Annotated in this window: 56 protein-coding genes and 1 tRNA gene (2 of these 57 cut by a window edge); 23 read left to right on the forward strand and 34 right to left on the reverse strand. The window is 66.5% G+C overall.

Annotated elements, in window-relative coordinates; translation table 11 throughout:
• The 7 genes from ABQY64_RS19095 to ABQY64_RS19125 form a co-directional block, all read left to right on the forward strand.
• Positions 1-354 carry the 3' portion of a Do family serine endopeptidase gene (locus ABQY64_RS19095; RefSeq protein ID WP_047129988.1) on the forward strand. It extends 1086 nt beyond the left edge of the window, so only the last 354 of its 1440 coding nucleotides appear in the window; its start codon lies off the left edge, out of view; it ends in the stop codon at positions 352-354.
• Between the two features lie 115 nt (positions 355-469).
• Complete coding sequence (locus ABQY64_RS19100; protein WP_006450942.1) at positions 470-832, forward strand: hypothetical protein; 363 nt, start codon at positions 470-472, stop codon at positions 830-832.
• A 3-nt stretch (positions 833-835) separates the two neighbouring features.
• The gene (locus ABQY64_RS19105) at positions 836-1324 is read left to right on the forward strand and encodes a hypothetical protein (RefSeq protein WP_024939695.1); all 489 of its coding nucleotides are present in this window, start codon (positions 836-838) and stop codon (positions 1322-1324) included.
• Complete coding sequence (locus ABQY64_RS19110) at positions 1321-1704, forward strand: hypothetical protein (RefSeq protein WP_024939694.1); 384 nt, start codon at positions 1321-1323, stop codon at positions 1702-1704. The genes ABQY64_RS19105 and ABQY64_RS19110 overlap by 4 nt, the downstream gene beginning before the upstream one ends.
• Positions 1705-1888: 184 nt before the next feature.
• Positions 1889-2995: an AI-2E family transporter gene (locus ABQY64_RS19115; protein ID WP_026064355.1), complete on the forward strand. Its 1107-nt coding sequence runs from the start codon at positions 1889-1891 to the stop codon at positions 2993-2995.
• A 114-nt stretch (positions 2996-3109) separates the two neighbouring features.
• Positions 3110-3847, forward strand: coding sequence for an HAD family hydrolase (locus ABQY64_RS19120; RefSeq protein ID WP_047129991.1), 738 nt, complete (start codon positions 3110-3112; stop codon positions 3845-3847).
• Between the two features lie 43 nt (positions 3848-3890).
• Positions 3891-5261: a leucyl aminopeptidase family protein gene (locus tag ABQY64_RS19125; RefSeq protein ID WP_349780559.1), complete on the forward strand. Its 1371-nt coding sequence runs from the start codon at positions 3891-3893 to the stop codon at positions 5259-5261.
• 65 nt (positions 5262-5326) lie between these two features.
• Here ABQY64_RS19125 and ABQY64_RS19130 read toward each other — a convergent pair whose 3' ends face one another.
• Together ABQY64_RS19130 and ABQY64_RS19135 are read right to left on the reverse strand one after the other, a co-directional pair.
• The gene (locus tag ABQY64_RS19130) at positions 5327-6082 is read right to left on the reverse strand and encodes an anti-sigma factor (RefSeq protein WP_349780560.1); all 756 of its coding nucleotides are present in this window, start codon (positions 6080-6082) and stop codon (positions 5327-5329) included.
• A complete protein-coding gene (locus ABQY64_RS19135; protein WP_184458431.1) occupies positions 6079-6594 on the reverse strand; it encodes an RNA polymerase sigma factor in 516 nt (171 codons plus the stop codon). The genes ABQY64_RS19130 and ABQY64_RS19135 overlap by 4 nt, the downstream gene beginning before the upstream one ends.
• A 162-nt stretch (positions 6595-6756) precedes the next feature.
• Here ABQY64_RS19135 and ABQY64_RS19140 point away from each other — a divergent pair, with 162 nt between their 5' ends.
• Complete coding sequence (locus ABQY64_RS19140) at positions 6757-7854, forward strand: catalase family peroxidase (RefSeq protein WP_026064354.1); 1098 nt, start codon at positions 6757-6759, stop codon at positions 7852-7854.
• A complete protein-coding gene (locus ABQY64_RS19145; RefSeq protein ID WP_349780561.1) occupies positions 7851-8393 on the forward strand; it encodes a cytochrome b in 543 nt (180 codons plus the stop codon). Before ABQY64_RS19140 ends, ABQY64_RS19145 begins: the two co-directional genes overlap by 4 nt.
• Positions 8394-8493: 100 nt before the next feature.
• Here the strand turns inward: ABQY64_RS19145 and ABQY64_RS19150 are convergent, their stop codons facing one another.
• From ABQY64_RS19150 to ABQY64_RS19160, 3 genes are all read right to left on the reverse strand, one after another.
• Positions 8494-9282 (reverse strand): ThuA domain-containing protein, encoded by a 789-nt coding sequence (locus ABQY64_RS19150; RefSeq protein ID WP_047127546.1) that lies wholly within the window; start codon positions 9280-9282, stop codon positions 8494-8496.
• 169 nt (positions 9283-9451) lie between these two features.
• Entirely contained in the window at positions 9452-10054 is a 603-nt protein-coding gene (locus ABQY64_RS19155; protein WP_016902640.1) for a response regulator transcription factor, read from the reverse strand.
• Positions 10055-10145: 91 nt separating this feature from the next.
• Complete coding sequence (locus ABQY64_RS19160; protein WP_047130565.1) at positions 10146-11333, reverse strand: sensor histidine kinase; 1188 nt, start codon at positions 11331-11333, stop codon at positions 10146-10148.
• Positions 11334-11624: 291 nt separating this feature from the next.
• Between ABQY64_RS19160 and ABQY64_RS19165 the strand changes: the two genes are divergently transcribed.
• The 5 genes from ABQY64_RS19165 (at position 11625) to ABQY64_RS19185 (ending at position 17759) form a co-directional block, all read left to right on the forward strand.
• Complete coding sequence (locus ABQY64_RS19165; RefSeq protein ID WP_349780562.1) at positions 11625-12869, forward strand: efflux RND transporter periplasmic adaptor subunit; 1245 nt, start codon at positions 11625-11627, stop codon at positions 12867-12869.
• Positions 12870-13259: 390 nt separating this feature from the next.
• The gene (locus ABQY64_RS19170; RefSeq protein WP_024939051.1) at positions 13260-13949 is read left to right on the forward strand and encodes an ABC transporter ATP-binding protein; all 690 of its coding nucleotides are present in this window, start codon (positions 13260-13262) and stop codon (positions 13947-13949) included.
• 12 nt (positions 13950-13961) lie between these two features.
• Positions 13962-15122, forward strand: a complete 1161-nt coding sequence (locus ABQY64_RS19175) for an ABC transporter permease (protein ID WP_039815009.1) — start codon at positions 13962-13964, stop codon at positions 15120-15122.
• 7 nt (positions 15123-15129) lie between these two features.
• Entirely contained in the window at positions 15130-16455 is a 1326-nt protein-coding gene (locus tag ABQY64_RS19180) for an ABC transporter permease (RefSeq protein WP_374151319.1), read from the forward strand.
• A gap of 188 nt (positions 16456-16643) precedes the next feature.
• A complete protein-coding gene (locus ABQY64_RS19185) occupies positions 16644-17759 on the forward strand; it encodes an alpha/beta fold hydrolase (protein ID WP_167706220.1) in 1116 nt (371 codons plus the stop codon).
• A 242-nt stretch (positions 17760-18001) separates the two neighbouring features.
• Here the strand turns inward: ABQY64_RS19185 and rarD are convergent, their stop codons facing one another.
• Together rarD and yedA are read right to left on the reverse strand one after the other, a co-directional pair.
• Complete coding sequence (rarD, locus tag ABQY64_RS19190; RefSeq protein WP_047127551.1) at positions 18002-18913, reverse strand: EamA family transporter RarD; 912 nt, start codon at positions 18911-18913, stop codon at positions 18002-18004.
• On the reverse strand, positions 18910-19806 hold the full coding sequence (gene yedA, locus ABQY64_RS19195) for a drug/metabolite exporter YedA (RefSeq protein ID WP_024939056.1): 897 nt from the start codon (positions 19804-19806) through the stop codon (positions 18910-18912). The genes rarD and yedA overlap by 4 nt, the downstream gene beginning before the upstream one ends.
• Before the next feature lie 85 nt (positions 19807-19891).
• Between yedA and ABQY64_RS19200 the strand changes: the two genes are divergently transcribed.
• Positions 19892-20308, forward strand: a complete 417-nt coding sequence (locus ABQY64_RS19200; RefSeq protein WP_102255078.1) for a Rap1a/Tai family immunity protein — start codon at positions 19892-19894, stop codon at positions 20306-20308.
• Between the two features lie 125 nt (positions 20309-20433).
• Here the strand turns inward: ABQY64_RS19200 and ABQY64_RS19205 are convergent, their stop codons facing one another.
• From ABQY64_RS19205 to rocF, 7 genes are all read right to left on the reverse strand, one after another.
• Positions 20434-22086, reverse strand: a complete 1653-nt coding sequence (locus ABQY64_RS19205; RefSeq protein WP_167706261.1) for a M28 family metallopeptidase — start codon at positions 22084-22086, stop codon at positions 20434-20436.
• Positions 22087-22938: 852 nt separating this feature from the next.
• Positions 22939-23883, reverse strand: a complete 945-nt coding sequence (locus ABQY64_RS19210; protein WP_349780564.1) for an MBL fold metallo-hydrolase — start codon at positions 23881-23883, stop codon at positions 22939-22941.
• Positions 23884-23940: 57 nt separating this feature from the next.
• Positions 23941-25230 (reverse strand): tryptophan--tRNA ligase, encoded by a 1290-nt coding sequence (locus ABQY64_RS19215; protein ID WP_349780565.1) that lies wholly within the window; start codon positions 25228-25230, stop codon positions 23941-23943.
• A gap of 181 nt (positions 25231-25411) precedes the next feature.
• The gene (locus tag ABQY64_RS19220) at positions 25412-25621 is read right to left on the reverse strand and encodes a CsbD family protein (protein ID WP_016904514.1); all 210 of its coding nucleotides are present in this window, start codon (positions 25619-25621) and stop codon (positions 25412-25414) included.
• A gap of 249 nt (positions 25622-25870) precedes the next feature.
• Positions 25871-26005 carry an entericidin A/B family lipoprotein gene (locus ABQY64_RS19225; protein ID WP_016904515.1) on the reverse strand — a complete coding sequence of 45 codons (135 nt, stop codon included), beginning with the start codon at positions 26003-26005 and terminating at the stop codon, positions 25871-25873.
• Between the two features lie 82 nt (positions 26006-26087).
• Positions 26088-26240 carry an entericidin A/B family lipoprotein gene (locus ABQY64_RS19230; RefSeq protein WP_006451340.1) on the reverse strand — a complete coding sequence of 51 codons (153 nt, stop codon included), beginning with the start codon at positions 26238-26240 and terminating at the stop codon, positions 26088-26090.
• A gap of 109 nt (positions 26241-26349) precedes the next feature.
• The gene (rocF, locus tag ABQY64_RS19235) at positions 26350-27273 is read right to left on the reverse strand and encodes an arginase (protein WP_102251133.1); all 924 of its coding nucleotides are present in this window, start codon (positions 27271-27273) and stop codon (positions 26350-26352) included.
• A gap of 477 nt (positions 27274-27750) precedes the next feature.
• Between rocF and ABQY64_RS19240 the strand changes: the two genes are divergently transcribed.
• The 5 genes from ABQY64_RS19240 (at position 27751) to tmk (ending at position 31361) form a co-directional block, all read left to right on the forward strand.
• On the forward strand, positions 27751-28203 hold the full coding sequence (locus ABQY64_RS19240; RefSeq protein WP_046344911.1) for a roadblock/LC7 domain-containing protein: 453 nt from the start codon (positions 27751-27753) through the stop codon (positions 28201-28203).
• A 63-nt stretch (positions 28204-28266) separates the two neighbouring features.
• Entirely contained in the window at positions 28267-28626 is a 360-nt protein-coding gene (locus ABQY64_RS19245) for a hypothetical protein (RefSeq protein ID WP_016904518.1), read from the forward strand.
• Between the two features lie 94 nt (positions 28627-28720).
• Positions 28721-29638 (forward strand): hypothetical protein, encoded by a 918-nt coding sequence (locus ABQY64_RS19250; protein WP_104595418.1) that lies wholly within the window; start codon positions 28721-28723, stop codon positions 29636-29638.
• Positions 29635-30177 carry an ATP/GTP-binding protein gene (locus tag ABQY64_RS19255; RefSeq protein WP_115509930.1) on the forward strand — a complete coding sequence of 181 codons (543 nt, stop codon included), beginning with the start codon at positions 29635-29637 and terminating at the stop codon, positions 30175-30177. The genes ABQY64_RS19250 and ABQY64_RS19255 overlap by 4 nt, the downstream gene beginning before the upstream one ends.
• Before the next feature lie 506 nt (positions 30178-30683).
• A complete protein-coding gene (gene tmk / locus ABQY64_RS19260) occupies positions 30684-31361 on the forward strand; it encodes a dTMP kinase (RefSeq protein ID WP_016904521.1) in 678 nt (225 codons plus the stop codon).
• A gap of 177 nt (positions 31362-31538) precedes the next feature.
• Here tmk and ABQY64_RS19265 read toward each other — a convergent pair.
• The 4 genes from ABQY64_RS19265 to birA form a co-directional block, all read right to left on the reverse strand.
• Positions 31539-31614, reverse strand: a tRNA-Thr gene (locus ABQY64_RS19265).
• A gap of 32 nt (positions 31615-31646) precedes the next feature.
• Complete coding sequence (locus tag ABQY64_RS19270) at positions 31647-32534, reverse strand: SPOR domain-containing protein (RefSeq protein ID WP_349780566.1); 888 nt, start codon at positions 32532-32534, stop codon at positions 31647-31649.
• A gap of 153 nt (positions 32535-32687) precedes the next feature.
• A complete protein-coding gene (locus ABQY64_RS19275) occupies positions 32688-33416 on the reverse strand; it encodes a type III pantothenate kinase (protein ID WP_039521061.1) in 729 nt (242 codons plus the stop codon).
• Complete coding sequence (birA, locus tag ABQY64_RS19280) at positions 33413-34426, reverse strand: bifunctional biotin--[acetyl-CoA-carboxylase] ligase/biotin operon repressor BirA (protein WP_308686670.1); 1014 nt, start codon at positions 34424-34426, stop codon at positions 33413-33415. Before birA ends, ABQY64_RS19275 begins: the two co-directional genes overlap by 4 nt.
• Positions 34427-34466: 40 nt before the next feature.
• On the opposite strand from birA, the gene ABQY64_RS19285 reads away from it, so the two are divergent.
• Entirely contained in the window at positions 34467-34781 is a 315-nt protein-coding gene (locus tag ABQY64_RS19285; RefSeq protein WP_016902777.1) for a hypothetical protein, read from the forward strand.
• A gap of 8 nt (positions 34782-34789) precedes the next feature.
• A complete protein-coding gene (locus ABQY64_RS19290) occupies positions 34790-35545 on the forward strand; it encodes a M90 family metallopeptidase (RefSeq protein ID WP_349780567.1) in 756 nt (251 codons plus the stop codon).
• A 158-nt stretch (positions 35546-35703) separates the two neighbouring features.
• Here ABQY64_RS19290 and ABQY64_RS19295 read toward each other — a convergent pair whose 3' ends face one another.
• The 14 genes from ABQY64_RS19295 to aroE all read right to left on the reverse strand — a co-directional run bounded on the left by ABQY64_RS19295 (position 35704) and on the right by aroE (position 51253).
• Entirely contained in the window at positions 35704-36891 is a 1188-nt protein-coding gene (locus ABQY64_RS19295) for a DUF1501 domain-containing protein (protein WP_349780568.1), read from the reverse strand.
• 84 nt (positions 36892-36975) lie between these two features.
• On the reverse strand, positions 36976-38457 hold the full coding sequence (locus ABQY64_RS19300) for a DUF1800 domain-containing protein (RefSeq protein WP_374151320.1): 1482 nt from the start codon (positions 38455-38457) through the stop codon (positions 36976-36978).
• A gap of 231 nt (positions 38458-38688) precedes the next feature.
• Positions 38689-40059 carry an ATP-binding protein gene (locus ABQY64_RS19305; protein WP_024939071.1) on the reverse strand — a complete coding sequence of 457 codons (1371 nt, stop codon included), beginning with the start codon at positions 40057-40059 and terminating at the stop codon, positions 38689-38691.
• A gap of 74 nt (positions 40060-40133) precedes the next feature.
• Entirely contained in the window at positions 40134-40817 is a 684-nt protein-coding gene (locus ABQY64_RS19310; protein ID WP_002808458.1) for a response regulator transcription factor, read from the reverse strand.
• 71 nt (positions 40818-40888) lie between these two features.
• A complete protein-coding gene (locus ABQY64_RS19315) occupies positions 40889-41278 on the reverse strand; it encodes a hypothetical protein (RefSeq protein WP_172641750.1) in 390 nt (129 codons plus the stop codon).
• Between the two features lie 251 nt (positions 41279-41529).
• The gene (gene dusA / locus ABQY64_RS19320) at positions 41530-42534 is read right to left on the reverse strand and encodes a tRNA dihydrouridine(20/20a) synthase DusA (RefSeq protein ID WP_349780570.1); all 1005 of its coding nucleotides are present in this window, start codon (positions 42532-42534) and stop codon (positions 41530-41532) included.
• A 457-nt stretch (positions 42535-42991) separates the two neighbouring features.
• A complete protein-coding gene (locus ABQY64_RS19325) occupies positions 42992-43216 on the reverse strand; it encodes a hypothetical protein (protein WP_016902784.1) in 225 nt (74 codons plus the stop codon).
• Between the two features lie 848 nt (positions 43217-44064).
• Positions 44065-44640 carry an ankyrin repeat domain-containing protein gene (locus tag ABQY64_RS19330; protein ID WP_349780571.1) on the reverse strand — a complete coding sequence of 192 codons (576 nt, stop codon included), beginning with the start codon at positions 44638-44640 and terminating at the stop codon, positions 44065-44067.
• Positions 44641-44697: 57 nt separating this feature from the next.
• Positions 44698-46203, reverse strand: coding sequence for a catalase KatB (gene katB, locus ABQY64_RS19335; protein WP_016902786.1), 1506 nt, complete (start codon positions 46201-46203; stop codon positions 44698-44700).
• A gap of 429 nt (positions 46204-46632) precedes the next feature.
• Positions 46633-47241, reverse strand: coding sequence for a DUF6624 domain-containing protein (locus tag ABQY64_RS19340; protein WP_349780583.1), 609 nt, complete (start codon positions 47239-47241; stop codon positions 46633-46635).
• Positions 47242-47418: 177 nt separating this feature from the next.
• Positions 47419-49551 carry an ATP-dependent DNA helicase DinG gene (gene dinG, locus ABQY64_RS19345; protein WP_349780572.1) on the reverse strand — a complete coding sequence of 711 codons (2133 nt, stop codon included), beginning with the start codon at positions 49549-49551 and terminating at the stop codon, positions 47419-47421.
• A 253-nt stretch (positions 49552-49804) separates the two neighbouring features.
• Positions 49805-50041, reverse strand: coding sequence for a hypothetical protein (locus tag ABQY64_RS19350; RefSeq protein WP_115509938.1), 237 nt, complete (start codon positions 50039-50041; stop codon positions 49805-49807).
• Entirely contained in the window at positions 50038-50412 is a 375-nt protein-coding gene (locus tag ABQY64_RS19355) for a hypothetical protein (RefSeq protein ID WP_016902791.1), read from the reverse strand. Before ABQY64_RS19355 ends, ABQY64_RS19350 begins: the two co-directional genes overlap by 4 nt.
• Positions 50402-51253: a shikimate dehydrogenase gene (gene aroE, locus ABQY64_RS19360; protein WP_039512659.1), complete on the reverse strand. Its 852-nt coding sequence runs from the start codon at positions 51251-51253 to the stop codon at positions 50402-50404. Before aroE ends, ABQY64_RS19355 begins: the two co-directional genes overlap by 11 nt.
• Positions 51254-51305: 52 nt before the next feature.
• On the opposite strand from aroE, the gene ABQY64_RS19365 reads away from it, so the two are divergent.
• Positions 51306-52187, forward strand: coding sequence for a PD40 domain-containing protein (locus ABQY64_RS19365; protein WP_115509939.1), 882 nt, complete (start codon positions 51306-51308; stop codon positions 52185-52187).
• A gap of 841 nt (positions 52188-53028) precedes the next feature.
• On the opposite strand, the gene ABQY64_RS19370 is transcribed toward ABQY64_RS19365, so the two are convergent.
• Both ABQY64_RS19370 and hemB read right to left on the reverse strand, forming a co-directional pair.
• On the reverse strand, positions 53029-55548 hold the full coding sequence (locus ABQY64_RS19370) for a sulfite reductase flavoprotein subunit alpha (RefSeq protein ID WP_349780573.1): 2520 nt from the start codon (positions 55546-55548) through the stop codon (positions 53029-53031).
• Positions 55549-55893: 345 nt separating this feature from the next.
• Positions 55894-56053, reverse strand: the final stretch of a protein-coding gene (hemB, locus tag ABQY64_RS19375) for a porphobilinogen synthase (protein WP_024939082.1). The gene runs 830 nt beyond the window's last position; only the last 160 of its 990 coding nucleotides appear in the window; its start codon lies beyond the right edge, outside the window — the gene reads right to left on this strand; it ends in the stop codon at positions 55894-55896.

The following is a 56053-nucleotide window of genomic DNA, read 5'->3' on the forward strand; positions in this document are numbered from 1 at the left end:
GTCAGGCTGGAGATTCGCCGCGATGGCAAACCGCTCACGCTCACCGCCAAACTGAAGGAGCAGGACCGCGCAGTCACCGGCGACATGCTCGACCCGCGCCTGGGCGGCGCCACCTTCGTGGATCTGCCCGAATCGCTGCGCCAGTCCGGCATTACCGGCGTCATGGTCAGCGAGGTCAAACGCGGCGGTCGTGCCGCAGCCAACGGGCTGGTCAGCGGTGATGTGATCGTGGCCAGCAGCGTGGGCGAGTTTGCCGATCTGGCCAGCTGGCGCGCCAATTTCCAGCGCAAGCCGCAGCAACTGGTCGTGCGCATTCTGCGTGGCAACGCGCAGTACGACGCGTTGATGCGTTGACGTGGCGTGCACTGCCATCGGCGTGCACTAACACCTCCTACACCGCAGCGATGCTATTGCTGCACCACGCCCGCATGCTATCGCGGCTGCCATCAATGACCGAAGGAGATATCGCATGAGCCCCACCAATACCGACCAGCTGAAAGAAAATCTGAGCGAAGCCAGCACCCACCTGAAGTCTGCCGCCAGCGCCGCAGGCGAAGCCGTCAAGGGCGCCACCAGTGCTGCAGGCGATGAGCTCAAGCTCGGTCGCGCCAACGTCAAGGCTGAGCTCTCCGATACAGCATTGGCCGGCATGGCTGCTGCCGAGTTCGGCGGCGCCGCTGCCAAGGAACAGCTCGACGTGCTGGTCAGCAAGGGCAACGACCTGCTGGAAAGCGCCACCGATCTGATTCGTGAGCGCCCGCTGGCTGCGTTCGGCGTTGCGTTTGCGACCGGCTGGATCATTGCCAAGCTGGCACGCAGCAACGACAACTAAGTCGTGAGCGACCAGGCCTCTACAGCTGCCGCCTCCGACGCGCCCAACGCGCGGCCGGAAACGCCAGGACTGGACGAAAGCGTACGTGCGGTCGGCGCAGCCGGCCGCGCAACGCTGGGCTCGGCCAAGGACACCAGCCGCGCGTTGCGCCGGCTGGTGTCGGCCGACTTGCAACTTGCACGCAGTGCCTTCGGGCGCGGACTGGCCTGGGCATGCGTTGCCGTGGTCTTCGGCGCGTCGTCTTGGTTGTTGCTGGCGGGTGCGATCATCGCACTGCTGCAACGCGCCGGGCTATCGTGGTTCCAGGCGATGTTTTTCACCGCACTGGCCAGCTTGTTGGTCACCGGCATTGCGGCGTGGCGGGTGTTCTTCTACTTTGACCACACCGGCCTGAATGCAACACGTCGTCAGCTGGTCAAGCTGGGCATCTTCGATGACAGCAGCGACGACGACGATGCCAACGCATCGGCTGCCAATGGAGCACGCACATGAAGTTCGGCACCTTGCGTCAGCGCGTGGAACGCGCCGAATTCCTGGTGGAAGGGCGCGCCCAGGAAACACGCCTGCATTGGGGAGAATTGCGTGACACCTGGCGTGCCGGGTGGTCTCCGCTGCGAATCATGGTGGTTGGTTTCGGCCTGGGGTTTGTCACCGGCCGCAACGAACCGCAGGCGGCATTGGGCAGCATCGCCAGCAAGCTCGGCGGTATCCCGAAGATTCTGCAGATGATCAGCACGATCTCTGCGCTGTTCACCGCACACCGTGCGCAGGAAGCCTCCGAGCAGGCCGAACGTGCCGCAGACAATGCCGAAGAGGTCGCTGCCGATCCACCGGTGACGGTGGTGCAGGCGCCGATCGACCGCGCCGCGTAATGAAGCGTTCCCGAGCGTCGCTCGGGATCGCGCTGCGGGTGTTTGCCGCCCGATGCGCGGCAGAGCCCGCCACCGATGCTGTTAAGGACTGACGTTACACGCACACCCTCTGTGCGCTGCGTTGACGCGTTCGGCTGATAATGGCCCACCGCTGGCAGCACGCCAGTCTGCTGCCAGGGCGCGCATGACTCTTCCCGTCGATTCTATGGATGCTGCCGTTGCGGCAGATTCGCTCCCGCCGCCACCGGCGCCGCGCCCACGTGCGCCGGTCTCGCTGGTGGTGCTGGCCACGCTTGCGGTGGGTTATACGCTGTGGGCTGCACAGACGATCATCCTGCCGGTGATGCTGGCAGCCTTCTTTGCCTTGATCGGCAACCCCATCCTGCGCGGTCTGCGCAAGCTGTATATCCCGCGCTTCCTCGGCGCCTTGATGGTGTTGTGCCTGGGTCTGGCCGGTACCGTGACACTGGCCGCGCAGCTGGCCGGGCCGGCCGCCGAATGGGTACAGCAGGCGCCCCGGCAGATGCGCCAGATCGCCCGCGACGTGCGCGATTTCACCAAGCCGGTGATGCAGGCCAACCAGGCCGCGGAAAACTTTGCACGCGCGGCCGGCGGCGATGGCCAGCGCAGCGTGCAGATCGTGCGCACGCAGATGGACGACCCCTACAAGGCGCTGGTGCGCACGCCGAAGCTGGCCGCCTCGGTGCTTGCGGTGGTGTTGCTGACGTTCTTCTTCATGGTCTATGGCGAAAGCCTGCAACGGCATGCGATCGCCTTGCTGCCCAATCGACAGCAGCAACGCTTCACCACCGAAATCATGCTGGACATCGAGCGCGAGGTCTCGCGCTACGTGCTCACCATCAGCGTGATCAATACGCTGGTCGGGCTGGTCTTCGCCGGCATTCTGTATGTGCTCAAGATTCCGCTGCCCGAAGCGCTGCTGTGGGGCACGGTGGTGGCGCTGCTCAACTTCGCGCCGTATGTGGGCCCGTTGATCGGCGTGATGCTGATGCTGTTGATGGGCTTTGTGGAATTCCGCACCACCTTGTCGGCGATGCTGCCGGCGATCCTGTACCTGGCGCTGCACACCATCGAGGGCCAGGTGGTCACGCCGATCGTGCTCGGCCGCCGCATGGCGATCTCGCCGCTGATGCTGATCCTGGCGCTGATGTTGTTCGGCTGGCTATGGGGCATGGTCGGTTTGCTGCTGGCGGTACCGCTGCTGGTCTGCATCAAGATGGTGCTGAGCCGGGTGGAGGGAATGCAGCGTTGGGCACGGTTGTTGGAGTAGCCGGGAATCGGGAATCGGGAATCGGGAGTTGGGAATCGGGAATCGCAAGAGCAGTGGCTGCGCTCTACCCATTCTCGATTCCCGACTCCCCATTCCCGGCACTACAATCTCGCGATGAGCTTCCAAATCAGCGCCATCACCCTCGACCTCGACGATACGTTGTGGCCCTTTGCGCCGATCGGGGCGCGGATCGACCAGGTGTTGTACGACTGGATGCGCGAGCACAGCCCGGTCACCGCCGAGCGGTTTCCGGTGGAGGCGATGCGCGAACTGCGCGAGCGCAGCTTTGCCGACAACCCGCACCTGCATCATGACCTCAGCGCGCTGCGGCGGTTGACGCTGGAAATGGCGCTGCGCGAGAGCGGCGGCGACCTGGCCTTGCTGGAGCCTGCGTACGAAGTCTTCTATGCCGCGCGCAATCAGGTGGAGTGCTACCCGGATGCACTGGACGCGCTGGCGCGTATCGCCGCGCATGTGCCAGTGGCCGCGCTCAGCAATGGCAATGCCGATCTGCAACGCATCGGGCTGATGCATCACTTCGCGTTTCAGCTGGGCTCGCGCGAGCACGGCAGCGCCAAGCCGGATCCGAGCATCTTCCTGGCCGCATGCGCGCGGCTGGAGGTGCCGCCAGCGCAGGTGCTGCATGTGGGCGACCACGTGCGCATGGACGTGCTGGGCGCGCTGGATGCCGGGCTGCGCGCCTGCTGGATCAACCGTGATGGAGCGCAGTGGTCGCACCCGACCCAGCAACCGGATCTGGAGTTCGACTCCATGACCGGGCTGGCCGACTGGCTGGACGCGCAGCAGCCGCACCCCGACCCCGCACACGCCGGCATCCGCCTTCCCGCCTGAGCCACTTTTTGCTCGGCGCATGGCGCCGCCTCCGAGGATTTCCATGTCGCAGCTCACCGGTTTCATCGATCCCAACGCCGCAGCCTTGCCGCTGCATGTGCTCGACCGCGAAGGCTTTGCACGTTGGTGCGCCGAGCAGCCCACGCACGTGCTGTCGTGGGCACAGGCGCAACGGTTCGATGCCGCGCCGGGCAGCGTGCTGTTGCTGCCGGGCGAACAGGGGCTGGCCGGCGCGGTGCTGGGCATCGGCGACCGCGCCGATGCCTACGCCTACGCGCATGCACCGATGGCGCTGCCGCCGGCCAGCCGCTGGACGCTGGCCAACACGCTGAGCGAGAGCGAACAGGCGCTGCTGCATCTGGGTTGGGGCCTGGGTGCGTACCGCTTCTCACGCTACCGCAAGGTGCCGCGCGCACCGGCCGAACTGGCCGCCACGCCGACACCGCAGACGCGCGCCTTGATCGAGGCCTGCATCCGCGTGCGCGACTGGGTCAACACGCCGACAGAGGACATGGGCCCGCAGCATCTGGAAGAGGCCACGCGCGCACTGGCGCAAACGCATGGCGCCCAGGTCGATGCCATCGTCGGCGAGCAATTGCTGGCGCAGAGCTTCCCCACCATCCACGCGGTCGGGCGCGCCTCGCACCGGGCACCGCGGCTGATCCAGCTGCAATGGGGCGATGCGGCGCATCCGCATCTGGTGCTGGTCGGCAAGGGCGTGTGCTTCGACACCGGCGGGCTGGATCTGAAGCCGGCCGATGGCATGCGCAACATGAAGAAGGATATGGGCGGCGCGGCGCATGCCTTGGCGCTGGCCGGCCTGGTGATGGCGCAGCAGTTGCCGGTGCGACTGACCCTGTTGATTGCCGCGGTGGAAAACGCCGTCGGCCCGGATGCGTTCCGCCCCGGCGAAGTCATCACCACCCGCGCCGGCGTCACGGTGGAAGTGGACAACACCGATGCCGAAGGCCGCCTGGTGCTGTGCGATGCGCTGAGCTACGCCACCGAGCAGCGCCCCGATCTGATCCTGGATTTCGCAACGCTCACCGGTGCCGCACGCATCGCCTTGGGGCCGGACCTGCCCGCGCTGTTCGCCAACGACGATGCGCTGGCGCAGGCCTGGCTGCGTGCCGGCGAGCAGACCCGCGACCCGGTATGGCGCATGCCGCTATGGCGCCCGTATCTGCGTTACCTCAACAGCCACGTCGCCGACATGGCCAACGCCGGCTCGCGCATGGCCGGCGCGGTCACCGCCGCGCTGTACCTGGAGCGCTTTGTCGCGCCGGGCCAGCTATGGGCCCATCTGGACGTGTACGCCTGGAACGACAGCGACCGCCCCGGCCGCCCGGCGGGCGGCGAGGCGCTGGCGCTGCGCTCGGCCTTTGCGATGCTCCAGCAACGCTACGGCGGCTGAGCTCGCAGAGCTCGCCGCGCACGCAGCGCGCGCGGGCCATCAGCACGCAGCTTGAGTCGCGCCGGTCATCCCTGGCTGCGCAGCAACGGCGCGATCGTGCGCATGCGTGTCTGCGTCGCCGGGCCGACCAGCGCAAACGCGGTCTCGCCTTCGGCCCAGTACTGCGCCAGTAGACGGCCATCGCGCCGTTCGCCGGTGGGCATCGGACCGCTGCGCGGACGCAGATACAGGCCGATACGCGCGCCGTCGGCATCGCTGTAGACCAGCATCGCTGCCGCGCCTTCCGGTGTGGAAAGCAGCTGCCCGCCGCGCAGCACATAGCCCTGCGTACGCAGATCCGGCACCACACCGGCGTTGCCGAAATGCGTGCGCAACCACGGCTCCAACTCCGCGCGGCGCCGCACGTCCAACATAACGCCCGGATGCGCGTCGACATCGGCAAACAGGCGGTATGCGGCCACTGCATCAGCCATCGGCACGCGCTGAATGGCGAGCCGGCTCTCGCGCAACTGCCAGCCCAGCCCGGTGCCCAGGCCCAGCGCCAGCACGCAACTGGCGGCCATGGCCACCAGGGTCCGGCGGCGTTGCTGCAGGCCACGGCGAATCGCTGCAGGCGTCAGCGCCAGCGTGGCCATCTCCGGCTCCAGGCCGGCGTGCGCGGCGCGCAGCGCTTCGGCATCGCGTTTCCAGCCCGCCACGCGCGCGGCCTGCGCCGGGTGCGCCTGCAACCAGGCGGCCACCGCTGCGCGTTGCGCCGGCTCCAGCCGGCCATCGACATAGGCGTGCAGTGCGTGTTCGTCAGGCGGCGGCGTGCTGGTCATTTCAGGATCCTCAATGCAGGTGCGTGGTTCACATGCCCCTCGTTCAATGCACGCAGGCGTTCGCGCGCACGCGACAGCCGCGACATCACCGTGCCGATCGGGATGCCGAGGGTGTCGGCCACCTCGCGGTAGCTGAAACCCTCCACGCTGACCAAGAGCAGCAAGGCGCGCTGTTCCGGCGGCAGCAACGCCAGGCTGGCCAGCATGGCGCGGCCGTCGTGCACCTGCTCGGCCGATGCGGACTGGCTGGGCTGCTGCGGTGCGAACAGGCCCACCACGCGCTGCCAGCGCGCGGCGCGGCGCTGCCCGTCCAGAAACTGCCGGTACAGGATGGCGAACAGCCACGGCTGCAGGGCCTCGGCGGTATGGCGGGTGCGCCAACGCCGCAGCGCACGTTCCAGCGTGGCCTGCACCAGGTCGTCGGCGCTGGCGGGCTCGCCGCTCAGCGAGCGCGCGAAGCGACGCAGCGCCGGCAGCACGGCACGCAGTTGGTCATCGTCCAGAGCATCCATCGGCAGGTTTGGTGGTGGCATCACACAGTAGACGCGCTGGAGCGTGGACTATTCCCACGTTCGATGCGCGTGCCACAACGCCTGGGCGATCACGGGAATAAGTCGGCCTGCACGTCGTCTCACTGCACCGACCACTCACCGCACCGACCCCTGGAGCCAGCCATGACCTTGCCACCTCCTTCCCCACCGCCACAGCATGGACGCGTCCGCGTGGCGCCATTGCTGGGGATCGCCGCGATTGCCGGCGGCCTGGCGGTTGCGTTCGCCTGGACCGCCGGCTGGATCGGTGGCGACCGGCTCACCGCCGCGCGCATGACCGACACCATCGAGGCCAGCGGGCCGCCGCATCCGGGCTTTCGCCGCGCGCATACCAAGGGCGTGTGTGTGAGCGGGGACTTCAAGGCCAGCGGCAAGGCCACCTGGCTGTCGTCGGCACGCATCTTCAGCCAGGCCAGCACGCCGGTGCTCGGGCGCCTGTCGATCGGCGGCGGCGACCCGCATGGCGCCGATGGTGCGGCACGCGTACGCAGCATGGCATTGCTGTTGCGCAGCGACGACGGGCAGGAATGGCGCACCGCGATGAACAGTTTCCCGTTCTTCGTGGTGGCCACGCCGGCCGGTTTCCAGGCATTGAATGTGGCATCCCGGCCGGACCCGGCCACCGGCAAGCCCGACCCGGCCAAGCTGGCCGCGTTCGGCAAGCAGTATCCGGAAGCAGCCAAGTTCCAGCAGTGGGCCAAGACCGCACCGTGGTCCAACAGCTGGGCCAACACGCAATACAACGGGGTGAATGCGTTCCGCGCGATTGCCGCCGATGGACGCGAGCGCTACATCCGCTGGTCGATGCGTCCGCATACCCCGTTCCAGGAACTCAGCGCCGAGCAGCGCGCGCAGGCCGATGGCGATTTTCTCGCCACCGATCTGGACACGCGCCTGGCGCAGGGACCGCTGCGTTGGGACCTGGTGCTGACCGTGGCCGAGCCGGGCGATGCGGTGGACGATCCCTCGCAGCCATGGCCGGAAAGCCGCAAGCAGATCGTCGCCGGCACGGTGTCGATCGATCATGCCGAGCCGCAGGCCACCGGCCCGTGCCGCGACCTGAATTACGACCCGCTGATCCTGCCCAAGGGCATTGCCGGATCGAACGACCCGATCCTGGCGGCGCGCTCGTCGGTGTATTCGCAATCGTTCAACCGGCGCGAGCATGAGATCGCCAATGGCACAGGCAGCGCCGCCACCGGCCAGGGAGCACACCAATGAGCAGCCATACCCACTTCAATCTGCCCGCACGCGTGCTGCATTGGTTGATGGCCGCGATGATCCTGACCATGCTGTTCGTCGGCGTGGGCATGGTGGCCTCGGTGACGCAGCGGCCGTGGTTGATCGATCTGCATCGCCCCTTGGGCATCGCGATCCTGATCCTTGCGGTGCTGCGCCTGATCAATCGCCTGCGCAACCGCCCGCCGCCGCTGCCGGTCGACCTGCCGGCCTGGCAGAAGGCCGCGGCGACCGCTTCGCACTGGTTGTTGTATGCGCTGATGCTGGGCATGCCGTTGATCGGCTGGGCGATGCTGTCGGCCGGCGCTTATCCGATCGTGCTGTGGCCGGGCGCGAACCTGCCGGCGATCGCGCCGCATGATCCTGCGCTGTACGCCTGGTTGCGGAGCGCGCATGGCTGGTTGGCGTACCTGTTGTTCGCCACCGTGCTGGGGCATCTGAGCGCGGCGCTGTTCCATGCCTGGGTCCGCCGGGATGGCGTGTTTTCCAGCATGGCGCGTGGCGAGCGGTCTGCGCGTTGATGGATGGCTGCGGGTACGGGCGAAGCATCGGGTTGACCGCCATCTGGAGTGGCGTTGCCGCGCACCCTCACCCCTCTCCCGGCGGGAGAGGGGCTAGGATTTAACGCTGGCGTTTTGTCTTGGCCGCTGGCGCGGATGCTTCGATGCCCTTGCCGGTGGCGGCCCAATAAATCCCGCCGTACAGATGCTCCAGGTAGCGTGGGTCGTTGTAGGCCTCGGCCAGGTGGCCGAGCGCGGTGGCGAACACGCGGCCGCCTTCGAAGTGGTGGTACCAGGCCACCGGGTGCTGTTTGCCCATGCCCTTGGCGACCTGGCCCGGCCAGATCAGCGTGGGGTCGTAGCTGGTTTCGTCCACCGTCATCAGCGTGACCAGGTCATCGCTGTACGGCGGATCGTATTCGTACCATTCGTCGGTCCACACCCAGCGCGCGGGCAGGCCGGCAGTGGCCGGGAAGTTGGCGTCCACCACGTCGACCATTGCGGTCTGCATGTATGGATGGGTGCGGAACGAGCGGCCGATCAGATGGTCGTACCACTCCCAGTCGCCGCGCTTGATCGCAAAGGCCTTGTGCACCGCCACCACGCCGCCGCCGTTGCGCACGTAGGTCTGAAAGTTTGCACGCTGCGTGGGATCCAGATCGGTGGCCGGCGTATTGAGCAGCACGATCGCCGCGTATTGCGATAGATCGCCATCGAAGGCCTTGGCATTCCACGCCCACACCAACTCGACATAATGCTTGCGCGCCATCGCTTCGAACTGCGGCTTGGCGACCGGGATATAGTCGTGGTGATACTGGTTGGGAATCGCCGCCACCAGGATCTTGAACTGCTCGGCAGACGCGTTGAATGCGCACACCATCAGCAGGCCCAACAGCCACAGGGATTTCATGCCGTTCGCTCGCAGGGATCGTTCTGGCCCGGCAGTGTACCCGCGCCTGCGCGGCATGCATTTCGCATTATTTGGAATAGCGGCAGGCAGCAATGCACAACGGATACGCGGCGCAGCATGCCATCCAGTGCTGCGCTCACTGACAGCGCAACGCGTCTGCGTCACTGCGTCACAGCCAGCCTTTCTGCCGCGCGAGCCGATACGCTTCGATGCGATTGGCCACGCCCAGCTTGCCGATGCATTCGGACAGGTAATTGCGCACCGTGCCATGCGACAACTGCAATTGCTGCGCGATCTCGCTGGCCGAGCGGCCTTCGCCGGCCAGCCGCAACACCGTGCGCTCGCGTTCGCTCAAGGGATCGGCTTCGACCCAGGCGTCCAGCGCCAGTTGCGGGTCGATCACCCGCCCGCCACGCTGCACCTGACGCAGGGCGCCGACCAGTTGTTCGGCCGGCGCGTCCTTGAGCAGATACGCCGCCACACCGGCATCCAGCGCGCGGCGTAGGAATCCCGGGCGGGCGAAGGTGGTGACGATCATCACCCGCAGCGGCAGCGCCTGGCGCTGGATGCGCTGGGCCAGCTCTAAACCGGTCAGGCCGGGCATTTCGATATCGGTGATCAGCACGTCCGGCTGCAGCCGTTGCAGCTCGCGCCAGGCAGTTTCGCCATCGCCTGCGCTGCCGACCACCTCGATATCGTCTTCCAGCCCAAGCAAGGCGACCAACGCGCCACGCAGCAGCGCCTGGTCTTCGGCCAACAACACCCGGATCATCGCGCGCGCTCATATGCAGACAACGGTGGAGCACGATAGCAGCGCTTGGGCCCGCCGTGCATTGCGTGCAATGCAGTGGACGTGTGCGCGATCAGCGCGACGGTGGCAGCAGCGGCACCGGCACTGGCGGCTGCGCGGTCGCCAGCGTGGGCTGCGGCAACGGCACGCTGGCGCGCAGGCGCATGCCGCGCGGCAGTGCTTCCACCTCCAGCGCGCCGCCCAGGCCGTGCAGGCGCGTGCGCATGCCGTCCAGACCATTGCCGGGCACGATCACTCCGCCACGCCCGTCGTCGCTGATATCCAGCACCGCCTGCTCGCCCTGCGCGCGCAGGCTCACGCGCATACGCCTGGCCTGCGCATGCCGTTGCACATTGGTGGCCGCTTCGCGCACCACCAGTGCCAATGCAGTTTCGTGTTCGGGCGGCAATGCCAGCGTTTCCAGTGCGTGTTCCAGCACGATGCCGTCCATCTCCAGCAGTACCCGCGCCGACGCCAGCTCGGCCACCAGCCCGGCGGCGCGAATGCCGGTGACCGCGCGCCGCACCTGCGCCAGGGCATCGCGCGAAATCTGCGCCACCGCATCGATCTCGCTGCGCGCGGCCTGCGGATCGCGCGCGATCAGGCGAGCGGCAAGATCAGACTTGAGCGCCACCAGCGACAAGGTGTGGCCGAGCAGATCGTGCAGGTCGCGGCCGATGCGTTCGCGCTCGGCGGTGGCGGCCAGCCGGCGCACTTCGTCCTGCGACAAGCGCAGCAACGCGTCCTTGCGTTCGTTGATGCTGTACACCGCACCGACACCGGCCATGCCCAGCACCGATACCGGCAGCCACACCAGCGATTGCAGGCGCATTCCCAGCCAGTGCGCCCAGCCCAGGTAGAGCACGTTCATCACCACCAGCATCGCGAAGTGCCGCCATAAGGCCTGCCGGGTGGACGGGGGCAGACTCAGGCAGGCGAAGACGAAATAGCTGATCCCCGAGGGATACACCGGCAGCAACGCGGCACTGAGCACACCCATCGCCCAGGCATAGCGATACAGGGTGCCGCGCGGCGCCAGCAACATGCGCGCGTACAACAGCAGGAAGACCGGATACGACAGCAGGGTGCACAGCAGCCAGGTGCTGTCGTACCCCCGCGAGGAAAACACCGGCACCACGAACACCCAGCTCGACCACAGCAGATGCACGCCATCCATCCACGGCGACTGGCCCTGCGCCAGCCGCGCGGCAACCTGCGAATTGGCAGCGGGGCGAAGCCAGGCGGGAAGCGACACGCGCATCGGGGTGGGTCCATGTGGGTGATCGGATTCTGCCACTGCCGGGCCCGACCGGGCGCCCGATGCTGCAGCCTCGCCCATCCTGGAAAGCGCGGCCAGTTGCCGCTGTCATGCACGGCAGGTGACAGCTGTCACTGGTGAATGCCGCCGCTGCGGTCGCATGCTGCGCAGCACCTGGCAGCAGCGTTGGTCGCGCTACCGTTCGTCGCCGCAATTGCATTGGTGACTTCCGGCAGCTTGCGGCGCCGCCCGCGGCCGGTCACATTTTCGCGCAGCATCCCGTCCTGGTCCTCGATGAATACTTCTGCCGATCTGCTCAAGCAACTCCGCATCGACCGCCAGCGTCCTGCCGCCCCCGAACCTGCACGGCGCGGCGGCTGGATCGTCGCCGCCGTGATCGTCATCGTGCTGCTGGCGGCCGCGGCGTGGTGGTTCACCCGCCGCCCGGTGGCGAAGGTGCAGACCGCAGCGGTGGTGGCGATCAGCGCCGGCAGCAGCAGTGCCTCGGTGCTGGACGCATCGGGCTACGTGGTGGCGCGGCGCATGGCCACGGTGTCGGCACAGGTCACCGGCAAGGTGCGCGAGGTGATGATCGAAGAAGGCATGCGCGTCGAACAAGGCCAGGTGATGGCCACGCTGGACCCGCTGGATGCCGATGCGCAGCGCACGCTGTCGGCATCGCAGCTGTCGGCCGCACGTAGCCAGGTCGACAACATGCAGGCGCAACTGGCAGTGGCCAATGCCGATGCGGCGCGGTTGCAATCGCTGGTCGGTGCGCAACTGGTGTCGCGCTCGCAGTACGAGCAGGCCACCGCACAGCGCGACGCCTTGCGCGCACAGCTGCAGAATGCGCAACGCAACGTGCGCGTGGCATCGGACCAGCTGGCGATCTCGGCAATCCGCTCGGACTTCAACGTGGTGCGTGCGCCGTTTGCCGGCGTGGTCACCGCCAAGGCCGCGCAGCCCGGCGAAATCGTTTCGCCGCTGTCGGCCGGCGGCGGCTTCACCCGCACCGGCATCGGCACCATCGTGGACATGGAATCGCTGGAGATCGAAGTGGAAGTGGGCGAGTCCTATATCGGCCGCGTGCAGCCGAAGATGCCGGTGGAAGCGGTGCTCAACGCGTACCCGGAATGGAAGATTCCCGGCGAGGTGATCGCCATCATTCCCACCGCCGACCGCGGCAAGGCCACGGTGAAGGTGCGCGTGGCGCTCAAGCTCAAGGATCCGCGCATCGTGCCGGAAATGGGCGTGCGGGTGAGCTTCCTGGAGCGGGCGAATACGCAGGAGGCCAGCAAGCCGCAGGGCGTGCGCGTGCCGGCTGCGGCACTAGTCGAACGCGACACGCGCACGGTCGCGTTCGTGGTCGGCGAGCGCAACACCGTCGCCATGAAGACGGTCACTCCCGGGATGGTGATGGGCGAGGACCGCCAGGTGGTGTCGGGTTTGAGTGCGGGCGACAGCGTGGTGCTGGATCCGCCGCAAGGCCTGAAAGACGGCGACACGGTGGCCGAAGCCGACGCGGCCGCTGCCGAGTAACTGCGCCGGTAACTGCATTCACCAGCTGGGCAGCGACGCCGCTCCGGGGAGCGCGGCGCCCACGGTGGCAGCAGTGGTTGATGCGGTCGTGGCACCTGGATGGCGCTGCGATCGCGCAAGGTAATGCAAGCACTTAGCAACGATCACAGCGGCGTTGGTGATCCACAGCCAGCGGCGTCATCGGTCAGTACAGACCTAGCCGCCTGCTTGTCGCCGCCATGCGTCGTCGCGCACGTCACCCAGCAGTTGCGTCTGTCGTCATCCAGCCTCGTACCGTCTTGCCGCCTCACCGTCACCGCATCGCCGTGTTGCCGTGTTGCGGCTTCATGCAATCGCGGTCGCCATGCCACATCGCGCTTACCTCTTTCCATTGCACCGTCAGGAGTCGCCATGACCGCTCTCGTCAGCTTGCGCAACATCACCAAGACCTACCAACGCGGCCCCGAGCAGGTGCAGGTGCTGCACGGCATCGACCTGGAGATCGCCAGCGGCGACTTCGTCGCATTGATGGGGCCGTCCGGCTCGGGCAAGACCACCTTGCTCAATCTGATCGGCGGGCTGGACAACCCCAGCGGTGGCGAGATCGAGATCCAGGGCGAGCGCATCGACCGCATGAGCGGTGGCCAGCTGGCGACCTGGCGCAGTCACCACGTCGGCTTCGTGTTCCAGTTCTACAACCTGATGCCGATGCTCACCGCGCAAAAGAATGTGGAGCTGCCGTTGCTGCTCACCGCGCTCAATGCCGCGCAGCGCAAGCGCAATGCGGAAATCGCCCTGACCCTGGTCGGCCTGCAGGAACGCCGCAACCACAAGCCCAGCGAACTGTCCGGCGGCCAGCAGCAGCGCGTGGCGATTGCACGCGCGATCGTGTCTGACCCCACCTTCCTGATCTGCGACGAACCCACCGGCGATCTGGACCGCCATAACGCCGAGGAGATCCTGCGCCTGCTGCAGGAACTCAATCGCGAACACGGCAAGACCATCGTGATGGTGACCCACGACCCCAAGGCCGCCGAGTACGCCACCCATACCATCCATCTGGACAAGGGCGAGCTGGCCGATGCGCCGCTCGTGCTCTAAGGGAGTGCTGCCATGAAGTATCTCTGGCTGGTGTGGGCGCAGTTGTTCCGCAGCAAGACCCGCACCTTGTTGACCTTGCTGTCGGTGGTGGCGGCGTTCCTGCTGTTCGGCATGCTCGATTCGGTGCGCGTGGCCTTCACTTCCGGTGGCAGCGTCAGCGGCGTGAACCGCCTGGTGGTGGCCTCGCGCCTGTCGATCACCCAATCGCTACCGATCAGCCTGGAGCCGCAGATCCGCAGCGTGCCGGGCGTGCGCGATGTGACCTCGGCGATGTGGTTCGGCGGCATCTACCGCGACCCGAAGAATTTCTTCCCGAACTTTTCGGTGGCGCCCAATTTCTTCGACGTCTACAGCGAGTACGAGCTGCCCAGGGAGCAGCTCAAGGCGTTCCAGACCACGCGCACCGGCGCCATCGTCGGCGAGACCCTGGCCAAGGCCAATGGCTGGAAGATCGGCGACACCATTCCGCTGCAGGCCACCATCTTCCCGCGCGGCGGCAGCAACGACTGGCCGCTGCAACTGGTCGGCATCTTCCGCATGAAGGACCGCGCAGTGGCGGCCAACCAAGAACGCCAGTTGATGATGAACTGGAAATACTTCGACGAGTCCAACGACTACATCAAGAGCAAGGTCAGCTGGTACACGGTGACGTTGCGCAGTGCCGACCAGGCCTCGCGTGTGGCGCAGGCGATCGACGCGTTGTCGGCCAACTCCGATCATGAAACCAAGTCGCAGACCGAATCGGCGTTCCAGCAGGCCTTCATCAAACAGTTCGCCGATATCGGCCTGATCGTCACCTCGATCATGGCCGCGGTGTTCTTCACCTTGCTGCTGCTGACCGGCAACACCATGGCGCAGGCGGTGCGCGAGCGCATACCGGAGCTGGCCACGCTCAAGACGCTGGGCTTTCAGGACCGCACCGTGTTGAGTCTGGTGATGGTGGAGTCGGTGCTGTTGATCGGCCTGGGCGGGTTGATCGGCATGGGTCTGGCATCGCTGGTGATCCCGCTGGTGGCCGCACGCAGCGGCGGGGTGATGCCGGTGCAGGGCGTGCCGCTGCAGACCTGGTTGGTCGGGCTGGGCCTGATGGCCGGCATCGGCATCGTGGTGGGTGTGCTGCCGGCGCGACGCGCGCAGCGCTTGAAGATCGTTGATGCCCTCGCCGGCCGCTGACAGGAGCATGCAGATGCAAACCCAATGGAAGAACCGTCTGGTCAATCTGCTGTCGGTCGTGTCGCTGGCCGTCGGGTTGGCCGTGTGGATCGCGCTGCCGTGGATCGGCGTGCTGGTCCTCGCCGCCTTGCTGGCGGTGTGGCTGGTTGTCACGCGCAGCGGCCGGCTGTCGTTGGCCGCCGCACGTATCGGCATTGCCACGCTGCCGCAACGCTGGGGTGCCAGCTCGGTGATCGTGGTCGGCATCGCCGGTGTGGTCGGCGTGCTGGTGGCGATGCTGGCGATGGGCCAGGGGTTTCAGGCCACGCTCAACAGCACCGGCGACGACACCACCGCGATTGTTCTGCGCGGCGGCTCGCAGGCCGAAACCAATTCGGTGATCACCCGCGACCTGGTGCCGCTGATCGGCAGCCTGCCCGGCATCGCCGCCGATGCCAGGGGCCGCCCGCTGCTGTCACCGGAGCTCTCGCAGGTGGTCAACATCGCCTCCAGATCCGATGGCACCGACGTCAACGCGCAACTGCGTGGCGTGGGCGAACAGGCCTGGGCGGTGCACGACAAGGTCAGGCTGGTGCAGGGCCGGCGCTTCACCCCCGGCCTGCGCGAGATCGTGGTCGGCAAGGGCGCGTTGACTCAGTTCCGCGGACTGCAGCTGGGCAAGACGCTCACCCTCGGCAGCCAGCAATGGACCGTGGTCGGTGTGTTCGCCTCCGGCGATGCGCACGATTCGGAGCTGTGGACCGATGCGCAGACGCTGGCCACCACCTACAACCGCAGCGCCTACCAGTCGATCAGCGTTCGCACCACCGGCAAGGCCGGTTTCAGCCAGTTCAAGACCGCCATGGCCGCCGATCCGCGGCTCAAACTGGATGTGGAAACCACCCGTGCCTACTACGGCAAACAGGGCGGTGGCTTGAACAGGTTGATCAGCATCCTGGGCACGGTGATCGGCGCGATCATGGCGGTGGGCGCGGTGTTCGGCGCGCTCAACACCATGTATGCGGCGGTGGCCACGCGCGCGCGCGCGATCGCCACGATGCGCGCGATCGGCTTTCGTGGCACGCCGGTGATCATGGCGCTGATGCTGGAGACCATGCTGCTGGCGCTGCTGGGCGGCTTGCTCGGTGGCCTGATCGCCTGGGCCATCTTCAATGGCTACAGCGTATCCACGCTGGGCAGCAACTTCAGCCAGATCGTGTTCCAGTTCAAGGTCTCGCCGGAGCTGTTGTGGAGCGGGCTGAAATGGGCGCTGGGCATTGGCCTGGTCGGCGGGCTGTTCCCGGCCTTGCGCGCGGCGCGGTTGCCGATCACGACGGCGTTGCGTGAGGTTTAGGCGGGCCGCTGGCCCGCCCGGGAATGGGGAATCGGGATTGGGGAATGGTGACAGCCAAGGCAGAGGGAGTGCGGGTGCTGCGGCTGAACGTAGTGCGGGCTGTCATCGTTTTGTCACTGCGCTGCGGTAGATGCGCGGGTCGGGCAGGCCGTAGGCTGCCCGGCCGTTGCATCCATCGATCTTCGCTCATGACGCGCCTGATTCTGCTGGCCTGCGCCTGCCTGTGGCTGGCCGGCTGTTCCTCGTCCTCCACCTCGCTCAGCGAGCGCCTGGTCGCGCCCGGCGGCACCTCGCCATTGCTGGACGAGGAGCGCATTGCCGCCACCATCGCCACGGTGCCCAACCGCAGCGGACATGTGGTCACGCGCGATCAGGTGCCGATCTTCTGGCGCGCGATCGACCCCGGCCAGTACGCCATGCACTACCGCTATCTCGGCCAGCGCCACGATCCGGCACATGCGCTGGATGTCGATTTCAGTTTCAAGGTGCCCACCACGACCCCGCCGACGCCGCGCGGCACCGTGGTGCTGCTGCATGGCTGGATGATGGATGGCGATTCGCTGCTGCCATGGTCGCTGGAGCTGGCGCAAGCCGGCTACCGGGTGATCACCATCGACCTGCGCAACCATGGCCATTCCGGCGGTGGCCCGTCCGGGTACGGGACGCGCGAATCCGACGACGTCATCGACGTGCTCGATGCGCTGCAACCGCGTGGCGAGATCCGTGGCCCGCTGTACCTGTTCGGCATTTCCTACGGCGCCGCCACCGCACTGTTCACCGCCGACAAGCTCGGGCCGCGCGTGACCGGCGTGGTGGCGATGGAATCCTTCGCCAACGCCGGGCGCGGCATTCGCGACATGGTCCCGCACCTGCTCGCCAGCCAACCGGATGGCTGGCGTGGGCAGGCGGTGGCCGCGTATGCGCGCTGGCGCTATGCCGACCAGAACATCGATGCGGTGATCGCCGCCGCCGACCGCCAGCTGCAGCTGGACCTGGACCACGTCGATGTCACGCAGGCCTTGGCCGACACCCGTAGCTGCGTGCTGCTGGTGCATGGCGATGCCGATCAGCACATTCCGGTCGCGCATGGGCGTGCGCTAGCGCTGGCCAGCCCGCGCGCGCACTACGTCGAGCTGCCTGGCGAAACTCATCTGAGCCTGCCGCTGCGGCTGGATCTGCTGGGTGGGCCGATCGACCAGTGGCTGGCGCAGACGCAACAGGATCCAGGCCACTGCCCAGCGCCGCAGGCACTGCCGACCTCCGCGCTGGCGGTGGCGACACCGGCGTTGGCGCCGCGCGGCTGAGAGCGGCTGTCAGACGTCGCCAACGGTCGTCAGGTGGGAGCGGACCGCGCGCTACGAAACGGTGCGTAGGAATGACATGCCGATGACCGCATCTGCACCGCGGTGGGCGCAGTCGTCTGTTGCTCGCCCTGAATCCAGGCAGGAGCTGCGCAACAGCGGGCTTGTCGAAGCGCGCACCGCGCTGCTGCCCACCGCGCAACGCAGCCACTGCGCGATCGCCCGGATCGCGCAGCGACCGATGCTTAAGGCGTCACCACAACCGGCCGCCGCTGCCGCCACAGGCTATCGCCGACAAACAGCAGCAGCCCCACCCAGATCGCGGCAAATCCGATCGCGCGCCCCTGATCGAACGGCTCGTGGAAGAACCACACGCCCAGCAGCAACTGCAGGCTCGGCGCGATGTATTGCAGGATGCCCACCAGCGACAGCGGAATCCGCCGCACGCCATACGCAAACCCGATCAGCGGTACCGCGGTCAGCACGCCGCCCAAGATCAGCAGCAGATCGGTACGCAGGTCCCAGCCGCTCAGGAAGGCGCCGCCATGGCCCTGCTCGCCCCAGCCCGCCAGCAGCAGCGCCGGCACGAACAGGTACACGCTTTCCACGCCCAGCCCGGCCACCGGATCCACCGCCACCAGCTTGCGCAGCAGGCCGTAGGCACCGAACGAGAACGCCAGCCCCAGCGCAATCCATGGCGGTGCACCGGCATCGAGGGTCAGCCACAGCACGCCCACCGCCGCACACACCACCGCCACCCACTGGATGCGCTGCAGGCGTTCCTTCAGCACCAGCACGCCCAGCAACACGCTCAGCAGCGGATTGATGAAATAGCCCAGGCTGGCCTCGATCACATGCCCGGCGTTGATCGCCCAGATATACAGGCCCCAATTGAACGCGATCGCCACGCTGCTGCCGGCCAGCATCCACAGTGCGCGTGGCTGCGCGGCGATGGCGCGCCACCAGCGCAGGCCCGATGTTGCCAGCAACCACGCCACCACCAGCAGCGCGCTCCAGACGATGCGGTGCGCGATGATCTGCAGCGACGGCACCGCCTTGAGCAGATGCCAGTACAGCGGCACCAGGCCCCAGATCACGAAGGTCGATGCAGTGATCAACAGCCCGCGACGCGCCTCGGTCGGCGAGACCGCCGTCATCGCCGCGCCTTGGCCAGGGTCACCACCAGCACGCCGGACAGGATCACCGCCATCGCGCCGATGTCGTGCGCGCTGAAACGCTCATGCCCCAGCCACGCACCCAACGCCACCGCGATCACCGGGTTGACGTAGGCGTAGCTGCCGGCCAACGCCGGGCGCACGTGATGCAGCAGCCACACGTAGGCGGTAAACGCCACGATCGAGCCGAACACGCACAGGTAGGCCACGGCCAGCAGCCCCTGCGAGGTCGGCAGGCTCTGTGGGCGCTCGCCGATCAGCAGGCCGGTGCTGACCAGCAACACGCCGCCGCACAGCATCTGCCCGGCGGCAGTCATGAACGGCGACGGTAGGTCGCGTCCGCGCGACCACACCGAGCCGAAGGCCCAGCCGATCGGCGCGATCAGCAACAACACCAGCCCGCCCGGCGTGGCGGTCAGGCTGCTGCCGGCGTTGAGCCAGACCACGCCCAGAAAGCCGATCACGATGCCCAGCCATTCGCCACGGCTGGCGTGCTGCCCGCGCAAGGCGCCGAACAAGGCCATCCACAGCGGCACCGATGCCACCGAGGTGGCGGCCAGGCCGGACGACACGCTGCGCTCGGCCAGCACCACCATGCCGTTGCCCAGCAGCAACAGGGCCGCGCCCATCATCGCCACGTTCTTCCATTGCGCGCGCGTCGGCGCAGCCACCCCGCGCCAGCGCAGCACCGCATACAGCACCGTGCCGGCCACGATGAAGCGCGCCCCTGACACCATGGTCAGCGGCAGCGCGCCGCCTTCCAACGCAAAGCGGATCGCCAGATAGGTCGAGCCCCAGACCACATAGACCAGCAACAACGCGACAACGACCAAGCCGCTGCGCGCAGGCGCAACAGCATCGTGTGAAGAGGACATCGGAGATTGCCAAATGCAGCGGAAGCTTCAATTCTAGATCACCTGCCCACGTCAACGTCGTACGCCTTCAAGCGCCTGCCGCGGTATGGTGCGCACTGATCCCCGGCCCGGAGTGCATATGCAGCGTCGCGTCCCCTGGTTGATGTTGGCCGCCCTGACCGTGCTGTCGGCCAGCGCATTGGCACGCGTACCCGAACCCTGGGAGCCCAGCGGGCGCAAGCTCCTTGAGGCCGGGCTGGACGGTTCGTTGGCGCCGGAGATCGCGCCCGAACAAACCGAACTCAAGGTCATGCTCTCGGCAAACCGCGCCGGCGCTTACCTGCTCGGCGTCGCCAGCAGCAGCTACCGCACGCAATGGTGCATGCCGGCCGGCAAGAGCGGCCCGCCGGATATGCAGGCGATCATCAGCGATATCGGCGCGCTACCCGATGCACGCCTGGACGAAGCCGCACCCGCATTGATCGTGCAGGCGCTGGCCAAGCGCTACCCGTGCCGCAAATAGGCGGCGCGGTCGCCGCAAGCCGGCTCGACCAACCGCCACGCAATGGCCCAATGCAATGACCGCCCGCATCGCCTGGCGCTAGACGCCCGCGCTCGAAAGCAGAAGGCGTTTGCACACCGCTGGCCCTACTTGCGTGCGGCGTCGCTGCTGGCGCGGATCGCCTTGAACTCCGAACCGTCCTGCCAGCTCGGCCACTGCCGGCCGTTGGCCAGCGCCACGCCGACGTCGTAGACCAGGGTGGTGTCGGCCGCGTGGCCGCTGGCATCCCATTGCGGGGTCCAGCGATCGCAGGGCTGGTGATAGCACTCGGCAAAATACTTGTCGCGCAGCGCCTTGCCGGCCGCCACGCCGCCTTCGAGCATGTCCAGCCCGGGACCGGCGGTGATCGCCGGCACGCCCATGCGCGCAAAGGCGAAATGGTCGGCGCGGTAGAAGAAACCCGCTTCCAGATTCGGGTCCGGCGAATAGCTGCGGCCGCGCGCCTTGGCCGCGGTTTCCAGATCGCCTTCCAGCGACACCCGTCCGCGTCCCCACGAGGCGATATCGCGGGTGGGGCCATCGGGGCTGAACATCTCCATGTTGAGCACCGCCACGGTCTTGTCCAGCGGCGCCAGCGGATGCGCGGCGTAATAGTTGGCGCCGAGCAGGCCCTTCTCTTCCGCCGTCAACGCGATGAAATACAGCGTGCGCTGCGGCTTGGGGCCGGCCGCGAACACGCGCGCCAGTTCCAGCACGCTGGCCACGCCGGTGGCGTTGTCCACCGCGCCACGCCGCACCGTGTCGCCGCCGGCATCGGCCTTGCCCACGCCGAAGGCATCCCAGTGCGCGGAGAAGATCACCGTCTCGTCCGGATGCTGGCTGCCGGTGAGCTTGGCCACCACGTTGTGCGTGACCACGCGCTCGCGCTTGAGCTTGAAGTCCACCGACAGCGTCGCATCGCCCAACGCCATCGGTGCGAAGTCACGCTGCTGTGCGCGCTGCTTGGCCTGTGCAAAATCCAGCCCGGCGCGCTGAAACAGCGACACCGCCAACGCCTGCTGCATCCAGCCACGCACCGGCACATGCTGCGCCTTCGCATCGGCATCGCTGCGTTCGATATCGAACAACGGCGACAGGCCCGAACTCTGCACCGTCGCCCAGCCGTATGCGGCCGGCGCGGTCTCGTGCACGATCAACACGCCGGCGGCACCACGACGCGCGGCCTCTTCGTACTTGTAGGTCCAGCGGCCGTAGTAGGTCACCGCCTTGCCATCGAAGGCGCCAGGCTGGCTGGATTCGAAGTCGGCATCGTTGATCAGCACCACCGCGATCTTGCCGCGCAGGTCCACGCCCTTGTAGTCGTCCCACTGCCGCTCCGGCGCACTGATGCCGTAGCCCACGAACACCAGCGGTGCATGCTTCAAGCGCACCGCGTCCTGCGGACGCAGGCTCTGCAGGGTCACATCGGTACCGTTGACCAGCGTCTGGCTCTTGCCGCCGACATGCAGGCTGGCGCGCACCGGGCCATCGACCTGGGCGCGTACCAACGGCACTGCCTGGGTCCAACCGCCCTGCTCGCCACCCGGCTGCAGGCCGCCAGCCTTGAACTGCTCGACCAGATAATCGACCGTGCGCTGCTCGCCGGCACTGGCCGGCGCACGGCCCTCGAACTCGTCCGATGCCAGCAGACGCACATGCCGCGACAACGCTTCGGCATCAATGCCGCCACCGGGCAGATCGTTGGCGGCCTGCGCCACGCCCCCCACGAACAGGCAGGCGGACAACAACAGGATGCGCATCGGATTCACGGCATGGCCTTGCAACAGATAGATGACACACAGTTTACAAGCGCGCGGCCGCCACGGGAGCGCTTCGACCCGCGTTGGCAAACGCGATGTCTTCCTTTCTAGCAGGCCCCTTGGGCTGCATGGATGCTGTCACGGAGTTCAATGGGCGGGTGTACGGCCTGTCCCGTGCGTGGTGATGGCATCGCGCCTTCGACTCACCGAGCTTTTTGAACCGAGACTCTTTTCGCGCCTAGACGCGGCTACGGTTCGAAATCTCGATTGCTTTGGCATTGTTTTTCCGAGGCCTGTGCAGTGCGGACAGATCCGCTGCAGGGCGACTGGTCTGCGGCTTGGCTGCAAGGCCCTTGCCCGCCCACCATCGCAGGACACGCCGCAAGTACGTCCATGTAGGCTCTTACGCGGCATCCATGCCGCGTAAGGTCCCGCGACGGTGAGCGGACAAGGACCCGTCGAGATGGTCGGTGTGCATGGTTGCAAGCGGGGCATGACGTGCACTGGTCGGATCACTTGTTCGTTCGATTAGCGCCTCATCATCTTCCCATCCCGAGCCGAGCGTCAGGCAGGCTTCAACACGCAACTTAAAACGTCTCAGCTACCACCGCTAGCCGAGCAACAAGCTTTCAAAAGCAGCCGACCAACTGTCTGGTGCGATGTCCTCGCCGATTGCGGGGACCGTGTGGCGGCATGGATGCCGCCACCGCGCCTCCACGGACGGATTTACGGCGTGTCACGCAAGCGGTGAGGGCACCGCGCGCTCGACTGACGCGGCTTTTGACTGTTGCCGAACAACGCGATGACTCACTACAGCGTTCGAGTAGAGGAGCGTTACCCATTCCAGTGGCGCTAATTGGTGCGCGTCGCGCGATCCAGCCAGCACGCCAGGCCCTGCGCGTTGAGTTCGATATCGGTGCCCAGCAACTGCGCCACGCGTGCATCGTCAAGCCGGCAGCCGTGCAGGCGGGCGCGCTGCAGATACAGGTCGGTCAGCGCCGCCACCATGCAGCGATGGCGGTCCGCATGCTGCGCGCAGTCCAGCGCGATGGCGGTCATCGCATGGATCTGCTCGACCAGCGCCTGCGCCAGTGGCGCCGGCGATTCGACCCGGCCGTAATGGGTGAGATACATCGCCTGCGGCGCGGTCTCCATCAAACGCGCGATCGACTGCAGCATCGCCTCCGGCTCGAATTGCACCGGCGAGGAGGTCGGCAGGATGAAGGCGCCTTGCGCGCTATCGAGCTGGCGATACGACAGGCCGAAGGTGTCGCCAGTGAACCAGCTGCGGCTGCGCGCATCCCACACGCACAGATGATGCCGTGCGTGGCCCGGCGTCTCGATGGTGCGCAGCGCGCGCTCGCCCAGCATCACGGTCTGTCCGTCGGCCGCTTCCACCACGCGCTCGGCCGGCACCGGCACGATCGCGCCGTAACTGCGCGCCATTTCCGCCGCGCCGTACACCGCCGTGGCACCGGCGATCAGCCGGGTGGGGTCGATCATGTGCGGCGCGCCGCGCGGGTGCACCAGCACCCGCGCATTGGGCAGGTGCTGCAGCAAGGCTCCCGCCCCGCCGGCGTGATCCAGATGCACGTGGGTCAGGATCAGCCAGTCCACCTGCGCCGGCGTCAGCCCGGCCGACTGCAATGCGGCCAGCATCTGCGACACCGACAGGGAAGTGCCGCAATCGACGAAGGCGCCGCGTTGCGCCTCGACGATCAAGTACGCCGCATCGAACTGCACACCGCCAAAGCCGGTGTCGATGGTGTGGATGCTGGAATCGGCGGTCGCTGTCATTGCTCCCCCACGGCTATGCGAGAGGCCACAGTCTAGCTACCGGCTCCACGGGTGTCGTTACGCCTCGCGCAACACGCGCAGCGCCGCCAGGATCACCGCCGCCTCCACCTGCGCATGCACGCCCGGCAATTGCAGGTCGCTGCCCTGCTCGGCCTGCTTCAGCCGCGCAATCAGCTGGCCCGCATCGCGTGGCGAGGCGAAGCCATCGCTCTGCAGCAGCAACGCACCGGCGCCATCGGTCAACTTGAAATAGAACTGCCCGTCGCTCTCGCGGTATTGCTTGAACACCGGCGGCGCGCTCTTCTCGCCCACCGGGGTCGCAGCCGCATCGCCCTGGCTGGACAGATCGCGCAACCCCACCGCAGCACGCAGCTCGGCCAAAAACGGCGTGGCGTAGCGTGCGCGCAGACGTGCGCCACCGGCGCGCAGGATCGCCTCGATCTTGGCCGGCTCGGCCATCAGCGCCTCATAGCGTGTGCGCAGCGGTGCGATCTCCTGGTCGATACGCTCGAACAGCTGCTGCTTGGCGTCGCCCCAGCCGATGCCATCGGCAAAGGCCTGCGCAAAGGCCGCCGTTTCCTGCGGCGTGGCGAAGGCCTGGTACAGCTGGAACAATGCCGACCCCTGGGTGTCCTTGGCCTCGCCCGGCGCGCGCGAATCGGTGAGGATGGAGAACACCAGCTTGCGCAGTTCCTCGCGCGGGGCGAACAGCGGAATCGTGTTGCCGTAGCTCTTGCTCATCTTGCGGCCGTCCAGACCCGGCAAGGTCGAGACCTGCTCGTCGATCACCGCCTCGGGCAGGGTGAAGAAGTCACGGCCATACACGTGGTTGAAGCGCTGGGCGAAATCGCGCGCCATCTCGATATGCTGGATCTGGTCGCGCCCCACCGGCACCTTGTGCGCGTTGAAGATCAGGATGTCTGCAGCCATCAGCACCGGGTACATGAACAAGCCGGCGGTCACACCCGCATCGTCGTCTTCACCGTCGGCGCGATTCTTGTCCACCGCCGCCTTGTAGGCATGCGCGCGGTTGAGGATGCCCTTGCCGGCCACGCAAGTCAGCAGCCACAGCAACTCGGTGGTCTCCGGCACATCGGACTGGCGATAGAACCACACCGTTTCCGGGTCCAGGCCGCAGGCCAGCCAGCTGGCGGCGATCTCCAGCGTGGAGCGCTGCGTCCGCGCCGGGTCCTGCGCCTTGATCAGGCTGTGCAGGTCGGCCAGGAAGTAGAAGCTTTCCGCATCGGCAGCCGCACTGGCCTGGATGGCCGGGCGGATCGCGCCGACGTAATTGCCCAGATGCGGGGTGCCGGAAGTGGTGATGCCGGTAAGGACGCGAGTGGTCATCTGCGTAAGGCCAGGGAGTCAGCACGCAAGTTTAGCGGTTCCGTGCCCCTGGCATGACCGCGACGGTGTCTCGTACCTGCCGCTACCGGTTTCTGCGGCAGACGCAGAACGGGCCGCATCGAGCGGCCCGTCCTGTGCAGTTGCGCTCACCACGTCGGGTGGGCGCGGTTGCGCGGCACCGTCAGGTGTCGTCGCGCAACGACTTTTCGAAGGCGCGTACCTCGGTCTGGGCGCGGTCGCGGTCCCAGCCATAGCGCTCCTGGAGCTTGCCCTGCAGATATTCGGCATTGCCCTCGGCAACCTTGAAATCGTCGTCGGTGAGGTCGCCCCACTTGGCCTGCGCCTTGCCCTTGAGCTGGGTCCACTTGCCGGAAATGATGTCAGTGTTCATTGCGTCAACTCCGCTGATGCGGCCGCGATTGACCGTCTGCGCAGGTTGCCCACGGCGCCGTTCGCCGCAGATCAAAAGCCGTCAAATCGGCACTCACCGCACTGAACGGTTGCCTACGCTTGCAGCGCAGTTTTTTCGCATGGCTGCGCCGTCGCATGCCCAGATGCGTCGCCGCGCTGCCCTGCGCGCAAGGCATCAGGCAAAAAAAAACGGGCCTTGCGGCCCGTTTTTTCTGCATGCAGCGCTAGATTACTTGCGCGCAGCGTCTTCCACCTTCTCGCCAGCGCCCTGCACGTCCTTGCCGGCACCTGCGACGGTGTTGCAACCCGACAGCATACCGACCGACAACACCGACAGCACCAGCAGCACAATTGCACGCTTCATAACAGACTCCTTCGTGGGTAAAGCGGCGGCTTGCCGCAGATCAATCAAATCAAACAACTAGGGTTCAAACAAAACGCAAGGATCAGCACTTACCGTCGCTGCAATTGTCGGCCTTCTTTTCGACCTTCTCACCTGCACCCTGCATGTCCTTGCCAGCGCCGGCCATGGTGTTGCAGCCAGTCATCACGCCGGCCGAAAACAGGCCCAGTACCATCAGTGTCAGCAGTCGCTTCATCGGTCTTCCTCAGTTCTGCGTTCGGTGCAGACGCACCGTGTCTGGCGACAAATCTGACTGCGCGGCCGTGGATTTGATGTGAACGCGGCGTGCTGCGTTCAGCGATCGATCAATCTCGCATCAGTGTCGACTTGCCAAACAGGCTCTCGACCAGATCCACCGCCAGCTCGGCGGTGGCGTTGCGGTTGTCCAGGACCGGATTGAGCTCGACGATGTCCAGCGACCCCATGCGCCCGGTGTCGGCGATCATCTCCATCACCAGCTGCGCCTCGCGGTAGTTGGGCCCACCCGGCACGGTGGTGCCCACGCCCGGCGCGATGCTCGGGTCCAGGAAATCCACGTCGAAGCTCACATGCAGATGGGTGTCATCGCTCATGCCCTGCAGGGCGGTCTCCATGGTGCGCTTCATGCCGGCCTCGTCGATGTAGCGCATGTCGTAGACATCGATGCGGTGCTGCTTGATCAGGCGCTTCTCCTCCGGGTCCACCGAGCGGATGCCGATCTGCCGCACCTGCTCGGGCAGCAACGCCGGTGCGCTGCCGCCCAGATGCGTCAACGCCTGCGGGCCCAGCCCGCACAGGCAGGCCACCGGCATGCCGTGGACGTTGCCCGACGGCGTCACCTCGCTGGTATTGAAGTCCGAGTGCGCATCCAGCCACAGCACCCGCAGCGGGCGTTGCTGCTCGCGGCAGTACTTGGCCACCGCGGTGATCGAGCCGATGCCCAGGCAGTGGTCGCCACCGAGCATGACCGGCATGCGGCCGGCGCACAGCTGCGCATAGCTGGCCTCCATCAGCGCCTGGTTCCAGGCCACCACCTCGTCCAGATGCCGGTAGCCGGCCTGCGGGGCCTGCCAGGGATTGCGCGGGCCATCCAGGTTGCCCAGGTCGTGCACCTCCACGCCGCGGCCGATCAAGGCCTCCTGCAGCCCGGCGATGCGCAACGCCTCCGGCCCCATCCGCGCACCACGGTGGCCGGCACCGATGTCGGTGGGAACGCCAATCAGGGAAACCGGCAGGTACTGCGTCGCCATGCATTGCTCCAGCATCGAGAAAGCGCTGCAGTCTAGTCGCCGGCTCGCGCACTGACGCGCGGCAGCGCAGCACGGCACCCGGCCTGCGTTACCGATCACGCAATCGCATCTGCCACTGCAGCAATCCAAAGTGCGGCCGATACTGCGTAGCGGGCAATCGTCGGACCGGTACGGACGGCAGGCGCAACGCCGCGGTACAGGCGCGCTGCAGTTCGGCCGGAGCAGTGGCAGTGCATCGGCCGCGCCCGCTTGGCGACAAACGCGGTCTTAATGGCTGCTTGAAGTGACGTGGTTGGGCAGTTTGTGGCGTATCTGCGTTTTTGCGGAATGTGCTTGTCTGACCGCACAGTTAAGACATTGAGGGTGCTATGACGATGACGGAAGGTGCCAATGCTACTGTTCGCCCGCCAGCGCGGGACCCGGTGTCATCGACAAGGTCTTTCATCGCGCAGTGCGTTTCGTACAGGGGAGGATTTCATGCCGCATAACGCCGTCAACCAGGTCGTCAAGGCTGCCGTGGGCGAGGTCGCGCGGGCGTCGCACCAATACGATCTGCAGCGCATCGGGCGCGAGTTCGCGCAGACCATCGAGCGCGAGCCGGGCATCCGTCTGCTGATGCTGTCCACTGCCGACGGGCGTGCCATCGCCGAACAATCCAGCCTGGATGTGGACGGCCGCCGGCTGGCAGCGATGGCCAATTCGTTCCTGACCCTGGGCGAGACCCTGGCACGCGAATCCAGTCTGAGCGAAGCCGACTACGCCACCATCAGTACGCGTGGCGGGCAGCTGGTGCTGATCCGCATTCGCGCCGACAAACCGCTGACGCTCACCGCGGTGGGCAGCAGCGATCTCAATGCTGCAGCGCTGCTGTTCAACGCACGCGACTGCGCCGGCCGCCTGGCAACTGCATTGGCGCAGCCGGCGAACTGAGCGTTTGGCACTGTTCGTGCTTGTGCCAGTGCACTGATTTCTCACCGCTCGTAAGGACGACCCGTGTCAAAACTCAACCTGGAACACCTGCATTCGATCGCCGGCTTCGTCGGCGCCGCCCTGGTCGATAGCGACAGCGGCATGGCGCTGGGCATGACCGGCGGCACCGATCTCAACCTGGAACTTGCCGCGGCCGGCAATACCGAAGTGGTGCGTGCCAAGCGCCGTATCGCCGAGCAGCTCGGCCTCAACGACACCATCGAAGACATCCTGATCACCCTGGCGCGTCAATACCACCTGCTGCGCCCGCTGGAGAGCAACGGCACCTTGTTCCTGTACGTCGTGCTGGATCGCGCCAAGGCCAATCTGGCCATGGCCCGTCACGAGCTCAAGGCGTTCGAGAAGACCCTGGACTTCGGTTGATGCCAACCAGGCGGCGCGCACGCGTCGCCTGCCCTGCCTGCCGGTGCGCACCGGCAGGCACCGCACTTGCTACGCGCCGACGCGGCGCCCTGTCATGACCTCACCCATTCACACCATGCGGGTCGCCACGGCCGGCCTGGACCTGCTGCACACCACGCGCCTGAAACTGGCGTGTTCGTTGCTGCTGGCCGAGCGCATCGACGTGCAGTTGGGTCAATGGCCGCAACACGCCGCCGAGGTGGTGGTGCTGGGGCTGGAAAGCCCCGATGGCCTGGCCGCCTGGCAGGCCTTGCAAGGGCAACCCGTGCGCGTGCTGGTGGTGTCGCGGACACCGGTCGGCGGCGCATGGCTCAAGCACGGCGCCACCGTGCGCGAACTCAACGAGCAGATGCGCCTGCTGCTGTCGTCCTCCGCGCACGCGCAGGTCGCCGAGCCGGCCTTGCTGGTCCGCCATTGCCGCGGCGAATTCGGCACCGCTGCGGTGCTGCTGCGTAACGGGCATTTGCAGGTGCGCGTGGACCCGGCCGACAGCTGCGTGCAGGTTCCCGCCGACATTGCGCTGCCTGAGCTGCTGGCGGCCCTGGATCGCCCCGGCTGGCAGGTTGCACCGGACACTGCCGATAGCGCACTGAGCCAACGTATTTCCTTCGAGGCGCTGTATTTCGCCTTGCCCGAGCACCTGCGCCCTGCGCTGCCGGCGGTCGAACCCAGCCATGCGCTGCGGTTGCGCCAATGGCCGGAGCTGAGTGCCGAGACCAGTTCGCCGGCGCAGCTGCTTGCCATTGCCCACCTGCATGCGCGCCCGTGGCGCCCGCAGGCGCTGGCCAATGCTTGCAAGCTGCCGCTGCAAACGGTGGAATGCCTGTTCGCCGCTGCACTCGCCAGTGGCCTTGCCCAGACTGCGGAGATTCCCGTGCCTGCAACGCAGCCCCGTCCGGACAGCAGCAACTCCCGGTTTTTCTCCTGGGTCGCACGTCGCTTTGGCCTCTCTCTCTTTCAGGCGCAGTCATGAGTCTTCCGGCCAACAAACTGGTGTTCGTTGGCGGCATGGGCGCCGGCAAGACCACCGCCGTGCGCGCCATCTCCGACGTGGAGCCGGTCAGCACCGAGATGCCGCTCAGCCAGGATGCCTACGGCGACAAGACCTACACCACGGTCGCGCTGGACTACAGCTCGATCGAACTGGAAGACGGCGAGTTGCTGCACGTCTATGGCGTGCCCGGGCAGAAATACCTGGATTTCATGTGGCCGCTGGTGTGCGACGGCGCGTTGGGCGTGATCGTGCTGGTCAGCGCGCGCGATCCGCAGATGCGCGATGCCACCTTGGCCTTGCTGCGCGAGTTTTCGCAGATCGCACCTGCGGCAAGCCTGGCGGTGGGCATCACCATGACCGACGAAATGCAGGACTTTTTGCTGCCGCCGTTCCGCGATGCGCTGGTGGCCGAAGGCTTCCGCATCCCGGTCATGCGCGTGGACGCGCGCTCGGCCACCCAGATCACGTTCCTGGTGAAGTCGCTGCTGTCCTATCGCTACACCTCGGCGACCAGCTGAGCGGCCGCGCGCATGGCGCATGCCGACGTGGTCGGCGAACGAGCAAAACAAGGAATCCGGTCACGACGGTGCCTGATCGGGCGTCACGCGGGGGATGCCGCCTCTAGGGTGGCGGCGACGCGTCCATCTTCCTTGATGCCAGACACGCGACGCGAACGTCATACCTTCGAGCGCTTTGCCTGACTTGTTCAGTATGGCGCGCGATCAAAAGCCAGGGCATCGGGACGTTCCCGACATCGCACAGGACATACCGGTCATACGGCGTAAGCAATAGCGCAGACAGTGCGCAGCCAGTCGCGCCTGCACCCGGCGGTCGTGATGCGGTTGTTGTGCGCGCCCGGCACTGCGTTGCAAAGACTTTCGTCAAGCCATCTCGCGCCGGCACCGACGCGCGGCAGCGGCGGTGCAGCGGCGGAGACCCGATGCGCCGGGATCGGCCGCTGCAGGGCGACTTCCACGCCGATGCCAGGTGCTGATCCAGCACCACGATCGGATAAAGTAGCGCGATGACAATCGAACTGAAGCCCGGCGGTCTGCTGATCGCGATCGAAGGCATCGACGGCGCCGGCAAGACCACCCTCGCCCGCAGCCTGGCCACCACGCTGGAAGCCGCCGGCGCACGCGTCGTGCTGAGCAAGGAGCCGACCAATGGACCCTGGGGCACCCAGCTGCGCCAATCCGCCGCCACCGGCCGCCTCAGCGCCGACGAAGAAGCCGAACTGCTGATCCGCGACCGCCACGAACACGTGGACACCCTGATCGCGCCGGCGCTGGCACGCGGCGACATCGTGATCCTGGACCGCTATTTCCCCTCGATGGTCGCCTACCAAGGCGCCGCCGGCCTGCCGCTGGACGATCTGCTGGAACGCAATGCCTTCGCGCCGCGCCCTGACGTGTTGCTGCTGCTCGACCTGCCCCCGCCCACCGGCCTGGCGCGTATCCGCGCCCGCGGCGATGCACCCAATCACTTTGAAACCCAGGACAACCTGGAACGCTGCCGCAGCATCTTTGCCCAGCTGCAGTTACCGGGGAAGCACGTCGTGGACGCCAGCGCCGATGCGGACAGCGTGCTCCGCCAGGCCCACGCCATCGTCGTTGCCGCACTAGCCGAACGCCTGCGCGTCGACGCCACCGATGCCGACCAGGCCACGCTGGAACTGCTGTCGGCCGGTCGCCCGGCCTGAGTCGCTGCGCGTCCTGCGCGCAGGCAACAGCAACTGGCGCGCTGTGATTCGCCGGCTGCGGGCAGATAACTGTTTTCGGCCGATCAAACCGCGCAAGACGCGGTCTGGAGACGCTGACCCACAGCGCAGTCAATTGCATGCGACCCGTGCGTCTACAGGTTGAACCAAGAACCTTCATGGTGCCGGCACCCGGATTCGAACTGGGGACCTACCGCTTACAAGGCGGTTGCTCTACCAACTGAGCTATGCCGGCAAAGGCAGGCGCGTTGCGCGCCGGTGCGCATTCTAGCGCAGCGCGGCGCAATCTAGCGACCGCTGACGCGCCGCACCGGCGGTGCCTTGCAATGTGCCGATCGCGGCCGTGCTGCGCACATCGATCCACCAGCGCGATTGCCCGGTGCCGCTGGGCAGCAACTGCGCCGGAAACCCCGCACCGACCAGGCTGGCCTGACGGCGCTCGGCACGCTCGCGACTCTGGTACTGCCCCAGCGCGATGCTGTTGTCCTCACCCTGGGCAATCACGTAATAGTCGCCCATGCCGGCGGCGGCGATGCGCTTGACCAAGGCCTGCGCCGCTGCACGATCGCCGACATTGGGCAGCATCACCCGGAACGTACTGACCCCGGCGTCCTTGTCCTCGCGCACGCGGGTGCGCTCGGCTTGGCCACGCAGGCGTGCCAGCGCAGCATCGGCATCGGCGCGCGCCGCATACGGCCCCAGGCTGGCGCAGCGTTCCGGCGCAGCGGCGGGAGTAGGTACCGCTGGCGATGGTTTGGTCGCCGCTGCCGCAACCTCGTTCGGTGTTGGAGCGACCTTGGATGGTGGTGGAACCTGTGCCGACGTCTGCGACGTTGCGACCACCTTTGCGGCGGCCGCAGCAGTCGAAGAAGACGCTGCCGCTGCTGCCGTCGATGTCGGTGTCGGTGTCGGTGCAGGTGCAGGTGCAGGTGCAGGTGCATCCGATGGTGCGGTGCCCGCAGCTGCCGGGCCCATGCCTGCCTCGCTCGCCCAGCCTGGCGCTGCTGGCGCAGTGCTCGGCAGCACTTCCAGGCGCGCCACACCGGCCGGCTGCGGCGGTGCCGCCACCGCTGCCGGTGCCGGCTGCAATGCCCACCACAAGGCCACACCGGCATTGAGGACGATCAGGACGACGATGAGTGCGCGGACATACATGCGATGGATTCTAAGCGCGGGCAGTCACAACCGGCGAGCGCTGGTCGGCTCGCTGCCCATGCCAGGCAGTAGGCGCAGTGTACGAGCGCGGCCGATCGATTCCGTCTGCCGGCCGCGCCCGCCGCGTGGCCGCACGATCGCATGGCCCGCCGTTCAAGGCGCCGACGCAGACCTCGCCCAGGTCGCCAGCCCGTCCAGCACCAGCGCGGCGCGGAAGCTGGCATCGGGCAACAACGGCAGCAGCGGCGGCGCGCCGCCCCCGTGCACCAGCAGCCGTACCGGCACGCCCAGACTGCGTTGCGCGTGCTGCAGGCTACGCTCGATCAGCGCCACCGCCGCGCCATCGCAGCCGGAGGTCAGCGCGTCGTCGGTGTCGTCGGCCAGCTCGACATAGGTACCGCCACTGGCCGGCAACTGCACCGCGCGCGCATGCAGCGCCTCGCGCATGGTGGTGGGCGATGCGGCGATGCGGCCGCCGTGGTGCCTCCCATCGGCGCCGAGTACATCGATGGTCAACGCGGTGCCCACGCCAGCCACCAGCACCGGTGCGTCGCCGCGTGCGCCCAGCAGCGCCAGGAAGCGATCGACCCCAAAGCGGCCCGGGTCTGCGTAGGCGATGCGGATGCCGGCGCATTCGGCCGCAGTCCGCACGATGCGCACCTGTTCGAAACGCTCGCGCAGGCAGCCGAGCATGCGCTGCGTCAATGCCGGCGCAGCCACGCTGGCCACATGCGCGATGCGTCCGGTGGGCAAGGCCGACAACGCGGCCGCATCCATCGCCTCGGCACCGTGCGGCCAGGCCTGCACGTCGCCGGCGCGGTCGCCCTGCAGCGGTGCGTACTTGAACCGCGAATTTCCCAGGTCGAACAACCACTCGCTCATGCAGGTCTCACGCTCACTTCTCCGGAGTGGAACAGCCGCACCGTCTCGCCCAATTGCACCCGCAATGCGCCGTCGGCCGCCAGGCCAAGCGCAATGCCGTGATGCCGGGTGCCGGCCTCCTCGACCTGCACCGCGCGGCCGCTCAGGACGTCCAGGGCCGCATAGCGGCCCAGGAACGGGGCCAGCCCCTGCGCCTCGAACAGTTCCAGCGCCGGCAGCAGCGCCGACAACACTGCAGCCACCACGGTATCGCGCGAGACCGCGTGGCCGGCCAGCGTATCCAGATCCACCCACGGTTGGTCGATCGCAGCGGCCGCTGCCGCCGGCATATGCACGTTCAAACCCAGCCCGATCACCGCGCGCGCGTTGCCGGCCATTTCGCCGCCGCCTTCGATCAGCAGGCCGCCCAGCTTGCGCTCGCGCGCCAGCAGATCGTTGGGCCACTTCAACCCGACATCGGCAAAGCCGCAAGCACGCAGGGCCTCGGCCACCGCCACGCCCACGGCCAGGCTGAGCCCGGCCAGCTGGCCCAATCCGCCGCTGAAACGGCGCGAGGCCGACAGATAGATATGCGCACCCAGTGGCGAGGTCCATTGACGCCCACGCCGGCCGCGCCCGCCGGTCTGCCGCTCGGCCAGCAGCACCGCCACGCCCTGATCCGGCGCCGGGCGCGCCAGCAAGCTGGTGTTGGTGGATTCCAGCGTCCAGGCGATCTCCAGCGCAGCCAGGCCTGCCAGCGCATCGGCCGCCATCGCCGCACGAATGCGCGCGTCGTCCAGCAGGTCCAGCGGCGCCGCCAGGCGGTAGCCGTCCCCGGCCCGACCTTCGATCTCGACCCCGGCCGCGCGCAGATTCTGGATCCGCTTCCACACCGCCGCACGGGTCAGCCCGGCATCGCGCGCCAACGCATCGCCGGATAGCCGGCCGCTCGCAAGTTTGGCCAGCAAGGCGCGGTCATCCACGGCAAGTCCCCAAATCGATCCGCGAAAGTATGCGCCAAGCGTCCGCACCCGCCCAGCCTGGCTTGCGTGAGGGAGTGAAAAGCACGTTATGATCGGCGACTCACGCCGCTTGCCCTGGATGTGGACGATGCGCCGAATCACGGTTTGCCTGCTCCTGTTGTTGGCTCCGCTTGCCGCGCTGGCATCGGACCAGCTGGCCGATGGCGATCATGAGAGCTGCGTCAGCAGCAACTCGGCGGCACGCGGCAGAACCCCCAACGGCGAGCCAGCAACCCCGGCACGTGCTCCCGCGCACAAGCCCGCGCCGGCCACCGGCGGTGGTGGCAGTGACGGCGACGGACTGTTCCCCCGCATGCGCACGATGCCGCGCTGGCATAGCTTCCTGCCGGGCATGTTCCGCTGATCCAGTGGTTGTTGCGCCGGCTACGCCGGGCGCCGGCCGATATTCCTGATGCCTTATGGCTGCCGGTCAGCCGCCGCTGCGCCTGGGTCGCTGCGCTCGATCTGCCCCGCCAGCACCGTCTGCGTGCACTGACCGCGCAGTTCCTGCGGCAAAAAACCATTTCCCCGCTCGACGGGCTGCAGCTGCAACCGCACGATCACGTTCTGCTGGCTGCCATGTGTTGCCTGCCGCTGCTGAACATCGGTGCGGCCGGCTGGCGTGGCTGGTCGCAGCTGATCGTCTACCCGGACGCATTCCGCGTGCAACGCACGCATGTGGATGCGGCCGGAGTGATGCATGCCTGGGACGACACCCTGATTGGCGAGGCCTGGGAGCAAGGGCCGCTGATTGTCAGCTGGGCCGACGTGCAGGCCGACCTGGACGACCCGCAGGCCGGCTTCAACGTGATCGTGCATGAGATAGCGCACAAGCTCGATGCACTCGATGGCGCGCTCGACGGCACCCCGCCGCTGCCGCGCGCTGCGCAGCGTGCCTGGGCACGCGATTTTCAGCGCACCTTCGATACGTTTTGCCAACGCGTCGATGCGGGCGAAGACACCGAGATCGACCCGTATGCCGCCGAGGCGCCGGAAGAATTCTTCGCGGTCGTAAGCGAATACCACTTCTCCGCGCCACAGCTGCTGGCGCGCGTCATGCCGAATGTCGCTGCACAGCTGACGCGTTTCTATGGGCCTTCGCCGTTTGCGTCGTCAACGCAGCGCTGATGGTGGGGCAACATGCCTGCATGCGTTGGGACTGTCGTCATGCAACGCTGTCGCGCGCATCAATCGCAGGCGTTTCAGGCAACTGACCACACCAATGCGCGATGCCGCACACGGCCGCACGCGAGAAGGATCGACATCGCCAGCGCATTGCCACGCACTCACACCAACCCAAGATCGCGCGGCCTGGCTCCGGGAAACACCCGTTCCAGCTGCGCAGGCGACAATCCCCACAACCGGCTCAATACACCGCCGAACAGGCTGCGGTAATTGGTGAGCACCGGATAATCGCGGTTCTGCAGCAGCTGCGCCTGCGCAACTTCTACCTGCTCGCCAGCGATCCGGCCGCCGCGCACGCCGCCACCCAGCACCCAATAGGTGGTGCCGTGCCCGTGATCGGTGCCCTTGCTACCGTTCTCGCGGAAGGTGCGGCCGAACTCGGACAGCACCACCACCACGGTGTCCTTCCATGCCGGCCCCAGGGCGTCGGCGTACGCCGCCAGCCCTTCGCCCAGATTGCGCAGATTGTTCGCCAGGCCACCTTCCACACTGCCTTGATTGGCGTGCGTGTCCCAACCACCGACATCGACAAAGCCCAGCCGATAACGCTCGCGCATCAGGCTTGCCATGCGCCGGGTTTCGTCGGCGAAGGTGCGCGCACTGGCGGCGCCGCGACCGGCCTGCTCCATCTCTTCGCGCAGCTGCGCGGTGACCTGCTGACGCAGTGCCAGTCCCTCGCGCGCAGCGGCCGCCAGCGGGGTTGCGTCGTACATTTGCGACAGGATCTGTGCCTGACGCGCATCCAGACCGCCCTTGCCGATGCCCCGCAACGACACATTGGGCAAATCCCCGCCGCCTTGGAAGGTCAGCGGTAAGGAATCGGTGAAGGCAATCGCCGGCACTCCGCTGAGCACACCCGACAGGCGCGCCATGAAGCCGGAACGATAATCGCGGCGCTGCCGGCCGGCCTGACCGGATTCGATATCGTCCTGGGTTTCGAAGTGACTGCGCGACAGATCGTCGGTACCGGCAAACGGCACGAACGCCAGCTGCTGGCGTTGCCATAGCGGCAGCAGCGCATCGCGCATCACCGGGTTGAGACCCCATTGCGTATCCAACGCAACGGCACTGTTCGGGTTGGCCGCATCCGGCCGCGCAATCGCCAGGGTCGGACGCGCCTGATAATAAAAATCGCTGGCATGCGGTACCAGCAGATTATTGCTGTCGTAGCCGCCGCGCAGAAATACCACCAGCATGCGCGCGCTGTCGCGTGGCGCAGCAAACAGGCGACCGCTCCAGGGCAGACTTGCCGCCGCTGCAGAGGCAAGCAGAAATTGACGTCGTTGCATGGCGCGCTCCTGTGGCGGTGATCGCTAATCGAAGGCTGAAACAGCGGGTTTGAATCGGCAACCGTCGAATCGGCGACCTTCGAATCAGCGATAGTTGAAGTCCGGCGATGACAGCAGGAATCCATTCCATTCCGCAGGCGAACGCGCCTGCCCCAAGGCATCGCGCGTGCCGCTGGAAAGCGACGGTGCCACCCAGCGATACGATGGGCGCGTGTCGATCTGCGTCAGCGCCGGCAGTGGCGTGTCGTTATCGCCATCCAAGCGGAACAATTGCTTGGGCCCGCTGCCCAGCGAACGTGCCACCTCGAAGCGTCGCGCCAGTTGCCCGGAGCTGGTCCACGCCTGCGATTGCAGCGACCAGCCATCCGGGGTGATGCGCCCGAACAGCGGCTCGCCGAGTTGCTGCAGCCAGCTCGCCATCGGCGCGGCATTGACCACCGGCTGGCCCTCGTACGCCAGTCGCACGGCGGAAACCACGAACCGATTCGGATCCTTGAACTTGCGTGGTTGCGCCTGCGCAAATTCCGGCGCGTCCAGCATGGCCTGCATCACCTTGGCGATGTCGCCATCGCTGCGTTGAAACGTGTTCGCCATGCGCTCGACCAGCGCGGCCGGCGGCTTGTCGCTGACAAAGTACTCGGCCAAACGCTGCGAAATGAAATGTGCGCATGCCGGCTGCCGCACCAACAGCTGCACCGCCCGCTCGATCTCATCCAGGCCGCCCGCAGCGATGCGCTGGCCCAGCAAGGTCTTGTCGCCGGGTTGATGGCGTGCGGGATTGAATTCGAACAGCCCCTTGCGCACCACCTGCGGTTGCCCCGGCACGGCAGTCGGCAAGGGCGGAGCGCCCTCGGCCTTGACCGGCACCAGGCCGGCGCCGGTGAGTATCAGCGCCAGTTGCTGCACATCCTGCTGGCTATAACCGCCATGCACGCCCAGCGTGTGCAGTTCCATCAGTTCGCGCGCGTAATTTTCGTTGACCTTGCCCTTGGCGTTCTTGGCGTTGTCCAGATATTCCAGCATCGCCGGGCTTTCCAGCGTCGCCATCACCAGGTCGGCGAACTTGCCGGTGGCATGCGGGCGGATCGCGTTTTCCATGTAGTCGGCCGCCATCCATTTCACCCGCCCCTTGTCGGCGTACACGCTGAAATGATTGAGCCAGAACCACACCAGCTGCTCGCGCGTCTGCTCCGGCGCATACACCGCACGCAACAGCTGCGCCTGGCGCGCCTGGGTCAGCATCTGCCCACCACGCGCTTGCCATGCCTTGCGCAACGCGGTCTTTTCGTCGCCATCGGGCATGTCTTGCAGGCGGATCTTGTCGGCCTCGTACTGCGTGAGCAAGGTCAGCAAGGGCGTGTGCAGCGCATCGAAGTGCTGCAGCTGTGCACGGACCGGCGCTGGCAACGCCGCATCGTCGCTGGCCTGCAACAGCGACCTGCCGTAGCGCTTGGGGCCGAGCCGCTGCAGTTGCGCTGCGCTGTCGGCATCCACGCCGTAGGTCGCACGCTGCAGCCAGCGCGTCTGCGCCGGCGTCAGTGCTGGATTGGCAGCACTGCACGACATCGCCAAAGCGCAGCCCGCCAACAGCCATGCCAGCTGCCATCGGTAATGGCGGGGCGCGCCTGCTGGACGTGCGCTCCGCCAGCGCGTCTGTGCATTGCGCTCGAACATGCAGCTCTCCATCGCAACGGCCTGAAACGGGTCCAGTATGGTCAAGCCAACGCGCGGGGCGTTAAACGGTTGTCGGAGTGCGCCGCAGCGTTGACCACGGGTTCATTCCGCGCCCCACACCGGTCACAGTCCCGGCGGCAGCGTCACGTCGAAGCGGGCGCCGCCCAGTTCTTGCGAGCGCACCACCTGCAGCTCGCCGCGGTAGGCCTTGATCAGGTCCTGCACGATCGACATGCCGATGCCGTGGCCTTGCACGCGCTCGTCGCCACGCACGCCACGTTGCAAGATCTTGGCCACATCTTCCGGCGCGATGCCGGGGCCGTCGTCTTCCACCGACAGGATCAATCCGGCACGACGGCTGCCGGTGGTGGGACCGGGCTGTGCGGTCAGCAGCACGCGGCTCCGCGCCCACTTGAAGCCGTTTTCCAGCAGGTTGCCCAGCAATTCCTGCAGATCGCCCGGCTCGCCATGAAAGCGCGCGTCGGGCGAAATATCGAACTCGCACAACACGCCCTTGACCGAATAGACCTTCTCCAGCCCGCGTACGATCTCTTCGGCGGTCGACTCGATCGGCAGCGGTGCGGCGAACAGCTTGTGCCCGCTGGAGGCCGCGCGTGCGAGCTGGTAGGACACCAGATCGTTCATGCGGCGCAACTGCACATCCATTTCCTCGTGCAGGTCGCGCTCGGACTGGCCACTATCGAGCTGGGTGCGCAACACCGCGATCGGCGTCTTGAGGCTGTGTGCAAGATCGGCCAGCGTGTTGCGCTGGCGGTCCAGATTGTCACGCTCGCTCTCGATGAAGGCGTTGATGCTTTCGGTCAGCGGCTCCAGTTCGCGCGGATGCTGCTCGCTCATGCGCTGGATCTCGCCGCGCTGCACCTTGGTCAACTCGTTGATGACCCGCCGCAGCGGCCGCAGGCTCCACTGCAGGATGAAGGCCTGCAGCACCAGCAGCACCACACCGGCACTGCCGAGGTAGAACCACACCGCGCCACGGAACACGCGCAGCTGCGCGCCCATCGAGCGCGCATCTTCCATCACGTAGATGGTGTACGGAATCTCGCCGCCGTGTTCGCGCTCGACGTAACTCACGCCCAGGCCGTAGCGGTACAACTGGCCCACGCTGCCGTCGATCTGGGTCATTTCCAGCGGGCCGATGAATTCTTCCTGACGCGGCTCGAGCATGCGCCCGTGCGGAATGTTCGGGCCTTCGGCCGACATCGAGGTCCAGCTTTCGTCCGGGCGTACGACTTCCACGTACAGCCCGCCGCCGGGCACATCGAAGCGCGGATCCGGCGGCTGGCCGCCGATGTACAGCGAGCCGTCGCGGACGAAATCGATATTGGCGGCGTACGCAGAGGCGTAGTTCTTCAGCCGCTCGCGCAGGTTCTTTTCGGCAGTATCGGCGAACGCCACATCCAGCGCGTAACCCGCCAGCGCCAGGAAGGCCACCAGACTGAGGCTGGCGGCCAGCAGCTGGCGGGCCTGCAGCGAGCGCGGCCGCCAGCGTCTGTACCACTTGGAGCGGCCCGGCACCTGATCTTCCTGTTTGCCGATGCGCGGACTCAGCCTTCGGTACGCGGAATGGCGAAACGGTAGCCGCGACCGCGTACGGTCTCGATCGGCTTGAGCTCACCATCGGGATCGAGCTTCTTGCGCAGGCGGCCGATGAACACTTCCAGTACGTTCGAATCGCGATCGAAATCCTGCTGGTAGATGTGCTCGGTCAGATCGGCCTTGGAGACCAGTTCGCCGGCATGCATCATCAAGTACTCCAGCACTTTGTACTCGTAACTGGTCAGGTCCACGTTGGCGCCATTGACGCTGACCGTCTGCGCTGCCAGATCCAGCGCGACCGGGCCGCATTCCAGCGTCGGCTTGCTCCAGCCCGCCGCGCGCCGCAGCAGCGCATTGACGCGCGCCAGCAGCTCTTCTACATGGAACGGCTTGACCAGGTAGTCGTCGGCGCCCTGCTTGAGGCCTTCGACCTTGTCCTGCCAGCTCGAACGCGCGGTCAGGATCAGCACCGGGAATTTCTTGCCTTCGTCGCGCAGCGCCTTGATCAGCTCCATGCCCGACATCTTGGGCAGGCCGAGGTCGATGATGCCGACATCGAAGGGGACTTCGCGGCCCATGTACAGGCCTTCTTCGCCGTCTTGTGCAGCGTCGACAGCAAAGCCCTCACGCTTCAGGCGCGCGGCAAGGGTCTCGCGCAGCGGAGCTTCGTCTTCGACCAAAAGGATACGCATGCACTCTCCCTAGTTACGTTGTCGGCCAGTGGCCGGGGAATTTATAAGACTGAACGCAGAACTATCTACGTCTAGTGGTTATCGTCGCGTGGTGGCGCATCCGGCGGCGCCTGGCTGCGCGGCGGCGCGGCCTGCATCTGCTCGGACTCGTACACGGTATGCACGCGGCCGTCCTTCATGTACTTGACGCGGTTGAGATTGCCGCCGTCGAACGGCACGCGTTCGGCGCTGAGGATCTGTCCACCAGTGGACCGCTGCACCTGCCTGATGGTGTCCGAAAGCGTGCGCCCGTTGCCGCGCGCGGAGGGCGGCAATGGATCGCGTCCCGCGTGCGACATCGGATATCCCTGACCCCACGCCGACGGCGCTGCCATGGCTAGCCCGAGGGCGACCAGGACGATATAGCGAGCGCGGCAGGACGGCTGGGTCACAATGAATCCTAGCGGGTTGTTCAGGAACATTCAAAATTCGTGAAACCGGCCACCGGTGACAGCATGGTCGAGCCCGAGAATAGAGCCAAATTCTTGATTTTTCGGGGTGAATCCCATCTGAACTTTTTAGCTTTGTGTTAACGCTGTTCAGTGAAATGAACCCGTGAGGCGCCTGGAAGGTCACTGATTCAGGGATCCCGCAGTCGCGCTCGACAGTTGAACACCTCGTCCGATGCAGACGCCGGAGATGCCTGTTCAGGTAATGCAAGCCGCAGGCCAGTTCAGGCCACCACGCGCCAGCCCTGGGTGTCGGTCCGCTGCAAGGCCTGCTCGACCAGCTCCCAGCCGGCACCGGGCCGGTGTGCGCCCTCGCTCAGCACCTGCCGGAACGCGCGTCCGCCCGGCTGGCCATGGAACAGCCCCAACACGTGCCGGGTCATGTGCTTCAGCGCCAGGCCTTGCTCCAGTTGGGACTCGACGTAGGGCCGCAAGGCGCGCAGCAAGTGGTCGCGCGGCTGTTCCGCACGCTGATGCAGGGCCGCATCCAGGCGATGCAGTACGTAGGGGTCGTGGTAGGCGGCGCGGCCGAGCATGACGCCGTCGGTCTGGTGCAGATGCTCCATTGCGGTCTCCACCGCCGCAATGCCGCCATTGAGCACCACCGGCAGCGCGGGGCGCTCCTGCTTGAGGCGATACGCCCAGTCGTAACGCAGCGGCGGCACTTCGCGGTTCTCCTTGGGCGACAGGCCCTTGAGCCACGCGTTGCGGGCATGCACCACCACCATGGCGGCACCGGCTGCGACCACCTGATCGACGAAGCTGGCGAACACGGCATAGTCGTCATCGTCGTCCACGCCGAGGCGGCATTTGACCGTGATCGGCAGCGTGGTCGCCGCACACATGGCGGCAACACAGTCGGCCACCAAGCCCGGCTCGCGCATCAGGCAGGCACCGAAGCGCCCGGCCTGCACGCGATCGGACGGGCAGCCGCAATTGAGGTTGATCTCGTCGTAACCCCACTCCTGCGCGATCGCCGCGGCCTGCGCAAGCAGTGCCGGCTCGCTACCGCCCAGTTGCAGCGCAAGCGGGTGTTCGACCGGATCGAAGCCGATCAGCCGCGTGCGATCGCCATGGATCACCGCATTGGCATGCACCATTTCGGTATACAGACGTGCCGAGGGCGCCAGCAGGCGATGGAAGACCCGGCAATGGCGGTCGGTCCAATCCATCATCGGGGCGACGGACAGGCGCAGGGAGGCGGCGTAGCGATCTGTGGAAGCGGTCATCGACATGTGGCCGCAGCGGGCAGCCATCGGAATGCGGAGCAGGATCAACAGCTTACACGGGTGTCGATGAATCTGCCGCAGCGCGGCATGGCGGCATGGCGTCATGAGAGGCCGACCTGCCGGAGCCCGCTGGTCGATGGCCGATTCACTGCCAGGTGGTCGACCCGTACGGGCTAGCTAAGTTCGGCATGACGCGCGTTGATGAAACCCGCTGGTAACGCGCTTCGGCGTCCAGCTTCGCGGCTACTCTGCCATCGGAAGAAACGAAAAATCGCGGTGGCGCTGCCGTCGCTGCCCTCGCTCGCCAGGTGCGCGCGTTATCGGGCGGCATCGCTGCAGGATGCGCAGGGCCTGGGCGTTCGCCCATGTCGAGCGAACGCGGTGCATCGTCAATGACGAGCGGAGCTTGTGTCGTCCAGTGCTGGCGTCGTGCACCGCGCCTGGACAGGATCTGCAGTTACGGGTTGCGGAAACCCACACGCTCTTCGGCGCTCAGCGGCTTGCCGAGGGCATGGTACGAGGCGACCAGGGTGATCAGGGCGGTGCCCAGCACGGTGTAGAAGCTCCACGACGTGGCCAGCACGTGTACCTGACCGAACACCAGCGCGACCACGGCAGTGGCGGTGCACAGCACCATCGCCAGCAGGGACATCAGGAAAGGGATGGAGGGATCGAGCTTCATGGTCCGGGGGTTCCAGTGTGCGATAGCGGAAGCATCGGCGTTCGCAGCGCTTTCTTGAACTGTTTTTTGCGGTTTTTCCAAACAAATTTTAAGCAAGTCAGCGCGCGCTCAGACTTATGTCAAACCCTTGGCGCACAAAGGTTTCAACGTCAGGAGACTCCTGACGCAGTGGTGGAAAAATCACCACCACCGCCAGAGATCCAACGCGCCTGCGGCAGAAAACCGGCGGGGGCGATGGCTGCACTTTTCTGCGGGTCGTGGAGGCAAATTGAGCAGGTCGGCGAGCCACTAGCCGATCCGGGAGCGACGATTCACTGCGCTCGGTGCAAGATGGCTGACCTCCGAACCTGGCCGAGGCGGTGGTTGCGCCTCTCGGCAGGTGATGAAGGCAGATTGAGTAAGTCGACGCGCGACCAGCCCATCTAAGAGGTGCGCTCGGTGCGCAACGGCTGAACCCAGAACCACGTCGGTGGGCATAGCTGAGCGGGCTTCGCCAGTACGCACCAGTGGCGTCAGCGCGCGCGATGGGATGCTGCAAGCGAGGCCGCCGAGACCCCGGGTATCGAGGTGCAGGACTCAGGCGATGGCGATCAGCGACTCACCAACGGTCACTGTGACGGAGCTGGCTTCGCAACCACGTACAGCGTGTCGAAGATGGCGGAGCGCGAGGCGTGCAACCCGCCCGGATGGGTCCTACAGACGGCTGGCAGGTGGATAACGGTGCGGCACGCTGCAGCAAGCATCACCGATGGCTCTCGCCGGCATCGGTAGCCGGACTGGCACCGGCATCGGCCGCATGGCGCCTGTGCGAGCTTGCTGACACCTGGCGTTACGCATGCGTGGCGCGCTCAGCGCGCCGGGGACGTCGCAAACTCGCCGCGTTGCAGCTTGGTCACATCGTTGCCCTGCCCGTCCTTGAGGCTGAGGTCCGCGCCCTTGGCGGCCAGATCCTTGAGCACGTCGGTCCGCTGGAACAGCGCTGCGTACATCGCTGCGGTCTGGCCAGCGTTGTTGCGCTGATCCGGCGCGCAGTCGGCCTGCATCAGCCGCTTGGCGATACCCAGCTCGCCCTTGAAGATCGCGCCCATCAGCGCGGTGTTGCCGCGCTTGTCCTGCGCGCAGGGGTCGGCACCGGCGCTGAGCAACTGCTCCACTGCCGGGCGCTGGCCGTGATAGGCCGCCAGGATCAGGGCCGTGTAGCCCTTCTCGTCACGCGTATTGAGGTCGTAGTGCGAGCGGATGAACTCGGCCAGCATGTCCTGCCGCCCTTCGCGTGCCGCGTCGAAGAAGTACTCGCGCAACTGCAGCTTGATCTGCGCCGGGTCGGCGGCGGCAGTGGTGGCGCTGGTGGATATCGGCGCGGGCGAGGCAGCATTGGCAGCCGCAGACAGGGTGCCAAGCATCAGAAACAACAGGGTGCGCATATGGCTCTCCCGATAGCGAAACGGCACCGCGGCACAGGCCGCGATGCCGTGGGTGGATCAGTCCTGCAGGCTGGAGGCCAGCTGCTTGACCCGGGCCAGGTCGCCCTTAGCGACACGTGTCACGCCAGTGCCGTACTCGGGGTCGGCCTTGTACAGGAACGACAGCAGGAGGTGCTTGCTCTCGGTGTCGGTGGTGGCCAGCGACTCGCCGAAACTCTGCACCAGATCGGCGCGATCCTTCTTGCTGTAGGACCGATACAGCTCACCGGCCTGCTTGAAGTTCTGCTCGCGGGTGATCTTGGCCTGCTGGGTAGTGCCCGACAGCGGCAATGCGCTGTAACGCGCAGCGGTATCCTGCGGACGCGGCTCCAGCCGGCTGGGCTCGTAGTTCACGCCGCTGGTGGTGTGGCCGTTATTGCCTTCGCCATCCTGGTTGCCGTTGTTGACGGCCACACGCGGACGGTTGACCGGCAGGTTCAGGCCATTGGCACCGATGCGATACAGCTGGGTGTCGGCGTAGGAAAAGATGCGGCCCTGCAGCAGGCGGTCTTCGGACGGCTCGATGCCCGGCACCAGGTTGGCCGGCGCCATCGCGACCTGCTCGGTTTCCTGGAAGAAGTTGTCGACGTTCTTGTTCAACACCATCTGGCCGACCTTCTGCTCCGGCACGTCGGGCCAGATCTTGGTGGCATCCAGCGGATCGAAATCGAACTTGGCCAGGTCTTCCGGCTTGAGCACCTGCACGTACAGGTCCCACTTCGGGAAGTCGCCCTTCTTGATCGCACCGACCAGATCGTTGGTCAGGTGGCTGTAGTCCTTGGCCTGGACGGCGGCGACCTGCTTGGGATCGAGGTTCTTGATGCCCTGCAGCGTCTTCCAGTGGAACTTGACGTAATGCACCTCGCCCTGGGCATTGACCAGCTTGTAGGCATGCACGCCGTTGCCATCCATGAAGCGATAGCCGGCAGGGGTGCCTTCGTTGGAGTACAGCAGCGTCAGCGTGCGGGTGCCTTCGGGCACGTGCGAGAAGAAATCGAAGCGGCGCGAATCGTCGTCCAGGTTGGTGCGCGGATCCGGCTTGAACGCGTGGACCATGTCGGGGAACTTGATCGCATCGCGGATGAAGAAGGTCGGGAAGTTGTTGCCGACCAGATCCCAGTTGCCTTCGCTGGTGTAGAACTTGGTGGCGAAGCCGTGCGGGTCGCGCAAGGTTTCCGGCGAGTGGTTGCCGTGCACCACCGAGGAAAAGCGCACAAAGACAGGGGTCTTTTCGCCGGCGCTGAACACCTTGGCCTTGGTCAGGCTGGACAGATCGGCGGTGGCGGTGAACTCGCCTTTGACGCCGGTGCCGCGTGCATGCACCACGCGCTCGGGGATACGCTCGCGATCGAAGCGCTGCAGCTTCTGGATCAGTTGCACGTCCTGCAGCAGGGTCGGGCCATTGGCTCCGGCGGTCTGCGAATTCTGGTTATCACCGACCTTGGCGCCGTTGTCGCGGGTCAGAACGGATTGGGCGAAGACCGGCGGGGCGATCAGCGTCGGGGCTAGCAGGGCTAGCACCATGAGGGATCCAGGGCGCATGGCGTCAGCTCGTTTGAGGGAGCTGAATCATGGCCAGCGGACCGAAGCGTGAGAAGTCGTTAGTTATGATCGCTGCGATAGGCGAACATGATGATGACTACAGAGCGTGATATGCATCGCGTTACAAGGCGGCAGCACGTTGAAGATCATGTCGCTTGTGCCACGCATGCGGTGACCAGGCCTGATTTACAGCGACGCACGCTCTGCGCTGACTGCAACATACTGCAGTGCACACGATTGGCAAACTTGCAAACGGCAATGGCATGCAGTGAAGCATGCACAGGTGACCGGGTTCATCGCTCAGTGCGAGCAGGACACCAAGATCCCAGAGCGCATGTGATCCACGCATGCACGCACGACCCGTGCGTTGATCAGCAGCCATCGCATCGCACTTGGCGATCTGCGCAAGGTTCAAAGACCGCCAGAACCGCCCTGTTCGTCAGGCAAACCGACGTCTGCCCGTCTGCGTGCCAGCCGCGCAGGATCCTCCAGCTCGAACAGGCTGCCGTCCGCCTTGCGCTGGGTACCGTAGCGCTGCGGCTTGCCCGACATGATCAGATTACGATCCACGAACAACGCCATGTCCGCGGTGCTGTAAGACCCGCGCGCCACTGCAACCTCGATGCTCTTCAGGAAGCCATCGCGAAACGTGCGGTCAGTGGAGTGCTGCGCGACCAGGAAACCAGCATGCGCCCCGTCTTCGCCAACCGACGCGACATCGGGGAAGCCGAATTTGTCGATCAGTGAAGACAGCGCAGCCTGGTTTTCCCGTTGCGACGCAACCAGACGCATGGCCATGTCTTTCGCTGCGCCTTGGTTGGCCTGTAGCTGTTGCGCCGTGAAAGCAGCACGAATCTGCTCGCGGATCTTCTGATCGGCATCGGCCAGTGCCAGCAGCTGCTCGCGGTAAGAGGCGTTCATGCCTGGACGATCTTGCTGCAGCGTGCGATCGGCTCCGGCAATCGCCCATCCCGCAATCGTCAGCTGCCATAGCAGTACCCCGAGCATCACCGTCTTCATCCGCAATCCTCCCGGATCTGAAAAGGTCACCACATCGCGTCGATAAAGCACGGCAGGGAAAGATACCGCTGCCATCGACATGCCACTCGCATTGACGGGCACGGTCATGCACCGCAAACGCGTGACACCGGCACTCTGCGAGACGGGCATTTCATCCTCTCGACGGGACTGGCGCCGCTAGCCAATCACGCGCCTGAACGGTGGCAACGCATCGATGATGCGTTTGCCGTAGCGGCGTGTCAGCAGGCGCGAGTCGAGGATGATCACGCGGCCGTGGTCGCTGGAACTGCGGATCAAGCGGCCCGCGAACTGCGTGAGCGTGCGCAGCGCGTGCGGGATGGCGATCAGGTTGAAGGCGTTATGGCCGCGACTTTCCAACCATTCGCTCAGGGTCGAGGTCTGCGGGTCGGTCGGCACCGCGAACGGCACCTGGGTGATGACCACCGTGGTGCAGGCATCGCCGGGCAGATCCAGGCCTTCGCCGAAGGAGTTCAGGCCAAACAGCACCGAGCCTTCGCCGGCGGCGACACGGCGCAGGTGTTCGGTGATCAGTTGCGACTTGTTGCCCTCGCCCTGCACCAGCACGCGGTTGCGTTGCGCCAGCGGCATCAGGTCGGCGACCTTTTCCATCTTCCAGCGCGAGGTGAACAGCACGATGCTGCCCTTGGCGGTCCAGTCGAGTTCGCGCACCAGGTAACGCGCAACTTCCTTCGGGTGGCCTTCGCGATCGTCTGGGGTGACCGGGAAATTGGGCACGATCAATTCGGCCTGATTGGGCAGGTCGAACGGTGAGGCCAGCGAGGCCATCTCGGCGTGATCGGGCAGGCCGTTGTCGATGGCGAACGATTGGAAATCGCCGCCGCCGGTGAGTGTGGCCGAGGTCATCACCACCGAATCCACCTCGTTCCAGATCATCGTGCGCAGCACCTGCGCGGCCGACACCGGCGAGCAATGGCAGATCAGATCGCCGTCGCGCGAGAGGGTGATCCAGCGCGCCATCGGCGGCTGGCCCTCCTTGTCTTCGCGCCGCCAGCCGCTCCACAGATTGTGTTGCTGCTCGGCCATCTCCAGGGCCAGGCCGAGGCTGCGCTGCAGGCGTTCGCGTGCCGAGTCATCCTGCTTGCCCTTGGCGATCGCACTGTGCGCGGCGTGTACCCAGTTGAACAACGCGCGGGTTTCTTCGCCGAGCTCTTCGATCGCCGGGCCCCATTGCGGCGGCAGCTTGCCATTGGCCGCACGCCACAAGGGATCGCGCTCGCCGGGCTCGGGCTTCCACACGCGTTCGACCTCGGCGTGGAAGGCCTTGAGCAGCTTGGACACGCGCGCGGCCACCTCGATGGCCTCGTTGGGTAGCAGGTTGCCAATCTTGTCCTTATCCACGGCGCGGTAGGCGGCGGCGATGAGGATCTGCAACCGGCCGGTGCGCTTGGCCATCTCGTCCAATGGCAGGCTGGCGGCGCCCTGGTCGATCGCCACGCCGGCGATGTGATGGCCTTCGTCGAGCACCAGCAGCATGTCGGCGGGCGGGGCGATCAAGGGCTGGCCATTCTCGGCATCGCCCAGCGACAGCGACGACAGCAGCAATGCATGGTTGGTGACCACGATCTGCGCTTCGCGCACGTCGGTGCGCGCCTTCAGCACCGGGCATTGCGCGGCGTAGCTGCAGCGACGGCCGGCACAGCCGGAGGCCGGCGTGGTGATGCGCAGGCGCAGCGGCACCGAGACCTGCTCGGGCGCATCGTCCAGATCGCCGTTCCAGCTGCGCTCGGCGTAGGCCGTGGCCAGGCGCTTGGCCAGGTCCGCGTCGGCCGGGCTGAGCGGGCGGTCGTAGAGCACCTGCTCGTCATCGAACATGCCTTCCTGGCTGGTCTCGCCCTGCAGCTCAGCGGCATTGCGCGTGCACAGGTACCGGGTGCGGCCCTTGGCCAGCGCGACAGTGGCTTCCAGCCCGGTGGCCTTGAGGAAGGCCGGGATGTCGCGCTCCACCAACTGCGACTGCAGCGCCACGGTGCCGGTGCTGATCACCAGCTTCTTCTTGGTGGCCAGGGCGATCGGCACGCCGGCGGTGAGATAGCCCAGGCTCTTGCCGACGCCGGTAGGGGCCTCGGCAATGCCGATGCCGCCGGAGGTGGCCAGCGCGCGCGAGACCAGGCCGATCATCTGGCTCTGCGCCCGCCGTGTGGCAAAGCCGGGCGTATTGGCCTGCAGCTTGGCGTAGGCCTCGCGGATGCCGGCCTTGATCGGGTCGGTCAGAACACGCTGGGTGGGAACCGGCGCAGACGGCGCGGCCGGTGGGGCGACTTCATTCATCGCGCTATTTTCGCACGGACCGGCGCAGCGCCTGCGACCGGCGTGGCACTCGGCTGAACGTGTTTGCTGGCGCGGGGCGGCGCCACCGCCAGCCTGGTCCCGGGTGCGCACGCTGCACGGCCACTGCATGCGTCGGATCCGCTCATCGCCGGCGGGCGCTGGCCGCAAGTTCTGACCCGAAGGGTCGCACAATGGATGCCGACCCAATCACCCTGCGCCGCCTGCAACGAGCAGGCAGCGTCGCTCCACGTTGTCAGCGGCGTTGCGTCCGCGGCGGCCATGCATGGCGCGCCCAGACCAGTCCGATGACCACCATTGCGACGCCCATCAGCAACATGCCGGCGCCCACGCCAGTGGGCCCGAAGCGTTCATACAGCAGGCCGCCGCGATTGACCGCAGCCAGCGCCTGCGGATGCAGCAGCGTCCACCCGCCCTGCCCGGCACTGACCAGCCCGAGCACCACCAGCGCGATGGCTTTGAGCGGAATCATGGGCGCGGGCCGGCGGCGGGCGGCACGCGTTGCAGGCTGCCTGCCAGCGTCCACACCAGCACGCCGATGCCCACGCCTTGCATCGCCATCAGCACGAAGTGGGCGATGCTGGTCACCATGCTGATCTGACGCACATTGCCTTGCTGCAGCAACAGCATCGGAATCGCCTGGAAGGCAACCTCGGCAAACAAGCAACCCAGCAGCAGCCAGAGCGCGGCCAGCCCGGCACGCCGCAAAGGGCTTTGCGAGGCACGCCACAGCAAAACCAGCCCGAGCAGCAATGCGATCAGCATCGGCACGCGCGACAGCAGGCTGGTGACCAGGGTCAGCAGGATATCGGTGGCGGTGACGCTGCCCACCTCAGTCGGCACTGACCAGGAGGGCCTCGCGCGCGCGCAGCGCGGCGTAGACCGGGTCGGTGTCCGGGCGCACGCCGTGCCACAGCGCGAAACTCTCGGCGGCCTGTTCCACCAGCATGCCCAGGCCATCGACGGCGTAGCGGCATTGCGCCGCGCGTGCCCAGGCCAGGAAGGCGATGGCGGTGGCGCCGTAATTGAGATCGACCGCCGCGGTGAGGCTGTTGACCAGGCCCAGCGGCATGGCGAACGCGCCGGCATCGCGATCACGCCCGGCCGCGGTAGCGTTGACGATCAGTTCGAAGTCGCCCAGATCGCGCAGGTCTTCGATGTAGCGCGAGACCACCCGCCCCGGTTCACCAAGCGCATCGCACAAGGCATCGGCACGCTCGGGCGAGCGGTTCACCACCACCATCTCGGTGATGCCCGCTTCCAGCAGCGCCGGCGCCACGCCCCGCGCGGCACCACCGGCGCCGAGCAGCAGCACACGGCGACCGCGCAGATCCAGCCCGTGGCGGTCGGTGAGGTCGCGTACCAGACCGGCGCCATCGGTGTTGTCGCCCTGCCACTGGCCGTCGTTGCGCACCAGCGTGTTGACCGCACCGGCCAGACGCGCGCGATCGCTCAGGCTGGCCGACAATGCACAGGCGGCTTCCTTCAGCGGCAAGGTGACGTTTGCGCCCTTGCCGCCTTCGTCGGCGAAGCGCTCCAGCGCGGCAGTGAACGCCTCCGGCGGTGCGTCGATGGCGGTGTAGTCCAGCGCGATGCCGGTCTGCTTCCCGAAGTCGGCATGGATGGCCGGCGACAGCGAATGGGCGACGGGGTGACCAAACACGGCATAACGGGATACGGGCATGAAACGCTCTCTGGTTGACTAGACTGTGCGCGACTTGAGGCAGGAACACCGCATGCAACTTCGATGGACACTGCTCGCGCTGGCGGCAAGTTTACTCTGCGTCCCGGCCGCGTCGGGGCTTGCCGAATTCGGCATCGAAGGCATGGGCGTGGTTTCCACGCCGGCCAACGAAGCGCGCGCCACGCTGAGTCCGGACGGGCAACGCATCGTCTGGGCCAGCGACCGCGCCGGCGGCAGCGGGGGCTGGGATCTGTGGCAGGCCCGGTTGAACGGCGGGCGCTGGCAGAACGCAGAAGTGCTGCCGATCAACACCGCGCAGGACGAGACCTCCCCGCTGTTCAGTGCCGATGGCCGCTGGCTGCTGTTTGCCTCCAGCCGCCCTGGCGGTGCCGGCGGCGCCGACCTGTATCGCGCGCCGGTGGATGCGCAGGGCCGGATCGGTGCGGTGCAATCCCTGGGCGCGGCGATCAACAGCCGCGGCGACGAGCGCTCCCCGACACTGTCGCTGGACGGCACCCGCCTGCTGTTCGCCAGCAACGGCCACGGCGGCGCCAGCGGCATGGACATGTTCGTGGCGCGCTGGGATGGGCAGGCCTTCATCGCGCCGGTGGCGCTGAGCGATATCAACAGCGCTGCCGACGAGCTGGATGCGGCCTGGCTTGGCGATGGACGGGGGCTGGTATGGGCACGCGGCCGGCAGGATGGTCCCAGCCAGTTATTGCTGGCGACCTGCAACAACGGCCATTACACCGTGGGCCAGGCAGTGCCGCTGTCGTTCAACGGGCCGCAGGAACGCACCTTCGGTGCGGTGGTGGATGCGGCCAAGCCAGGCGAGTTGCTGGTGACCGGCAGCGCGCGCGCACCGCGTGCGGGGCAACTGGACATCTATCGGATGAAGGCGCCGGCGGTGGAGGGGGATACGAGCTGCCGTTGAGGATGGGTGGGTGCGCAGACCCTTGCCAAGGGGCTGCTGGGAATGCGACTTCACGCCAAGCTGTTGCAGAGCGGATGATCTGGGTCCTCGCTGCAGGACTGCTGATCTGCGGTTTGATCGCAGAGCTGCTGATCTGAGGCTTGGTCGCAGGGCCCTTGCCCGCCCACCATCGCAGGACACGCCGCAAGTACGTCCTTGTAGGCTCTTACGCGACGGTAGGCGGACAAGGACCAGTCGGGATGGTCGGTGTGCATGGTCAGCAGCAGGAGCGGCGACCGGTGGGTCAGACGCAGCGGTGGTTCCGTGCTCCTTTTGATCTGGCCGACGTGGTCTGATTTCCAAAGCTTTCCGTCGAAGGCGGGCAGTAAGTGGATTGGGTTTGCCCCCTATCGCTAATAGTCATCCACACATGCATACAAGCAGCCAGGCCGCTGCGTAAGTCGTCTCGCTTAAGTCATCTCGCTTTTTGCAGTTCCATCAGCGCACGACCGGCTTGGCAGGCGTGATGTCCTTACCGGTTCCGTGACCCTTGGCGGCATGGATGCCGTCAAGGAGCCTCCATGGACGGATTCACGGCGTGTCCCGGAAATGGTGAGGGCATCGCGTCCTCGACCAACCAGGCTTTTGATTCAAGCATCGGACCGCGCCTAGACGCCGCCATGGTTGGCAGCTAACAAAACCACCGCACACGCTGCAAGGAGGGCATGGTCGATGCTGGCTAGGACGCAGCATGTACCCGTCGTTCACCGCGATTTCTCCAAACCGCTCGCACCCGCTCGGCGACCGCACGCCACGTTTTACTAGCCGCTCCAACCCAGCGATGCAGCGGCCATGACCGCGCTCAATACACATCGCGCCGATAACGTCCCGCTGCGGTCAGCGACTCCAGCCGCGTGTCGCCCAGCAATTCGCGCAGCGTGGCATCGACCTCACGCGCCATGCTGTCCAGGCTGCCGCAGACATGGATCACCGCACCGCGATCGATCCAGTGGCGCAAGGTGTCGCCGGTCTCGCGCAAGTGATACTGCACGTAGCGCTTGTGCGCCTGGTCGCGCGAGAACACCCGGTCCAGCTGCTGCAGATGGCCACGTGCATGCCAGGCCTGGAGTTCGTCGGCAAACAGACCATCGTGCGCGGCCTGCCGTTCGCCGAACAGCAGCCAATGTCCGTGCACGCCGGCCAGCTCGGCCTCGCGCAGCAGACTGCGCAAACCGGCGATACCGGTGCCGTTGCCGATCAACACCATCGGCGCCTGTTCGACGCGATGGAATCCGGGATTGGTGCGCAACCGTGCGCGTATTTGGCCACCGACGGGTGCGTGGCAGATCAGCCAGCCCGAGCCCAGGCCGGGGCTGCCGTCGGTGCCTGTGGTCAGGCGCACCACCGCGGTCGCAACGCCATCGGCCGGCACGCTGGCCAGCGAGTAATCGCGGGTCGGCAGCCAGGCGCAGGAGTCCAGCCAGGTCTGCGGATCCGGATGCGGCGTGGGCGGGCGCGTGGGCGGCTCCGGCAGCACGCGCTCGGCGACGGCCTGCTGCAGCGGCAGCAACTGCGCATCGACATGCACCAGCGCGTCGGGCGGCAGTCCCCAGGCGGCCAGGCACGCGCGGACATGCGTGTAGGCGTGCGCCGGCTGTACTTCGAGGATGTCGCCGGCCTGCCATTGCGTACCGGGCGGTGGCAGCAGATCGATCTGCCAGATCGGTGCTCCCTCGCTGCCCGGGTTGAGATGCGTGCGCGCCGACAACGTCCAGTGCAGCAGCGTCGGGCGTGCCAGCGGCACGGCGGCCACCGGCGCACCGGCAATCTGGGCCAATTGCGCATGCCATTGCGCCAGGGCCTGCGGATCGGTGTTGTCCATCTCCACTGCCGGAAACAACGGCTGCGCGCCCTGCGCCTGTAGCCACTGCTCGATGCGTCGCGAAAACCCGCAGAACTGCGCGTACTGGCGGTCGCCCAGGGCGAGCACGGCATAGGTCAGCTGTGGCAGCGTCATGCGCTGACGCAACAGTTCGCGCTCGAAGCTGCGGGCGGTATCCGGCGGCTCGCCATCGCCGAAGGTGCTGACCACGAACAAGGCATGCCGGGTGCCCTGCAGATGCTGCGCGGTGAGCTGTGCCAGTGAGCGCACCTGCACCGGCAGACCGGCCGCCTGCAGATGCCCGGCCGCCTGCCAGGCCAGCCGTTCGGCAAACCCGCTCTGGCTGGCGAACCCGATCAACCACGGCTCGGCCTGCGAGGCCGCCGGGGCACCGTGCAGGACATCGCGCGCAGCGCGCAGCGCGCGTTTCTTGCGGCGGCGATCCAGGTACAACATCCAGCCGGTCACGAAGAACACCGACATACCGACACTGGCCAGCATCACCACGATGCGGCCCGGCAGCCCGAAGAAGCTGCCCGAATGCAGCGGAAACATGCTCACCAGCAACTGCTGCCCGCGCGGCAGCAGTGCGTAGTCCTGGCGACGCAGCAACCCACCGCTGCGCGGCTCGATCTCCAGATTGTCGTAGGCGCGATCGTGATCGGGATGGTCGGGCAGGAACCGCACGCTCAGCGGTTGCCCCGCATGCGGCGGGATACGCAGGTCCAGTGCCGTGCTGTGCGTGGCCGGGATGGCATCCAGGGTGCGCTGCACGGCTGCAAAATCCACCGTGGCCGGGCGGTGATCGCGCCCGTCGCCACGCATCGCCGGCTCGGTGCCGAGCAAGGCCACCATGCCGTCGCGGTACCAGGTGTAGGACCAGGTCAGCCCGGTCAGCGCCACCAGCAGGTACACCAGCAGACACCAGGTACCGAACACCGCGTGCAGGCTCCACAGAAAACTGCGCCCCTGCCGCCGCCATTCCACTGCCCACCAGGTGCGCAGACTCCACCAGCGTCGCGGCCAACGCAGATACAGGCCGGAAGCGCAGAAGAACAGCAGGATCAGGGTGCTCGCCCCGGTCACCGCCTGGCCGCGCTTGCCGGCGGTCAGATGGCGATGCAGGTCTTCGATAAAGGCAAACGCGCCGCTCAGCCGCGGAGCGGCGACCTTGTCGCCGGTATACGGATCGAAATACACCCGGCCGCCGCCCTTGCCGGCCAGGCGTGCGGTGGACGGACGCTTGCCGGTCGGATCGATCAGCATGCGGGTGACTGCTTGCTGCCGGTCCAGATCGAGCTTGCGCAGCAATGCGTCGAGCGGCATTGGTCGTTCGCCTGCCGCATGCCGCTCGGCCAACTGCGCGATGGCCGGATTGGCGAGCCGCACGATCTCGTTTTCGAAGGACATCAGCGCGCCGGTCAGCCCCATCACCGACAGCACCAGCCCGGCGGTAATGCCGAGCAGCCAGTGCAGTTGGAACAGAACGGTCTTGAGCACGCGCGAGCAGCCTGGAACAGTGGGCTCGCCATTGTAGATGAGAATCGTTATCGCAGTTTGCGTGGGGTTTGGGAGGCTAGCGCCGTTTACGCAACGCCGTCAGACAGCGACTGCTGTGTCACTCGATCATTGCAGCAACGCCGGTACCCACTGATCCGCGGAAAACAGATTGACCAATCTGCCTGCGCCACACCCTCCCTGCTCATTCGGGAGGATGGCGCGCGCTACACGCAGCGCAGGCCGCGAGAGAACGCGGCCTGCGGGATCATTGCGGTGTTCGAATCGCGCCAAGCCTGCAAACGCCGATTGCGGCCTGGAAGGCGTCACAGCACCGCCTCAGCGCACTCAGCCTTCCCGCAACCAACGCGCCACCTGCGGTGCGAAATAGGTCAGCACGCCATCGGCGCCGGCGCGCTTGAACGCCATCAGCGCTTCCAGCACGCACTTGCGTTCGTCCAGCCAGCCATTGGCGGCTGCGGCCTTGAGCATCGCGTACTCGCCGCTG

Origin of the sequence: Xanthomonas sp. WHRI 7065 (assembly GCF_040203115.2) — a bacterium.
Classification (GTDB): Bacteria; Pseudomonadota; Gammaproteobacteria; order Xanthomonadales; family Xanthomonadaceae; genus Xanthomonas; species Xanthomonas arboricola.

Excerpts from the sequence above, each read along its gene's own strand:
- ABQY64_RS19100 (WP_006450942.1), top strand. The coding sequence starts at position 470 with ATGAGCCCCACCAATACCGACCAGCTGAAAGAAAATCTGAGCGAAGCC.
- ABQY64_RS19110 (WP_024939694.1), top strand. The coding sequence starts at position 1,321 with ATGAAGTTCGGCACCTTGCGTCAGCGCGTGGAACGCGCCGAATTCCTG.
- ABQY64_RS19115 (WP_026064355.1), top strand. The coding sequence starts at position 1,889 with ATGACTCTTCCCGTCGATTCTATGGATGCTGCCGTTGCGGCAGATTCG.
- ABQY64_RS19120 (WP_047129991.1), top strand. The coding sequence starts at position 3,110 with ATGAGCTTCCAAATCAGCGCCATCACCCTCGACCTCGACGATACGTTG.
- ABQY64_RS19125 (WP_349780559.1), top strand. The coding sequence starts at position 3,891 with ATGTCGCAGCTCACCGGTTTCATCGATCCCAACGCCGCAGCCTTGCCG.
- ABQY64_RS19130 (WP_349780560.1), bottom strand. The coding sequence starts at position 6,082 with ATGACCAGCACGCCGCCGCCTGACGAACACGCACTGCACGCCTATGTC.
- ABQY64_RS19135 (WP_184458431.1), bottom strand. The coding sequence starts at position 6,594 with ATGGATGCTCTGGACGATGACCAACTGCGTGCCGTGCTGCCGGCGCTG.
- ABQY64_RS19140 (WP_026064354.1), top strand. The coding sequence starts at position 6,757 with ATGACCTTGCCACCTCCTTCCCCACCGCCACAGCATGGACGCGTCCGC.
- ABQY64_RS19145 (WP_349780561.1), top strand. The coding sequence starts at position 7,851 with ATGAGCAGCCATACCCACTTCAATCTGCCCGCACGCGTGCTGCATTGG.
- ABQY64_RS19150 (WP_047127546.1), bottom strand. The coding sequence starts at position 9,282 with ATGAAATCCCTGTGGCTGTTGGGCCTGCTGATGGTGTGCGCATTCAAC.
- ABQY64_RS19155 (WP_016902640.1), bottom strand. The coding sequence starts at position 10,054 with ATGATCCGGGTGTTGTTGGCCGAAGACCAGGCGCTGCTGCGTGGCGCG.
- ABQY64_RS19160 (WP_047130565.1), bottom strand. The coding sequence starts at position 11,333 with ATGCGCGTGTCGCTTCCCGCCTGGCTTCGCCCCGCTGCCAATTCGCAG.
- ABQY64_RS19165 (WP_349780562.1), top strand. The coding sequence starts at position 11,625 with ATGAATACTTCTGCCGATCTGCTCAAGCAACTCCGCATCGACCGCCAG.
- ABQY64_RS19170 (WP_024939051.1), top strand. The coding sequence starts at position 13,260 with ATGACCGCTCTCGTCAGCTTGCGCAACATCACCAAGACCTACCAACGC.
- ABQY64_RS19175 (WP_039815009.1), top strand. The coding sequence starts at position 13,962 with ATGAAGTATCTCTGGCTGGTGTGGGCGCAGTTGTTCCGCAGCAAGACC.
- ABQY64_RS19180 (WP_374151319.1), top strand. The coding sequence starts at position 15,130 with ATGCAGATGCAAACCCAATGGAAGAACCGTCTGGTCAATCTGCTGTCG.
- ABQY64_RS19185 (WP_167706220.1), top strand. The coding sequence starts at position 16,644 with ATGACGCGCCTGATTCTGCTGGCCTGCGCCTGCCTGTGGCTGGCCGGC.
- rarD (WP_047127551.1), bottom strand. The coding sequence starts at position 18,913 with ATGACGGCGGTCTCGCCGACCGAGGCGCGTCGCGGGCTGTTGATCACT.
- yedA (WP_024939056.1), bottom strand. The coding sequence starts at position 19,806 with ATGTCCTCTTCACACGATGCTGTTGCGCCTGCGCGCAGCGGCTTGGTC.
- ABQY64_RS19200 (WP_102255078.1), top strand. The coding sequence starts at position 19,892 with ATGGTGCGCACTGATCCCCGGCCCGGAGTGCATATGCAGCGTCGCGTC.
- ABQY64_RS19205 (WP_167706261.1), bottom strand. The coding sequence starts at position 22,086 with ATGCGCATCCTGTTGTTGTCCGCCTGCCTGTTCGTGGGGGGCGTGGCG.
- ABQY64_RS19210 (WP_349780564.1), bottom strand. The coding sequence starts at position 23,883 with ATGACAGCGACCGCCGATTCCAGCATCCACACCATCGACACCGGCTTT.
- ABQY64_RS19215 (WP_349780565.1), bottom strand. The coding sequence starts at position 25,230 with ATGACCACTCGCGTCCTTACCGGCATCACCACTTCCGGCACCCCGCAT.
- ABQY64_RS19220 (WP_016904514.1), bottom strand. The coding sequence starts at position 25,621 with ATGAACACTGACATCATTTCCGGCAAGTGGACCCAGCTCAAGGGCAAG.
- ABQY64_RS19225 (WP_016904515.1), bottom strand. The coding sequence starts at position 26,005 with ATGAAGCGTGCAATTGTGCTGCTGGTGCTGTCGGTGTTGTCGGTCGGT.
- ABQY64_RS19230 (WP_006451340.1), bottom strand. The coding sequence starts at position 26,240 with ATGAAGCGACTGCTGACACTGATGGTACTGGGCCTGTTTTCGGCCGGC.
- rocF (WP_102251133.1), bottom strand. The coding sequence starts at position 27,273 with ATGGCGACGCAGTACCTGCCGGTTTCCCTGATTGGCGTTCCCACCGAC.
- ABQY64_RS19240 (WP_046344911.1), top strand. The coding sequence starts at position 27,751 with ATGCCGCATAACGCCGTCAACCAGGTCGTCAAGGCTGCCGTGGGCGAG.
- ABQY64_RS19250 (WP_104595418.1), top strand. The coding sequence starts at position 28,721 with ATGACCTCACCCATTCACACCATGCGGGTCGCCACGGCCGGCCTGGAC.
- ABQY64_RS19255 (WP_115509930.1), top strand. The coding sequence starts at position 29,635 with ATGAGTCTTCCGGCCAACAAACTGGTGTTCGTTGGCGGCATGGGCGCC.
- tmk (WP_016904521.1), top strand. The coding sequence starts at position 30,684 with ATGACAATCGAACTGAAGCCCGGCGGTCTGCTGATCGCGATCGAAGGC.
- ABQY64_RS19270 (WP_349780566.1), bottom strand. The coding sequence starts at position 32,534 with ATGTATGTCCGCGCACTCATCGTCGTCCTGATCGTCCTCAATGCCGGT.
- ABQY64_RS19275 (WP_039521061.1), bottom strand. The coding sequence starts at position 33,416 with ATGAGCGAGTGGTTGTTCGACCTGGGAAATTCGCGGTTCAAGTACGCA.
- ABQY64_RS19285 (WP_016902777.1), top strand. The coding sequence starts at position 34,467 with ATGATCGGCGACTCACGCCGCTTGCCCTGGATGTGGACGATGCGCCGA.
- ABQY64_RS19295 (WP_349780568.1), bottom strand. The coding sequence starts at position 36,891 with ATGCAACGACGTCAATTTCTGCTTGCCTCTGCAGCGGCGGCAAGTCTG.
- ABQY64_RS19300 (WP_374151320.1), bottom strand. The coding sequence starts at position 38,457 with ATGTCGTGCAGTGCTGCCAATCCAGCACTGACGCCGGCGCAGACGCGC.
- ABQY64_RS19310 (WP_002808458.1), bottom strand. The coding sequence starts at position 40,817 with ATGCGTATCCTTTTGGTCGAAGACGAAGCTCCGCTGCGCGAGACCCTT.
- ABQY64_RS19315 (WP_172641750.1), bottom strand. The coding sequence starts at position 41,278 with ATGTTCCTGAACAACCCGCTAGGATTCATTGTGACCCAGCCGTCCTGC.
- dusA (WP_349780570.1), bottom strand. The coding sequence starts at position 42,534 with ATGACCGCTTCCACAGATCGCTACGCCGCCTCCCTGCGCCTGTCCGTC.
- ABQY64_RS19325 (WP_016902784.1), bottom strand. The coding sequence starts at position 43,216 with ATGAAGCTCGATCCCTCCATCCCTTTCCTGATGTCCCTGCTGGCGATG.
- ABQY64_RS19330 (WP_349780571.1), bottom strand. The coding sequence starts at position 44,640 with ATGCGCACCCTGTTGTTTCTGATGCTTGGCACCCTGTCTGCGGCTGCC.
- katB (WP_016902786.1), bottom strand. The coding sequence starts at position 46,203 with ATGGTGCTAGCCCTGCTAGCCCCGACGCTGATCGCCCCGCCGGTCTTC.
- ABQY64_RS19340 (WP_349780583.1), bottom strand. The coding sequence starts at position 47,241 with ATGAAGACGGTGATGCTCGGGGTACTGCTATGGCAGCTGACGATTGCG.
- dinG (WP_349780572.1), bottom strand. The coding sequence starts at position 49,551 with ATGAATGAAGTCGCCCCACCGGCCGCGCCGTCTGCGCCGGTTCCCACC.
- ABQY64_RS19350 (WP_115509938.1), bottom strand. The coding sequence starts at position 50,041 with ATGATTCCGCTCAAAGCCATCGCGCTGGTGGTGCTCGGGCTGGTCAGT.
- aroE (WP_039512659.1), bottom strand. The coding sequence starts at position 51,253 with ATGCCCGTATCCCGTTATGCCGTGTTTGGTCACCCCGTCGCCCATTCG.
- ABQY64_RS19365 (WP_115509939.1), top strand. The coding sequence starts at position 51,306 with ATGCAACTTCGATGGACACTGCTCGCGCTGGCGGCAAGTTTACTCTGC.